Source organism: Cupriavidus phytohabitans, from assembly GCF_000426345.1.
Classification (GTDB): Bacteria; Pseudomonadota; Gammaproteobacteria; order Burkholderiales; family Burkholderiaceae; genus Cupriavidus.
Genome location: NZ_AUFE01000010.1, coordinates 1 through 56183, shown reverse-complemented (window position 1 = coordinate 56183; position 56183 = coordinate 1). Strand labels below are relative to the sequence as shown.

Annotated in this window: 55 protein-coding genes, 1 tRNA gene and 2 pseudogenes (1 of these 58 running past the window's edge); 14 read left to right on the top strand and 44 right to left on the bottom strand. The window is 66.2% G+C overall.

The features are described 5' to 3' along the window. The 13 genes from K309_RS0110140 to K309_RS0110075 all read right to left on the bottom strand — a co-directional run. A protein-coding gene (locus K309_RS0110140; protein ID WP_029046310.1) for a DegQ family serine endoprotease crosses the window boundary here: on the bottom strand, positions 1–350 show its 5' portion. Its footprint begins 1141 nt before the window's first position; the window shows 350 of its 1491 coding nt (coding positions 1–350); its start codon is at positions 348–350; the stop codon falls past the left edge of the window. A 130-nt stretch (positions 351–480) separates the two neighbouring features. Continuing rightward, a complete protein-coding gene (locus K309_RS0110135) occupies positions 481–1560 on the bottom strand; it encodes a MucB/RseB C-terminal domain-containing protein (protein ID WP_029046309.1) in 1080 nt (359 codons plus the stop codon). Positions 1561–1568: 8 nt separating this feature from the next. After that, positions 1569–2192, bottom strand: a complete 624-nt coding sequence (locus K309_RS0110130) for a sigma-E factor negative regulatory protein (RefSeq protein ID WP_029046308.1) — start codon at positions 2190–2192, stop codon at positions 1569–1571. A 131-nt stretch (positions 2193–2323) separates the two neighbouring features. Next, a complete protein-coding gene (gene rpoE / locus K309_RS36325) occupies positions 2324–2923 on the bottom strand; it encodes an RNA polymerase sigma factor RpoE (RefSeq protein WP_012353313.1) in 600 nt (199 codons plus the stop codon). A 110-nt stretch (positions 2924–3033) separates the two neighbouring features. Beyond that, on the bottom strand, positions 3034–3462 hold the full coding sequence (locus K309_RS0110115; protein WP_232232351.1) for a hypothetical protein: 429 nt from the start codon (positions 3460–3462) through the stop codon (positions 3034–3036). Between the two features lie 97 nt (positions 3463–3559). Beyond that, positions 3560–4792 (bottom strand): beta-ketoacyl-ACP synthase II, encoded by a 1233-nt coding sequence (gene fabF / locus K309_RS0110110; RefSeq protein WP_029046305.1) that lies wholly within the window; start codon positions 4790–4792, stop codon positions 3560–3562. A gap of 190 nt (positions 4793–4982) precedes the next feature. After that, positions 4983–5222: an acyl carrier protein gene (gene acpP / locus K309_RS0110105; RefSeq protein WP_008644813.1), complete on the bottom strand. Its 240-nt coding sequence runs from the start codon at positions 5220–5222 to the stop codon at positions 4983–4985. Positions 5223–5402: 180 nt separating this feature from the next. Then, positions 5403–6152: a 3-oxoacyl-ACP reductase FabG gene (gene fabG / locus K309_RS0110100; protein ID WP_029046304.1), complete on the bottom strand. Its 750-nt coding sequence runs from the start codon at positions 6150–6152 to the stop codon at positions 5403–5405. A 33-nt stretch (positions 6153–6185) separates the two neighbouring features. Beyond that, positions 6186–7115, bottom strand: coding sequence for an ACP S-malonyltransferase (fabD, locus tag K309_RS0110095; RefSeq protein WP_029046303.1), 930 nt, complete (start codon positions 7113–7115; stop codon positions 6186–6188). A gap of 78 nt (positions 7116–7193) precedes the next feature. Beyond that, a complete protein-coding gene (locus K309_RS0110090; RefSeq protein WP_029046302.1) occupies positions 7194–8174 on the bottom strand; it encodes a beta-ketoacyl-ACP synthase III in 981 nt (326 codons plus the stop codon). A 52-nt stretch (positions 8175–8226) separates the two neighbouring features. After that, positions 8227–9309, bottom strand: a complete 1083-nt coding sequence (gene plsX / locus K309_RS0110085) for a phosphate acyltransferase PlsX (protein WP_029046301.1) — start codon at positions 9307–9309, stop codon at positions 8227–8229. Positions 9310–9474: 165 nt separating this feature from the next. Beyond that, positions 9475–9654, bottom strand: a complete 180-nt coding sequence (rpmF, locus tag K309_RS0110080; RefSeq protein ID WP_029046300.1) for a 50S ribosomal protein L32 — start codon at positions 9652–9654, stop codon at positions 9475–9477. A gap of 117 nt (positions 9655–9771) precedes the next feature. Continuing rightward, a complete protein-coding gene (locus K309_RS0110075) occupies positions 9772–10362 on the bottom strand; it encodes a YceD family protein (protein ID WP_029046299.1) in 591 nt (196 codons plus the stop codon). A 195-nt stretch (positions 10363–10557) separates the two neighbouring features. Between K309_RS0110075 and K309_RS0110070 the strand changes: the two genes are divergently transcribed. Both K309_RS0110070 and K309_RS0110065 read left to right on the top strand, forming a co-directional pair. Continuing rightward, a complete protein-coding gene (locus K309_RS0110070) occupies positions 10558–11157 on the top strand; it encodes a Maf-like protein (protein ID WP_029046298.1) in 600 nt (199 codons plus the stop codon). A 16-nt stretch (positions 11158–11173) separates the two neighbouring features. Next, positions 11174–11905: an SAM-dependent methyltransferase gene (locus K309_RS0110065; protein ID WP_029046297.1), complete on the top strand. Its 732-nt coding sequence runs from the start codon at positions 11174–11176 to the stop codon at positions 11903–11905. 68 nt (positions 11906–11973) lie between these two features. On the opposite strand, the gene K309_RS0110060 is transcribed toward K309_RS0110065, so the two are convergent. Genes K309_RS0110060 through K309_RS0110045 form a run of 4 tightly spaced genes read right to left on the bottom strand, consistent with a single transcriptional unit; the run spans position 11974 to position 15290 of the window. After that, the gene (locus K309_RS0110060) at positions 11974–13149 is read right to left on the bottom strand and encodes a S49 family peptidase (protein WP_029046296.1); all 1176 of its coding nucleotides are present in this window, start codon (positions 13147–13149) and stop codon (positions 11974–11976) included. A 55-nt stretch (positions 13150–13204) separates the two neighbouring features. Beyond that, positions 13205–13603: a Rieske (2Fe-2S) protein gene (locus tag K309_RS0110055; RefSeq protein WP_029046295.1), complete on the bottom strand. Its 399-nt coding sequence runs from the start codon at positions 13601–13603 to the stop codon at positions 13205–13207. After that, positions 13596–14255 carry an HAD-IA family hydrolase gene (locus K309_RS0110050; RefSeq protein ID WP_029046294.1) on the bottom strand — a complete coding sequence of 220 codons (660 nt, stop codon included), beginning with the start codon at positions 14253–14255 and terminating at the stop codon, positions 13596–13598. Before K309_RS0110050 ends, K309_RS0110055 begins: the two co-directional genes overlap by 8 nt. A gap of 30 nt (positions 14256–14285) precedes the next feature. Continuing rightward, positions 14286–15290, bottom strand: a complete 1005-nt coding sequence (locus tag K309_RS0110045) for an RluA family pseudouridine synthase (RefSeq protein ID WP_029046293.1) — start codon at positions 15288–15290, stop codon at positions 14286–14288. A gap of 802 nt (positions 15291–16092) precedes the next feature. On the opposite strand from K309_RS0110045, the gene K309_RS0110040 reads away from it, so the two are divergent. The 5 genes from K309_RS0110040 (at position 16093) to K309_RS0110020 (ending at position 22968) form a co-directional block, all read left to right on the top strand. Then, positions 16093–19176, top strand: coding sequence for an Rne/Rng family ribonuclease (locus K309_RS0110040; RefSeq protein ID WP_029046292.1), 3084 nt, complete (start codon positions 16093–16095; stop codon positions 19174–19176). 224 nt (positions 19177–19400) lie between these two features. After that, complete coding sequence (gene moaA / locus K309_RS0110035; protein WP_029046291.1) at positions 19401–20525, top strand: GTP 3',8-cyclase MoaA; 1125 nt, start codon at positions 19401–19403, stop codon at positions 20523–20525. Positions 20526–20543: 18 nt separating this feature from the next. Further along, positions 20544–21143, top strand: coding sequence for a molybdenum cofactor guanylyltransferase MobA (gene mobA / locus K309_RS0110030; protein WP_029046290.1), 600 nt, complete (start codon positions 20544–20546; stop codon positions 21141–21143). Between the two features lie 47 nt (positions 21144–21190). After that, a complete protein-coding gene (moeA, locus tag K309_RS0110025) occupies positions 21191–22504 on the top strand; it encodes a molybdopterin molybdotransferase MoeA (RefSeq protein WP_029046289.1) in 1314 nt (437 codons plus the stop codon). Between the two features lie 182 nt (positions 22505–22686). Next, a complete protein-coding gene (locus tag K309_RS0110020) occupies positions 22687–22968 on the top strand; it encodes a hypothetical protein (RefSeq protein ID WP_029046288.1) in 282 nt (93 codons plus the stop codon). 91 nt (positions 22969–23059) lie between these two features. Here K309_RS0110020 and K309_RS0110015 read toward each other — a convergent pair whose 3' ends face one another. The 6 genes from K309_RS0110015 to K309_RS0109990 all read right to left on the bottom strand — a co-directional run bounded on the left by K309_RS0110015 (position 23060) and on the right by K309_RS0109990 (position 29790). Then, complete coding sequence (locus K309_RS0110015; RefSeq protein WP_029046287.1) at positions 23060–24553, bottom strand: DNA recombination protein RmuC; 1494 nt, start codon at positions 24551–24553, stop codon at positions 23060–23062. 37 nt (positions 24554–24590) lie between these two features. Further along, positions 24591–25586, bottom strand: coding sequence for a 2-hydroxyacid dehydrogenase (locus tag K309_RS0110010; protein WP_029046286.1), 996 nt, complete (start codon positions 25584–25586; stop codon positions 24591–24593). A 4-nt stretch (positions 25587–25590) separates the two neighbouring features. Further along, on the bottom strand, positions 25591–27027 hold the full coding sequence (locus tag K309_RS0110005; protein WP_029046285.1) for a sodium:proton antiporter: 1437 nt from the start codon (positions 27025–27027) through the stop codon (positions 25591–25593). A 165-nt stretch (positions 27028–27192) separates the two neighbouring features. After that, entirely contained in the window at positions 27193–27879 is a 687-nt protein-coding gene (locus tag K309_RS0110000; RefSeq protein WP_029046284.1) for a LutC/YkgG family protein, read from the bottom strand. Positions 27880–27999: 120 nt separating this feature from the next. Beyond that, the gene (gene pncB / locus K309_RS0109995) at positions 28000–29181 is read right to left on the bottom strand and encodes a nicotinate phosphoribosyltransferase (protein WP_029046283.1); all 1182 of its coding nucleotides are present in this window, start codon (positions 29179–29181) and stop codon (positions 28000–28002) included. Positions 29182–29250: 69 nt separating this feature from the next. Next, positions 29251–29790 (bottom strand): hypothetical protein, encoded by a 540-nt coding sequence (locus K309_RS0109990; RefSeq protein ID WP_029046282.1) that lies wholly within the window; start codon positions 29788–29790, stop codon positions 29251–29253. 307 nt (positions 29791–30097) lie between these two features. Between K309_RS0109990 and fdxA the strand changes: the two genes are divergently transcribed. From fdxA to K309_RS0109975, 3 genes are all read left to right on the top strand, one after another. Further along, on the top strand, positions 30098–30421 hold the full coding sequence (gene fdxA, locus K309_RS0109985) for a ferredoxin FdxA (RefSeq protein WP_029046281.1): 324 nt from the start codon (positions 30098–30100) through the stop codon (positions 30419–30421). Positions 30422–30507: 86 nt separating this feature from the next. Beyond that, entirely contained in the window at positions 30508–31617 is a 1110-nt protein-coding gene (locus K309_RS0109980) for an NAD(P)/FAD-dependent oxidoreductase (protein ID WP_029046280.1), read from the top strand. 212 nt (positions 31618–31829) lie between these two features. Continuing rightward, a tRNA-Asn gene (locus K309_RS0109975) sits at positions 31830–31905 on the top strand. Between the two features lie 105 nt (positions 31906–32010). Here the strand turns inward: K309_RS0109975 and K309_RS0109970 are convergent. From K309_RS0109970 to K309_RS36320, 5 genes and pseudogenes are all read right to left on the bottom strand, one after another. Then, complete coding sequence (locus tag K309_RS0109970) at positions 32011–32793, bottom strand: IclR family transcriptional regulator (RefSeq protein WP_029046279.1); 783 nt, start codon at positions 32791–32793, stop codon at positions 32011–32013. A gap of 99 nt (positions 32794–32892) precedes the next feature. Further along, a complete protein-coding gene (locus tag K309_RS0109965) occupies positions 32893–34047 on the bottom strand; it encodes a CaiB/BaiF CoA transferase family protein (RefSeq protein WP_029046278.1) in 1155 nt (384 codons plus the stop codon). A gap of 13 nt (positions 34048–34060) precedes the next feature. Continuing rightward, the gene (locus tag K309_RS0109960) at positions 34061–35227 is read right to left on the bottom strand and encodes an acyl-CoA dehydrogenase family protein (RefSeq protein ID WP_029046277.1); all 1167 of its coding nucleotides are present in this window, start codon (positions 35225–35227) and stop codon (positions 34061–34063) included. Positions 35228–35247: 20 nt separating this feature from the next. Continuing rightward, the gene (locus K309_RS0109955; protein ID WP_029046276.1) at positions 35248–36225 is read right to left on the bottom strand and encodes a Bug family tripartite tricarboxylate transporter substrate binding protein; all 978 of its coding nucleotides are present in this window, start codon (positions 36223–36225) and stop codon (positions 35248–35250) included. Between the two features lie 48 nt (positions 36226–36273). After that, a pseudogene (locus K309_RS36320) lies at positions 36274–36662 on the bottom strand (cupin domain-containing protein). Positions 36663–37147: 485 nt separating this feature from the next. On the opposite strand from K309_RS36320, the gene rpsU reads away from it, so the two are divergent. The 4 genes from rpsU (at position 37148) to K309_RS36315 (ending at position 39605) form a co-directional block, all read left to right on the top strand. Continuing rightward, positions 37148–37360, top strand: coding sequence for a 30S ribosomal protein S21 (gene rpsU / locus K309_RS0109945; RefSeq protein ID WP_010814647.1), 213 nt, complete (start codon positions 37148–37150; stop codon positions 37358–37360). Between the two features lie 182 nt (positions 37361–37542). After that, the gene (gene nodI / locus K309_RS0109940) at positions 37543–38454 is read left to right on the top strand and encodes a nodulation factor ABC transporter ATP-binding protein NodI (RefSeq protein ID WP_035877193.1); all 912 of its coding nucleotides are present in this window, start codon (positions 37543–37545) and stop codon (positions 38452–38454) included. Between the two features lie 13 nt (positions 38455–38467). Beyond that, positions 38468–39322 (top strand): ABC transporter permease, encoded by an 855-nt coding sequence (locus K309_RS0109935; protein WP_029046274.1) that lies wholly within the window; start codon positions 38468–38470, stop codon positions 39320–39322. A gap of 85 nt (positions 39323–39407) precedes the next feature. Next, positions 39408–39605 (top strand): hypothetical protein, encoded by a 198-nt coding sequence (locus K309_RS36315; protein WP_035877192.1) that lies wholly within the window; start codon positions 39408–39410, stop codon positions 39603–39605. A gap of 18 nt (positions 39606–39623) precedes the next feature. Here the strand turns inward: K309_RS36315 and K309_RS0109925 are convergent, their stop codons facing one another. The 16 genes and pseudogenes from K309_RS0109925 to K309_RS42885 form a co-directional block, all read right to left on the bottom strand. Further along, the gene (locus K309_RS0109925) at positions 39624–40829 is read right to left on the bottom strand and encodes an O-succinylhomoserine sulfhydrylase (RefSeq protein ID WP_029046272.1); all 1206 of its coding nucleotides are present in this window, start codon (positions 40827–40829) and stop codon (positions 39624–39626) included. Continuing rightward, positions 40826–41029, bottom strand: a complete 204-nt coding sequence (locus tag K309_RS41640; protein WP_156914335.1) for a hypothetical protein — start codon at positions 41027–41029, stop codon at positions 40826–40828. The genes K309_RS0109925 and K309_RS41640 overlap by 4 nt, the downstream gene beginning before the upstream one ends. A 124-nt stretch (positions 41030–41153) precedes the next feature. Then, a complete protein-coding gene (gene purF / locus K309_RS0109920; protein WP_029046271.1) occupies positions 41154–42683 on the bottom strand; it encodes an amidophosphoribosyltransferase in 1530 nt (509 codons plus the stop codon). 109 nt (positions 42684–42792) lie between these two features. Further along, positions 42793–43290, bottom strand: a complete 498-nt coding sequence (locus K309_RS0109915; RefSeq protein WP_029046270.1) for a CvpA family protein — start codon at positions 43288–43290, stop codon at positions 42793–42795. Positions 43291–43333: 43 nt separating this feature from the next. Further along, on the bottom strand, positions 43334–44068 hold the full coding sequence (locus tag K309_RS0109910) for an SPOR domain-containing protein (protein WP_029046269.1): 735 nt from the start codon (positions 44066–44068) through the stop codon (positions 43334–43336). Between the two features lie 67 nt (positions 44069–44135). After that, entirely contained in the window at positions 44136–45446 is a 1311-nt protein-coding gene (folC, locus tag K309_RS0109905; RefSeq protein WP_029046268.1) for a bifunctional tetrahydrofolate synthase/dihydrofolate synthase, read from the bottom strand. A 147-nt stretch (positions 45447–45593) separates the two neighbouring features. Beyond that, entirely contained in the window at positions 45594–46466 is an 873-nt protein-coding gene (gene accD / locus K309_RS0109900; RefSeq protein WP_029046267.1) for an acetyl-CoA carboxylase, carboxyltransferase subunit beta, read from the bottom strand. 175 nt (positions 46467–46641) lie between these two features. Next, positions 46642–47442 carry a tryptophan synthase subunit alpha gene (trpA, locus tag K309_RS0109895; RefSeq protein ID WP_029046266.1) on the bottom strand — a complete coding sequence of 267 codons (801 nt, stop codon included), beginning with the start codon at positions 47440–47442 and terminating at the stop codon, positions 46642–46644. Position 47443: 1 nt separating this feature from the next. Continuing rightward, a complete protein-coding gene (locus K309_RS0109890; RefSeq protein ID WP_029046265.1) occupies positions 47444–48355 on the bottom strand; it encodes a DNA-methyltransferase in 912 nt (303 codons plus the stop codon). Further along, positions 48355–49548: a tryptophan synthase subunit beta gene (gene trpB, locus K309_RS0109885; protein WP_029046264.1), complete on the bottom strand. Its 1194-nt coding sequence runs from the start codon at positions 49546–49548 to the stop codon at positions 48355–48357. Before trpB ends, K309_RS0109890 begins: the two co-directional genes overlap by 1 nt. Before the next feature lie 125 nt (positions 49549–49673). Next, on the bottom strand, positions 49674–50396 hold the full coding sequence (locus K309_RS0109880) for a phosphoribosylanthranilate isomerase (protein WP_029046263.1): 723 nt from the start codon (positions 50394–50396) through the stop codon (positions 49674–49676). Beyond that, positions 50383–51201 carry a tRNA pseudouridine(38-40) synthase TruA gene (gene truA / locus K309_RS0109875; protein ID WP_029046262.1) on the bottom strand — a complete coding sequence of 273 codons (819 nt, stop codon included), beginning with the start codon at positions 51199–51201 and terminating at the stop codon, positions 50383–50385. Before truA ends, K309_RS0109880 begins: the two co-directional genes overlap by 14 nt. A 128-nt stretch (positions 51202–51329) precedes the next feature. Further along, positions 51330–54179 (bottom strand): motility hub landmark protein FimV, encoded by a 2850-nt coding sequence (locus tag K309_RS0109870; protein ID WP_029046261.1) that lies wholly within the window; start codon positions 54177–54179, stop codon positions 51330–51332. 275 nt (positions 54180–54454) lie between these two features. Next, positions 54455–55591 (bottom strand): aspartate-semialdehyde dehydrogenase, encoded by a 1137-nt coding sequence (gene asd, locus K309_RS0109865; protein WP_029046260.1) that lies wholly within the window; start codon positions 55589–55591, stop codon positions 54455–54457. A gap of 90 nt (positions 55592–55681) precedes the next feature. Further along, positions 55682–55813, bottom strand: coding sequence for a hypothetical protein (locus tag K309_RS43770; protein ID WP_012353360.1), 132 nt, complete (start codon positions 55811–55813; stop codon positions 55682–55684). 143 nt (positions 55814–55956) lie between these two features. After that, a pseudogene (locus K309_RS42885) lies at positions 55957–56183 on the bottom strand (group II intron reverse transcriptase/maturase); the annotation flags it as partial.

Sequence of the window (56183 nt, the reverse complement as noted above, 5' to 3'; positions counted from 1 at the left end):
AAGCCCGAGCCTACGCCCCGGCTCTGTTCTTCCTGCTGCGGCGGCTGCGGCTGGTTGCGGCGCGGCGGCGTGCCTGGGGCCGGCGCGCCCGGCATGGGCACGCCAAAGAAGCGCCGGAAGAACTCGGCCATTTCATCGTCGCCAGGAGCGCCGCCGCGTTGGCGCACGCGCTCCGTGGTGCGGATATTGACGACTGCGGGGCTGGCCTTTTCCACCAGGTCGGTGAAATCAGGCAGGTTGTAGTTGGCGGCGGCGGCCTGGGCGTGGCTGACTTGGGCCACGGTCGGGCCGAGCACCAACATGGCAGCCATGACCACGGCACGCGCCAGGGCTGGAGATCTGAAAGTCATCGACAACTCCCGGGATTCAGCGAAAGAAGAAAAACCGATACGATCCCGTGGCTGGGACCCCTCGCGCAGGTTTCATGGGCCGGCCCCTGGAATGGGGCATTCCGAGGCGCCGGCTGCACCCGCGTCAGGCTCAGTGTACCGCCTTGGGCTGTCGGTACTCTACGGCCGTCGCAAACTGGCGTACGGTGCTCGCCGGCACTTCGCCGACCACGGTGATCCAGTAATCGGCAATGCGGCGCACCACGACCTGGGTCGCGCCGAGCGCGGCCACGCCTTCGCGGCGCACGCGCTGCTCGGAAACCGGCTCGATGAAGACCGACAGGCCGGTCAGTCCGTCACTGTAGACCACCTGCAGAACTTCGAAGACCTGGCCACGACTGTTGCCGGGCGCCGGCGCCCGAAGCTCACCCAGCGGGCGTCGTACCTCGCGGATTTTCTGGAAACCCTTCAGCGGCACGGCGATCGTCCAGCCTTCGTCGGCGATGTTGGTCGCCTGGTAATTCACCTCGTAGTGATTCCAGCTGCTGGCACTCTTGATGGCAGCAAGGATGCGCTGTTTTTCCGACGGCACCCCGATCTGGACTTGCGAGAATGCCACCTGCTCAAGCACCTTGCCGCCGTCGCCAACGGTCTGCGCACGCATCAGCAGGCCGGAATTCTTCTCGGCCCACAGGCGCACCGCATAGCGCGCGGCATCGTGAGGCTCCAGCGCGAACACCTCGCAATCCATGCCGGCCACCCGCTCCGCGGGCATCCTGCGCATGTCGTAGAGCTCGAGCACATCATTCTTGTTGGTGGCAAGCAGCGCCGGGAAGCGGTCCTTGGCTTCCTGCTTCTCCACCACCACCAGCTTGGCTTCCGGGATCAGGCTGTGCACCACGTCATTCTGGCGCAGCACCTCGCGCGGCTTGCCGTCCAGCGTTTCCAGGCGCTCGTACTCGTTGTTGACCAGATCGCTGTAATGCTGGATGCGCGACGCATGCATGACGCTGCCGCGCTGGTAAATCAGCGTGCCGACATAGTTTTCGCGTTGCGCGGCTTTGTGGATCTTGTTGAGCCAGGCCGTGGCGTCGCGTCGGTTCAGCGTACTGTCCGAGGGCTGCGCGGTTGCCGCTGCAGCAGTCAGACACAAGGCCAGAAAAAGGGACCTACGCAGGGCCCCAATTCTCCGTGCGCCCGCTACATAGGCGGACGACCGTCCTTTAGGCATGTCCGGCATTATTCCTGCGTATTTTCCTGAGAGAAGCTGGCGCCGTTGGCAACCGTGCGCATGGTTGGCGCGAACGCATCCGTTGCCACCGAGGTGCGATGGGCACGCAGATATTCGTCCAGGCGCGGGTCGCGGATCATCTGGGTTTCGGCCACGGTGACAATGCCGGCAGCCGGCGCGGCTGCGGACGGTTCCGCGCGCGCCACCACGGCTTCGGGCGCGGCCAGGCCAGCGGGTCCGCGCATCTGCGGCACGACCACCCAGCTGACCGCCGCCACTGCGGCAGCGATCGCGGTACCAGGCAAGGCGCGGCGCACCCACGATGGCCTGACCAGCAGGCGGTGGCGTGCACTGGCTTGCGCCACGGCCGGCACCAGCACGTGCGGCTCGGCCTCCAGGCGGGCGGAGAAGCGAGTTAGGAAATCGGCGGTGGAGCCTGCGTGCGTCAGGTCTTCCGAGCGCAGCGCATCGCCGATCAACTGGTATGTGCTCCAGTCGGCCATGCCGTCGTCGCTTTTTGCGAGATCGAGCACGGCATTGACTTCATGCGGCGCCAGTTCGCCATCCATCAGAACGGAGATCTGCTCCGCTGCTTCCACTACATGAACCGACTGCTTATGAGCCTGACCCATTTCCCACCCCAAGAACTTCCATTGAACACCGATAATCCCGTCTACTGCTGTCGCTTATCGATGCAGGAATAGGCTGCAACGCTGGCCGCACGACATCGTTCTTTGCTACCGAACTACTACCACCGGAACCACTACCACCGCTTGCCCTCTGCCGTTCCCAGCAGCGGACGCAATCTTTCGGCAATCGCCTCGCGCGCGCGGAAGATCCGCGAGCGCACCGTGCCGATCGGACATCCCATCGCCTCCGCGATTTCCTCATAGCTGAGGCCCTCGATCTCGCGCAGCGTGATGGCGGTTCGCAATTCCTCCGGCAGTGCTTCCATCGCGCGGTTCACCGTCTCGGCAACCTGGCGCGTGTGGAGCATCGACTCCGGCGTATTGATATCCCTTAGTTGCTCACCGTCCGCAAAAGTTTCAGCCTCTTCCGCATCGATGTCGCTCGACGCTTCCGGGCGGCGGCCCTGGGTAGCAAGGTAGTTCTTGGCCGTGTTGACGGCGATCCGGTACAGCCACGTGTAGAAGGCCGACTCCCCGCGAAACTGGGGCAAGGCGCGATATGCCTTGATAAAGGCATCCTGCGCCACATCCTCGACTTCGGCGGGGTCCCTGACCAGGCGCGAAATCAGGCGAATGATCTTCCGATGGTATTTGGTCACCAGAAGTTCAAAGGCCCGCTTGTCGCCCTGCTGGACGCGTTCAACTAGGAGCTGATCGGCTTCGCGTTCGCTCACGTATGGCTCACCTGCAGTGTATCTCTTGGTTTGGTCGTCACGACAAACGTTGTATTTTACCTACGATTCTTCGCTCGCCCCGTCGAGCAACGCGCACGTGTGACCGTGAATTAACAAATTCGTTCCCTTGCGGTCGTTTCCGGTTGCACCTGCAGTGCAACTCTGGCAGCGCACCGCAACCGCCGCGAGAGATCCGGCGACACGGCTTGCCAGGGAAGGAAGACTACGCCCGGCAGACCGGGCGCACGGGAGCCAAGGCGCAAGACAGCGACGCTGCCCGCCTGCCAGAAGCCGCTCACCACGACCTCGTGGCGGCTGGCACCGGGTACTTCAATACGGACCCGCAGCGGCCCTTTGCCGTCGGGGGCCGGCAGCAGCGCCGTGCAGTGCCAGCACAGCGCACGCATCCATTGGCGCCATTTGCGGGCAATCGCCACGCAGGCGACAACGGGCAGCAGCGCCAGCGCGCCGTGCCACCACAGCATGCCGGCAGGGTTCGTGGCAACGGTGTCGGCCAACGCGGACGCGAGCAGTCCCATCGCAACCGCTTCACCGGCGCAGAACACCAACAGGGCCCACCGCAACGGGTGGGCCCTGTCCTGGCGCAGCCCGTGCAGGGCCCGCCTCAACCACGGATCAGACGCGGCGGAAGACAAGCGTGCCGTTGGTACCGCCGAAACCGAAGTTGTTCTTTACCGCAACGTCGATCTTCATCTCGCGCGCCGTGTTGGCCACGTAGTCCAGGTCGCACTCCGGATCCTGGTTGTCGATGTTGATCGTCGGCGGCGACACCTGGTTGTGCACAGCCAGTACGGTGAAGACCGACTCCACGCCGCCGGCGCCGCCCAGCAGGTGGCCAGTCATCGACTTGGTCGAGTTCACCACCATCTTGTAGGCCTGGTCGCCGAACGCTGCCTTGATGGCATCGGATTCGTTCTTGTCTCCGAGCGGCGTCGAGGTGCCATGCGCGTTCAGGTAATGGACCTGGTCCGCATTGATGCCTGCGTCCTTCAGCGCGTTGACCATGCAGCGGCGCGGGCCGTCCATGTTCGGCGCGGTCATGTGGAACGCATCGCCGCTCATGCCAAAGCCGATCAGCTCGGCATAGATGCGCGCGCCGCGCGCCTTGGCCGACTCGTACTCTTCCAGCATCATCACGCCGGCGCCCTCGCCCAGCACGAAGCCGTCGCGGTCCTTGTCCCACGGGCGCGAGGCCGCAGCCGGGTCGTCGTTGCGGGTCGACAGCGCGCGGGCCGCGGCAAAGCCGCCGATACCCAGCGGCGACACCGTCGACTCGGCCCCGCCTGCCAACATGGCATCGGCGTCGCCGGCCTGGATCAGGCGAGCGGCCAGGCCGATGCTGTGCAGGCCGGTCGTGCACGCGGTCACGGCAGCGAGGTTCGGGCCCTTGATGCCGTGGATGATCGACAGGTGGCCGGCGATCATGTTGATGATCGAACCCGGCACGAAGAACGGCGAAATACGGCGCGGACCGCGCTCGGTCAGCACCGCTTTGGTCTCTTCGATCATCGGCAGGCCGCCGATGCCCGAGCCGACCAGTACGCCGATACGCTCGGCATTGGCTTCGGTCACTTCCAGGCCGCTGTCCCTCAGGGCCTGCGTACCCGCGGCGATACCGTAATGGATAAACGTATCCATATTGCGGGCTTCCTTGGCCGGGATGTAGTCCTCGGCATTGAAGCCCTTCACTTCACCGGCGAAGTGCACGGAAAGCGCGGAGTGATCGAATTTGGTGATGGTGGCGATGCCGGACTTGCCGGCTACCAGGTTGGCCCAGCCTTCGGCAACCGTGTTTCCGACCGGAGACACAAGGCCAAGCCCAGTGACGACGACGCGACGACGGCTCACTATGTTTTCCTACGGGTGCGTGAAGAGGCGACGGAACGACGGATCAGCCTGCCGCCGCGCCACGGGCGCGGCGTACAGGCGCATTCCATTCTGCGTCTTCGAACAGACGAAAGCCACAGAAAACAGCAAGGCAAGGCCGCGACGGCCCGCCCACCTGCCTTCTGTGGCTCGGAATTCAGATACGACGGGCTTAGGCCTTGACGTGCGCGGTGGCGTAGTCGATAGCCTGTTGCACGGTCGTGATCTTTTCGGCTTCCTCATCGGGAATTTCCATGCCGAATTCATCTTCCAACGCCATCACGAGTTCAACCGTGTCCAGCGAGTCCGCACCGAGGTCGTTCACGAACGAGGATTCGTTCTTGATGTCTGCCTCGGCCACGCCAAGCTGTTCTGCCACGATTTTCTTGACGCGTTGTTCGATATTGTCCATGTAACCCTCCAGGGAAGTTCGACAAAAAGTGGGCGCATTTTAGCAGGTTTGGGACGACAGAAATGCCGCCCGCCAAGCTTTGCAAGAATCGCGCCCGTTTGGTTCGGAAAACTACGACTTCACTACGGCTTCACGCGGCTTCTTCCGGCTTCTTGCCGGAAATCGCCACCCCAAAACCGATTAATTCATGTACATCCCGCCGTTTACATGCAGCGTGGTGCCGGTGATATAGGCAGCTTGCGGACCGGCCAGGAAGGCCACCGCATTGGCGATATCCTCGGGCTGGCCCAGTCGGCCCAGCGGGATCTGCTGCTTGAGCGAAGCATGCTGCTCTTCGGACAGCGCCTTGGTCATGTCGGTGTCAATGAAACCCGGCGCGACGCAGTTGACGGTCACGTTGCGGCTGCCGATCTCGGCGGCGAGCGAGCGGGTCATCCCGGCCACGCCGGCCTTGGCGGCCGAGTAGTTCATCTGGCCGGGGTTGCCGACCGAGCCGACCACCGAAGTGATATTGATGATACGGCCCTGGCGGGCCTTCATCATCGGGCGCAGCACCGCGCGCGACAGGCGGAAGACCGAGGTCAGGTTGGTCTGGATGACCGCGACCCAGTCCTCGTCCTTCATGCGCATCGCCAGCTGGTCCTGGGTGATGCCGGCGTTGTTGACCAGCACGCCGATGCCGCCATGGGTCTTCACGATCTCGTCGATCAGGGCATCGCAAGCGGCCGCATCATTGACGTTCAGCACCGCGCCCTTGCCGTTGAGGCCTTCGGCACCGAGGTATTCCGTGATGCCGGCAGCACCGGACTCGCTGGTGGCGGTGCCGATCACCGTGGCGCCCTGGCGGGCAAGTTCCAGCGCGATGGCACGGCCGATGCCGCGCGAGGCGCCGGTGACCAGCGCAACCTGCTTGTCGAGAAGTTTGGTCATGCAGAGTGTCCTTTCGTGCTCTTTTATCCTGGCTTATTTCAGCAGCGCCAGTGTGTCCTGCAGCGAGGCCGGGTCGAAGATTGCCCCGCCGGTCAGGTTGCCGTCGATGCGCTTGGTCATGCCGGCAAGCACCTTGCCCGGGCCGCATTCGATCACATGCGTGACGCCTTCGGCAGCCATCTTCTGCACGCATTCGACCCAGCGCACCGGCGCCGCGGCCTGGCGCACCAGGGCGTCCTTGATCGCTTCCGGATCATTGACGATCGCAACGTCAACGTTGTTCACCAGCGGGATCGATGGCGCGGCGAACGCCAGCCCGGCCATCCGCTCGCGCAGGCGGTCCGAGGCGGGCTTGAGCAGCGATGAGTGGAACGGAGCCGACACCGGCAACGGCAGCGCACGCTTGGCCCCCTTGGCCTTGGCGATCTCGCATGCCTTCTCGACCGCGCCCTTGTGGCCGGCGATCACGACCTGCGACGGGGCGTTGAAGTTGACGGCTTCGACCACGCCGGAGGCAGCCGCCTCGGCGCATGCGGCACGGACGTCGTCATCGGACAGGCCCAGGATTGCAGCCATGCCGCCCTCACCCACCGGCACGGCTTCCTGCATGGCCTGCGCGCGGAAACGCACCAGCGGCACCGCATCGGCAAACGGGATCACGCCTGCAGCCACCAGGGCCGAGTACTCGCCCAGGCTGTGTCCCGCCACCAGTGCCGGAGCCGGGCCGCCGGCGTCCAGCCACGCGCGGTAGACCGCCACTGCGGCGGTCAGCATTACCGGCTGGGTATTGGTGGTCAGGTTCAGTTCTTCGGCGGGGCCTTCGGCGATCAGGCGACCGATATCCTGGCCAAGCGCGGTGGAGGCTTCTTCCACGGTGGCGCGCACGACGGCGTTATCCGCGAAGGCATTGAGCATGCCGACCGACTGCGAACCCTGGCCGGGAAATACGAAAGCGAATTTCATCGGATTGAAACCCTTTATGAAACGGGAAGCCGGCGCGGCGGCACGCGGCGTTGGCGCGCACCGGGCACCGGCTGCGAATTACATGCGCAGCAGCACCGCGCCCCAGGTGAAGCCGCCGCCGACGCCTTCCATCAGCACGGTCTGGCCCGGGCGGATGCGGCCGTCGCGCACGGCGACGTCGAGCGCCAGCGGGATCGACGCGGCCGAGGTATTGCCGTGCTCGTGCACGGTGGCGACCATGCGTTCGGTGGACAGGCCAAGCTTTCTGGCCGTGCCCTGCATGATGCGGATATTGGCCTGGTGCGGGATCAGCCAGTCGATTTGCTCTGGCTGCACGGCCGCCTGTTCCATGGCTTCGCGCGCGACCTTGTCGAGAACGTTCACGGCAAGCTTGAACACAGCCTGGCCATCCATCTGCAGGAAGGCATTGCCGGTGATATTGCCGCCCGAGACATTGCCCGGCACGCACAGGATGTCGACGTGGCTGCCGTCCGAGTGCATGGCGCTCGACAGGATGCCAGGCTCTTCCGAAGCGGTCAGAACCACTGCGCCGGCACCGTCGCCGAACAGCACGCAGGTGGTACGGTCGTTGAAATCCAGGATGCGCGAGAACACTTCGGTGCCGATCACCAGCACGTTGCGGTGTGAGCCACTGCGGATGAACTTGTCGGCCGTGGCCAGCGCAAAGACAAAGCCCGAGCACACCGCCTGCAGGTCGAATGCCGCGCAGTGGTTAGTGATGCCCAGCTTCTCCTGCACCATGCAGGCGGTGCTGGGGAAGACGAAGTCCGGTGTCGAGGTAGCAACGATGATCATATCGATGCTCTGCCGGTCGATGCCGGCGGCCTCGATGGCCTGCTCGGCGGCCTTGACCGCCAGGTCGCTGCTGGTCACGTCGGGCTCGGCCCAGTGGCGCGCCGAGATGCCGCTACGCGAGACGATCCACTCGTCGCTGGTTTCGATGCCCTTTTCGGCAAGCTGCGCCGCCAGATCATGGTTGGTCACGCGCCGCGGGGGCAGGTAGCTCCCGGTACCGATGATTTTTGCGTACTTGGTCATGTAGTGTCGGATCGTATGGACCGCAGTTCCCGCTGGCTGGCGCGCAAGGCGCTCAGGCGGCGTGGGTACTGGGATGCGCGCTGGGAGGCGCGTCTGTCTCCGGGGCGGTCTGCGCCACGCCAGCGGCGCTGGACTTATCGGCGAAAGCCCGTGCGATACGGGGAATCACGCCATTCTTGGCGGCATCATACCCGCGTTTGATTGCCCACTCAAAGGAATGGGCATCGGCCGAACCGTGGCTCTTGATCACCAGGCCGCGCAGGCCCAGCAGCGACGCACCGTTATAGCGCGCCGGATCAAGCCGCTTGGCGAGCCGCGACAGCACCGGCATGGCCACCGCCGCGAGCAGCTTGGTGAACCACGAGCGGGTGAATTCTTCCTTGATCATGCCGCCGATCATCTTGGCGAGGCCCTCGGTGCTCTTGAGCGCCACATTGCCGACAAAGCCGTCGCAGACGACGATATCGGTCGTTCCCTTGAAGATGTCGTTGCCTTCCACGTTGCCGTAGAAATTGAGCTCGGAAGCGCGCAGCAGCTCGCCAGCGCGCTTGACCACCTCGTTGCCCTTGATGACTTCCTCGCCGATATTCAGCAGGCCGACGGACGGGCGGTCCTTGTGGTCCACCACGGCCACCATGGCCTCGGCCATGCGGGCAAACTGCAACAGGTGTTCTGGCTCGCAGTCGGCGTTGGCGCCGAGGTCCAGCACGGTGGTGCCCCAGCCTTCCTGGTTCGGGATGGTGGTGGCGATGGCCGGCCGCTCGATGCCTTCGAGCGTTTTCAGCACATAGCGCGACACCGCCATCAGCGCGCCGGTATTACCGGCGGAGATGCAGGCGCCGGCCTGGCCTTCCTTGACCTGGGTGACGGCCACGCGCATCGAAGAATCCTTCTTCTTGCGCAGCGCCACCTCGACCGGGTCATCCATGGTGATGACCTCGGTGGCCTCGACAATGCTTACACGCGGATGATCCAGCGCATGCAGCTTTTTCAGCTGCGCCCGAATGGCGTCCGGCAGGCCCACCAGCACCATTTCGGCATCGTCGTGGCGGGATAGAAAACTGATCGCCGCGGGCACGGTCACGGACACGCCGTGGTCGCCGCCCATGCAGTCGATAGCGATTTTGATCGTCATTGTTCCTGGTACGGATAGCGCGGCAGCGCACACCACGCCCGGCGGTTATCCCGAGCGCCCAACAAAAAAGCGGCAACGATCTTGCCGCTTTTTTGTGTCTGACCGTCTTGTGTCCGACTTACAGGCATGCGCGAGCGAGACGCAATGTCACGCCACGATATGCTATCAGTCGTTCTTGGTCTTGATGACCTTGCGGCCACGGTAGTAGCCGTTCGGGCTGACGTGGTGGCGCAGGTGGGTTTCGCCGGTGGTCGGCTCGACGGCCAGCGGGGCGACCGTCAGGTGGTCGTGCGAACGATGCATGCCGCGCTTGGACGGCGACTTCTTGTTCTGTTGAACAGCCATGATGACTCCTTCGAGAATTTTTCAATATTAACACACGCATCCCGCCCAAGGCGTAGCCGGGGCCCGGCCGGATGCTTCAACTACCACCTGCATAACGCGCCATCGGCCAGGTTGGCCTCAGTGCTTGTTCTTCAGGCCGGCCAGCGCCGCAAAGGGCGACGGCCGCTTTTCTTCCTCTGGCTCAGCCTCGGGCTGTGCCTCGCCGTCCGTGCCGGTCACGAGGCTTTCGTGCACCGACGGGCAGGCGTCATGCTTGGGGGCCACCGGCAGCGCCAGCAGCACTTCATCTTCAATCAGTTCCAGCAGCGAAAAGCGCTTGGAGCCGGCGATCACGTCGACTTCGTCGTCGTCCATCGGCGCGGCATCGGCTGCTTCCTCGCTCTCCACCACCTCGAAGCGCGTGGCCGTATCGATCGGCTCGGCATAAGGCGTCAGGCAGCGCTGGCAATCCAGCCACATCCGGCCCCTGACGGTCACATCGAAGAACAACCGCCGCGCCACCGGGGCGCCCGGCTCGGCCGCCTCTTCGCGCACGAAGCCGGTGGCCGTGTAGGCAAACGTCTCTTCAGGTGCCGAGGCTGGCGCTTGCGCGGCGGTCTCGGCTAAGATGCGCGGCAAATCCCGCACCGCCACGTCGCCGCTCAGGCTTTCGCCCTTGCGGCAGAACGCGAAGAGATCGAGCGCGCGCAGGTCAATTTGCTGGGTCATGTGCGTGGCTCCGGTCGTATTGCGTTGACTGGCTCGCCACATTCCACGCCTGCGCTGACAGCGGCCGCGCACATTGGCGGCACAGCGCCCAGGTGCGGATGCGGCAAAACGCGCGATTATACGACGCAAACCTTCTTGAGGTCAAAGGCCTTGCCAGGCAAACCTTACCTCATTCCTGTTACGCTTCAATCACTTATGCATCAAGACCCCCGCCCCAGGCTGATCCTCGGCTCCGGCTCGCCCTACCGCCGCGAGTTGCTCGAGCGGCTGCGCATCCCCTTCGAAGTGGCCACCCCGGACATCGACGAAACCCCGCTCGCAGGCGAAGCGCCGGAGGCTACCGCCCTGCGCCTGTCGCAGCGCAAGGCCGAGGCGATTGCCACGCGCCATCCGGGTACGCTGGTGATCGGCTCGGACCAGGTGCTGACACTGGACGGGGCGCAGATGGGCAAGCCCGGCACGCACGACAAAGCCGTCGCGCAGCTGCGCCGCATGCGCGGGCGCACCGCTGCCTTCCACTCGGCGCTGTGCCTGCTGGACGGGCGCAGCGGCACCGTGCAACTGGCCGACGTGCAGACCCGCGTGACCATGCGCGATCTGAGCGATGCCGAGATCGAAGCCTACCTGCAACTGGAACGTCCCTACGACGTGGCGGGTAGCGCCAAGTCCGAAGGGCTCGGCATCATGCTGCTCGAGCGCGTCGAGTCCGACGACCCCACGGCCCTGATCGGCCTGCCCCTGATCGCGCTGACCGGCATGCTGCGCCGGGCCGGCTACCCGCTGCTCGCAGCATGACCCACCGGACTCAACCATGAGCGGCAATCTTTTCCTGATTCCCAATACCCTCGGCAAGCGCGACGAAGCCGATCCGCTGGCGGAAGTCATTCCCGCCGGCGTGCAGCAGATCGCAGCCGGGCTCGACTACCTGGTCGCCGAGAACGCCAAGACCGCCCGCGCCTTCCTGAAGAAGCTGGGCGAAAGCACGCCGCTGGCGCGCCCGATCCAGCAGATCGAGATCCGCGAGCTGAACGTCAACACCCGCGCCGACGCGCTGGCCGAACTGCTCGCGCCGATCCAGGCCGGCCGCGACGGCGGCCTGCTGTCCGAAGCCGGCGTGCCGGCGGTGGCGGATCCCGGCGCCGAGCTGGTACGGCTGGCGCATGCGCGCGGCATCCGGGTGCGGCCGCTGGTGGGGCCCAGCTCGATCCTGCTGGCGGTGATGGGCTCGGGCCTGAATGGCCAGAGCTTTGCGTTCAACGGCTACCTGCCGGTCGATGCCGGCGACCGTGCGCAGCGGCTGCGCGAACTGGAGCAGCGTTCGCGCAAGGCCAGCCAGACGCAGGTGTTTATCGAAACGCCGTACCGCAACCTGGCGCTGCTAGAAGCAATGCGCCAGCATTGCGCCGGCACCACGCTGCTGTCGGTGGCGGTGGACCTGACGCTGCCGACCGAAACCATCGTCACGCTGCCGCTGTCGGCGTGGCGCCCGGACAAGATCGCGCTGCAAAAGCGGCCGGCGATCTTTTCGCTGCTGGCAGCCTGAACACGCCAGCCGTATAGAAAGGGGCGCAAGCGCGCCCCGTTTTCATCTGCCGAAGCGCGCCACCTGCCTCAGTGCATGCCCTGCAGGCGCGTGCTCCACAGCATGGTCTTCATTGCCGCGGTGCCGACCGCAGCGCCGAAGCGCTTGGCCACGCGCTCGGCGATGTTTTCCTTGACCGTGTAGTCGACGATATCCTCGGCCTTGAGTACGTCGCGCGCGACGGAATCAGAGGTTCCCAGCGCGTCGGCCAGGCCCAGTTCGATGCTGCGCTCGCCCGACCAGAACAGCCCGGAGAACAGGTCCGGATCGTCCTTGAGCCGGTCGCCCCGGCCTTCCTTCACCACGTCGATGAACTGCTCGTGGATTTCCTTGAGCATCGCCTCGGCGTAGGCCTTCTGCCTCGGCACCTGCGGCGAGAACGGGTCGAGCATGCCCTTGTTCGCGCCCGAGGTGTACAGCCGGCGCTCCACGCCGAGCTTGTCCATCAGGCCGGTAAAGCCGAAGCCGTCCATCAGCACGCCGATCGAGCCGACGATGCTGGCCTTGTCGACATAGATCTTGTCGGCCGCCGCGGCGACGTAATAGCCACCCGAGGCACAGATTTCCTCGATCACAACATAGAACGGCTTGGACGGATAGAGCCCGCGCAACCGCTGGATCTCGTCGTTGATGATGCCGGCCTGCACCGGCGAGCCGCCCGGGGAGTTGATCTTGAGGATCACGCCGGCGGCGTTGGCGTCGGCAAATGCCGCCTGCAGCGAGGCATTGATCGACTCGGCGCCGGCCGGCGTACCGGCAGCGATCTCGCCCTCCAGCGTGACCATCGCGGTATGGCGGCCGGACGTGTTGATGCCGTCGCCCTTGAAATCGAACAGCGCGACGAAGATCAGCGCCAGCAGGCCCAGTCCGACGAAACGGAAGAAGATGCGCCAGCGGCGTGCGGCGCGCTGCTCGCGCAGTGATGCCGTCAGCACCTTTTCCAGGACATCGCGCTCCCAGCCCGCGGCGCCCACCGGACCGTTGCCGGCCGCTCCGGCACCCCCAGCCATGCGGGCCTTGCGTTCGCGCTGCTCGCGCTGGGCCGCAGCGTCGCCTGCGCGCAGTTCGTTTTCCAGCGGATAGTCGGCTTGCTTCGCGGTGACGAGGCGTTCGGACTCGGGTTGTTTTGTATCGTCCTGCCCAGGTTCACGCGATTCGCCCGATGCTTCCGGTTGACCAATTGGCGGCTTCTGTTCTTCTGTCATGCAACTCGCTCGTGGAAAACTTGAAAACAGAACGGGCGGCCAGGCCGCCCGTCATTCAGGTGCCGTTCGCTTGCGCGGCGGCCCGGTACGGACCTTCAGGGAACCAGAAGACCTGGCCATCGCGCTCTTCGATACGCAGTTTGGCCAGCGCCGCGCCGCGGCAGGGACCGCCGACGCACTCGCCGCTATCCGGCGCATAAACCGCGCCATGTGTGGCGCACATCAAGTATAGGCCCGAGCTGTCGAAGAACCGCCCCTCCTGCCAGTCGAGCTCCATCGGTACATGCGCGCACTGGTTCAGGTAGGCATGCGCAGCACCGTCGAAGCGCACCACGAAGGCGCCGATCTCGCGGCTGTCCAGCACCACAGAGAAGCGCACCCCAAGGCCGCCCTCTTCCAGGTCTGCCGCGGCGCACAGCCGCACCGCGCCCTGGCCGGCCGCGTTCTCAGGCATGGACCAGCAACCAGTCGGTCAGGTCGGCGATCGAGGTGGCGCAATGTACCGGCGCCATCGCCCGCAGCGAGTCGCCTGGATGTGCGCCATAGCATACGCCAATGCCCGCGGCGCCGGCATTGACCGCCATCTGCAGGTCATGGGTGGTGTCGCCCACCATGACGGTGCGCGCCATGTCCTGCCCCAGCTCGCGGGTCAGTTCCTGCAGCATGGCCGGATGCGGCTTGGAAAAGGTTTCGTCGGCACAGCGGGTAGCGTCGAAGAGCCGCGTCAGGCCGCTGGCGGCCAGCGCGCGCTGCAGGCCGACACGGGTCTTGCCGGTGGCAACGCCGAGGAAATAGTGTTCGCCGCGTAGCGTTTCCAGCATCTCGCGCACGCCGTCGAACAGCACCAGATCGGCGTCGCGGGTCAGGAAATGGTAGCGGTAGCGCTCAGCCAGGCGCGGATAGTCGACCGGGTCCAGCGTCGGCACTGCGTACGACAATGCATCCTTCAGCCCAAGCCCGATCACATGGCTGGCCGCGCTGTCGTCCGGCACGGGCAGGCCCAGGTCGCGGCTGGCGAGCTGGATGCACTTGGCGATGGTCGGGGTCGAGTCCATCAGCGTCCCGTCCCAGTCGAAAACGATCAGGTCAAATTGTTGCCTGGCCATGGTTGTCCTTGTGGCGTTGATCGCGCGGCCCTACTCCGGGGCGCGCAGCTGTCGCAATTGTTGCAGGAATCCGACGCATTCGTCTGGCAACGGTGCCTCGACGGCCAGCGGCGCGCCCGTCGCCGGGTGGATGAACACCAGCCGGTGGGCGTGCAGGAACATGCGCTTGATGCCGGGATTCGCAGCGGAACGCGCCAGCGACTTGTTCAGGGGGAAATCGCCGTACTTCTCGTCGCCAACGATCGGGAATCCCGAATGCGCCAGGTGGACGCGGATCTGGTGCGTACGACCGGTCTTCAGCTCGGCCTCCAGCAAGGTAAAGCCGGGAAACGCCTCGATCCGGTTGAATACCGTGTGCGACGCCAGCCCGTCGGCCTGTACCCGCACGCGTCGCTCGCCGTCGGGCGTGGTGTACTTATATAGAGGCAGCTTCACATGCTGCCGGTTATTCGGGAACTCGCCGGCCACGCAGGCGAAATACCGCTTGTCCATGCTGTTGCCGCGGATCTGCTCATGCAGGTGGACCAGGGCCGAGCGCTTCTTGGCCAACACCAGGATGCCCGAGGTCTCACGGTCGAGCCTATGCACCAGCTCGAGGAACTTGGCCTGGGGCCGCGCCTGGCGCAACTGCTCGATCACGCCGAAGGCAACGCCCGAGCCGCCATGGACCGCCACGCCGGCGGGCTTGTTCACCACCAGCAGCTGCGCATCCTCGAACAGCACGGGAAATTCGCTGGCTGGCACCGGCTGCGCCCCGGCGGATTGAGCCGAAGACGCCACTCGCATCGGGGGAATTCGCACCACGTCGCCAGATTGCAGGCGATAAGTGGCATCGATGCGCCCCTTGTTGACGCGCACTTCACCCGACCGCAGCACCCGGTAGATATGGCTCTTGGGTACGCCCTTGGCCACCTTCAGCAGGAAGTTGTCGATGCGCTGACCTTCGGAGCCCTCGTCGATCGTGACATACGCCACCTGCGGGCTTGCCGGCGCTACATCGGCAGGCTTTTCAATTTGATGGCGTAACTCATTCATTTTCAATATAATTTCCTCGCTGTTCCGGCCGGGGCCGGCAGCGCAAGACCTGTGTAAGCGATCAATCCCGTGATTAATCTTGGATTGACCGCATTCTACACTTGGGGTCGCCGCCAACCCGGACCGTCTTCCGCCCTGCGCCGCTTCATTGCGTGATCCGCGCGGACGCCAGACGGCCAAATGGCAGTAAAAGCAGCACGCACGATATCGCCGGCACGCAGGAAGTCGCCCAAAGGAGGCTTCGGCGCAGCAGGCGATGACGTGGGAACAGAGTGTTCAGGTAAAACAGAATTCAAGAGTGGATGCCCCGTAGGCATCCGCTTCGGTGAGAGAAGTCCCGCCTGCACCGGGAAACGGTGCCGGCCGGCAGGCCCGCCTGCCGCCTGACTGGAAATACCGGCGCCCGGTCGCAGAACTCCAAGAAGTAGTAGGTGCGCCCGCCAGGAGATGTCAGGCAGCATTGGCAGCCTTGCCGTGTCCGAAAAATTTGCTCTTTGACGCGTCTAGGCCTTCCGCGGCCCGGCCGCGATGCCGCCGGCGCCAGTTGCGCTGGCGTCCAGCATCGCCTCCGGAACGGGAACGCGCCAGTGTCTGCCAGAGCAGCCGCCGGCGTACTCTCCCGCCCCACGGACGTTACCCCGACGTCATCGCCTCTCTTTCACCCGCGCCCAGCCGCTCGCCTTTGCGCGAAACGGCGCTTTCCGGCAATTCTCGCGCCTTCGCTCGCTCCCTCGCGTGCTCCATGGATCGCCGCGGACACCGCCAAGACGGTGCAACCGCGGCTCTGGAGTGAGGTATTGCGATGAAACGCATGCTGTTCAACGCGACGCAACAGGAGGAATTGCGCGTCGCCATCGTCGACGGTCAGAAACTGATCGATATCGACATCGAGACTGCCGGGCGCGAACAGCGCAAGGGCAACATCTACAAGGGTGTCATCACCCGTATCGAACCCTCGCTGGAAGCCTGCTTCGTCAACTACGGCGAAGAACGCCACGGCTTCCTGCCGTTCAAGGAAGTGGCCCGAGCCTTCTTCAAGGAAGGCATCGACGTGCGCAACGCGCGTATCCAGGATGCCCTGCATGAAGGCCAGGAACTGATCGTCCAGGTCGAGAAGGAAGAGCGAGGCAACAAGGGCGCGGCCCTGACCACCTTCATTTCGCTGGCCGGCCGCTACCTGGTGCTGATGCCGAACAACCCGCGCGGCGGCGGCGTGTCCCGCCGCATCGAGGGCGAGGACCGCCAGGAGCTGCGCGAAACCATGTCGCAGCTGACCGTGCCTGAAGGCATGAGCATCATCGCCCGTACCGCGGGCATCGGCCGCTCGGCCGAGGAACTGCAGTGGGACCTGAACTACCTGCTGCAACTGTGGAAGGCCATCGACGGCGCCGCCGGCGACAACAAGGCCCCGCTGCTGATCTACCTGGAATCGAGCCTGGTGATCCGCGCCATCCGCGACTACTTCCAGCCGGATATCGGCGAGATCCTGATCGATACCGACGAGATCTACGAACAGGCCCGCGCTTTCATGAGCGTGGTGATGCCTGACAACATGAACCGCGTGAAGAAGTACCGGGACGACGTGCCCCTCTTCTCGCGTTTCCAGATCGAACACCAGATCGAGTCGGCCTACTCGCGCATGGTGATGCTGCCCTCCGGCGGCGCCATCGTGATCGACCACACCGAGGCGCTGGTCTCCGTGGACGTGAACTCGGCCCGCGCTACCAAGGGCGCAGACATCGAGGAAACCGCGCTGCGCACCAACCTTGAAGCCGCCGACGAGATCGCCCGCCAGCTGCGCCTGCGCGACTTGGGCGGCCTGATCGTGATCGACTTCATCGACATGGAATCGGGCAAGGCCCAGAAGGACGTGGAAACGCGCCTGAAGGACGCGCTGCGCCATGACCGCGCCCGTGTGCAGATGGGCAAGATCAGCCGCTTCGGCCTGATGGAGCTGTCGCGCCAGCGCCTGCGTCCGTCGCTGTCGGAGGGCTCGCACATCACTTGCCCGCGCTGCAACGGCACGGGTCATATCCGCGATACCGAATCGTCCGCCCTGCAAGTGCTGCGCATCATCCAGGAAGAGGCGATGAAGGAAAACACCGCCGCCATCCACTGCCAGGTACCGGTGGAGGTCGCCGCCTTCCTGCTGAACGAGAAGCGCCAGGAAATCAACCTGATCGAGCTGCGCTTCAAGGTCAACGTGCTGCTGATCCCGAACAAGCACCTGGAAACGCCGCACTACAAGCTGGAGCGCCTGCGCCACGACGACCCGCGCCTGGAAGACAGCACCGCCAGCTACAAGATGGCCGAGGCTGCCGCCAAGGAACTGGAAGCTGACACCAGCTACAGCAGCCGCCGCAAGGAAGAAGCCAAGCCGCGTCAGGAAGCGGCGGTCAAGGGCATCACTCCGGAACAGCCGGCTCCGGTCTCCGTGCCGCGTCCGGAGCGCGCTCCGCGTCCGGAAGCTGCCCCGGCCGCTCCGCCCGTCCCTGCCACCAAGCCGGTGGAAGCCGGCGGTTTTATCGCCTGGCTGAAGGGCCTGTTTGGCGCGCGTCCGGCGCCTGCGCCGGTGGTTGAGCCGGCCAAGCCGGTGGCGGCCGCCGAAAGCCGCGGTGGCGAAGGCCGCCGCGAGCGCGGCCAGCGCGGCGAAGGCCGTGGCCAGCGTGGCGAGCGTACCGAACGCGCCGAGCGCGGTGAGCGTGGCGAGCGTCAGGAACGCGGCGACCGCCAGCCTCGCGGTCAGCGTGCAGAGCGTGGTGAGCGTGCCGAGCGCCAGCAAGGCGAGCGCGGCGAACAACGCGAAGGCCGTGGCGAGCGCCAGGGCCGCCAGCCGCGCCAGCAGGACGGCCAGGCCACTCCGGCCGTCGCCCGCCAGGCTGAAGCCGCCCAGGGTGAACGTGCCCAGGGTGAGCGCGCCGAAGCCCGCCAGGAAGGCCGCCGCGAACGCGGCCAGGAACGCCGCGAGCGCCAGCGCGATCGCCAGCGCGAACGCAGCGACCTGCGTGAAGCCGAGGCCGGCGAAGCGCCGCAGCCGGAAGCCGTAGCCGCCGCCCAGGCGCTGGGCGTGCTGCCGCAAGCCGCCGCAGACGAAGTGCCGGCCGTGCGCGCCGAACTGACGGAAGGTGCCGAAGGATTCGCCGAAACCGCCGAAGGCGAAGAGCGCCGCCGCCGTAACCGCCGTGGCCGCAACCGCTATCGCCGTGAGCGCGACGAGGCCGGCCAGGGCATGCAAGGTGAAGGCGAAGCCGCTCTGGAAGGCGCTGCCGAAGCCACCGAAGGCATCGCCCCGGTGACCAGCCAGGCCGCCCCGCAAGCAGAACCGGCGCCGCAGGCAGTGGTCGCGGCAGCCGCCGCGGAAAGCGTCGAAGCGATCCGTATCGCCGTGCCGGAAGCCGTGACACCTGCCCCCGCCGCCGAACCGGCACCGGTAGCCGCACCCGCGGCCGAACCCGTCCCGGCCGCCGTGGCCGTGCAGGCGGAATCCGCCGCAGCGCTGACTGAGGCGATCGCCGCCGAAGCCGTGGCCGAGCCGGTCTTGGCCGCAGCCGTGGAACCCGCCCCTGCCGTGCCCGCGCCCGCCGCGGAACCGGCCGCCGCGCCGGCCCAGGTCGCCCAGGTGACCCAGGCCGCACCGGCAGCTCCCGCTACCCCCGCTGCTGCGCCGGTGGCAATGGAAAGCCTCGAGCCGATGCTCGTCGGCGCCGGCTTGCAATGGGTCCATACCGATGCCGACAAGCTGCGCTCCGCCCAGGAAGCCGCTGCCCGCATCGTGCAGGCACCGCGCGTGCCGCGCGAGCGCAAGCCGCTGCCGCCGCTGCCCCAGGGGCCGATGATCCTGGTCGAGACCCGCGGCCGCGAGGTGGAAATGGCGTCGCAGCAGTAAGCCTGCCCGGGTGCCGTCGCCGGCACCCACGCCGCTGGAGAAGGGACAGCCCGAGGGACAGCCTCGGCTGTCCCTTTTTTCATGCACGCAAATCCCCGCGATTCGCGGGAATGCGGCTCCCCGGGCGCCCACTCGGCTAGAATGGCAGCAAATGCGTAGGGCTCCCTGAGTTCCCCGGCCTGGCCTAGCAGGCCGCTCGCCGGAGCAGCGCCCACCCACAGGCCATGACTGAATCCGTCATTCCGATCTTCGACCTGCGCGACCATCGCTACCATTCGATGACGCCGCGCATCCCCGGCAAGCTGGAATCGCCCACCGGCCTGGTGGCCGACACCCGCGGCCGGCCGTTGCATGACCTGCGCATCTCGGTGACGGACCGGTGCAACTTCCGCTGCGTCTACTGCATGCCGAAGGAAGTGTTCGACAAGGACTACACCTTCCTGCCGCACTCGGAACTGCTCAGCTTTGAAGAAATCGAGCGCACCGCACGCCTGTTCGTCGCGCACGGTGTCGAGAAGATCCGCCTGACCGGCGGCGAGCCGCTGCTGCGCAAGAACATCGAGCACCTGGTCGAGATGCTGGCAAAGATCGAGACCGTCTCTGGCAAGCCGCTCGACCTGACGCTGACCACCAATGCCTCGCTGCTGGCGCGCAAGGCGCGCTCGCTGCGCGACGCCGGCCTGACGCGCGTCAGCGTCAGCCTGGACGCGATCGACGACGCCACCTTCCGCCGCATGAACGATGTCGACTTCGCCGTCGCCGACGTGCTGCACGGCATCGAGACCGCGCAGGCCGTCGGCCTGGCGCCGATCAAGGTCAACATGGTGGTCAAGCGCGGCACCAACGACCAGGAAATCGTGCCGATGGCGCGCCATTTCCGCCATAGCGGCATCATCGTCCGCTATATCGAGTTCATGGACGTCGGTGCCAGCAACCACTGGCAGATGGACGAGGTGCTGCCCTCGGCCGAGGTCGTGCGCCGTATCGATGCCGAATTCCCGCTCGAACCCGTGCAGGCCAACTACACCGGCGAGACCGCCGAGCGCTGGCGCTACCGCGACGGCAGCGGCGAGATCGGCGTGATCTCCAGCGTCACCCATGCGTTCTGCGGTGATTGCAGCCGCATCCGGCTCTCCACCGAAGGCCGGCTCTACCTGTGCCTGTTCGCCACCGAGGGCTATGACCTGCGCGCGCTGCTGCGCGGCGGCTACAGCGACCTGGAGATCTCGAACGCCATCGCCCAGGTGTGGCAAGGGCGCACCGACAACTACTCCGAGCAGCGCGGCGACCCGGCAGTGCGCCAGGCACGGGCCGAGCGCAAGATCGAGATGTCCTATATCGGCGGCTGAACCCACCGCCACACTTCCATGATTGCACGCGACGACATCACCGGCCTGATCCTCGCAGGCGGCAGGGGCAGCCGCATGGGCGGCACCGACAAGGGGCTGCAGCCACTGCACGGCACGCCCATGGCGATGCACACGATGATGCGTCTCGGCCCGCAGGTCGGCAGCCTGATCATCAACGCCAACCGCAACCTTGCCGCCTATGAATCGTTCGGCGTGCCGGTCTACACCGACAGCGTGCCCGACTTTGCCGGGCCGCTGGCCGGCATGCTTGCGGGGCTGGAACAATGCGGCACATCCTGGATGGTGACGGCGCCTTGCGACTCGCCTTTCCTGCCCACCGATCTCGTGGCACGCCTGTCGCACGCCATCGAGTCCGAAGGCGCGGAACTGGCGATTCCGGTGACGCTGGATGAAACCGGCAAGCGCCAGACGCAACCCGTGTTTTGCCTGATGCCGGTCAGTGCGCTCGACAGCCTGGTCGCGTATCTTTCCGGCGGCGGCCGCAAGATCGAGACCTGGGCTGCGTCGCACCGGCTGGCCGAGGTGATGTTCGACGACGCCGCGGCCTTCGCCAATATCAACACGCTGGACGAACTGCGCACGCACGAAAGCCGCTAGTCACCCGCTAGTCAGCCGAAAACGCAATCACCCGCCGCCGAGCCACCATGCCTTCCCTGCAATCCGTCATTTCCTGCCTGTCCGACTACGATCCCACCGCGCTGCCGGTGGACCAGGCCAACCGCATCATCGGCGAGGTGGTGGAGCCGGTGCGCGGCATCGAACAGCTGCCGATCCGCAGCGCGCTCGACCGTGTGCTGGCCGAGGACATCGTCTCGACCATCGACGTGCCGGCCCATGACAACTCGGCCATGGACGGCTACGCCTTCCGCAGCGAAGCGCTCGCCGCCGCGCAGACCGACACCGTCGAGCTGGAGGTGATCGGCAGCGCCTTCGCCGGCGGTGCCGGCGCGCTCGCGCCGACGGCCGTGCAGGCGGTACGCATCATGACCGGCGCGGTGATGCCGGCAGGCTGCGACACGGTGGTGCCGCAAGAATTCGTCGAGACGGTGGCCGACGGTACGCACATCCGCTTTGCCGCCGATTGCGTGCGCGCCGGCGACAACCGCCGCCTGCGCGGCGAAGACCTGGCGCGCGGCCAGGCCGCGCTGCCGGCCGGCCGCATCGTCAGCCCGGCCGATCTCGGCCTGCTGGCTTCGCTGGGCATTGCCGAAATCCGCGTCCGCCGGCGCCTGCGCGTGGCCTTCTTCTCCACCGGCGATGAACTGCGCTCGATCGGCGAGCCGCTGGACGCTGGCTGCGTCTACGACTCGAACCGCTATACGCTGCACGGCATGCTGCGCCGGATGAACGTCGAACTCCTCGACATGGGCGTGGTGCGCGACGACCCCGAGGCCCTGGAAGCGGCCTTCCGCATGGCCTGCGAAAGCGCCGACGCCGTCATCACCTCGGGCGGCGTCTCGGTCGGCGAGGCCGACTACACCAAGCAGATCATGGCGCGCCTGGGCGATGTCACGTTCTGGAAGATCGCGATGCGCCCGGGCCGGCCGATGGCTTTCGGGCGTATCGGCAGCGGCGAAGGCCAGGAGGACCGGCAGGATCGGGACTCGGCGCTGCTGTTCGGCCTTCCGGGCAACCCCGTCGCCGTGATGGTCACCTTCTACCACTTCGTGCGGGCGGCGCTGCACCGCCTGATGGGTGCCAACGTGCCGCCGCTGCCGCTGCTGCAAGTGCGCAGCGCGCAGGCCATCCGCAAGAAGCCCGGCCGCACCGAATACCAGCGCGGCATCCTGGGCCGGGCGGCAGACGGACAGTGGGAGGTGCGCATCACCGGCCAGCAGGGTTCGGGCGTGCTGCGCTCGATGAGCGAGGCCAACTGCTTTATCGTGCTCGGCCACGAGCAGGACTCGGTCAAGGCCGGCGATCCGGTCGAGGTCATGCTGTTCGACGGGCTGGTCTGAGCGCAGCGGCAGCCCGACCGCTTCGCTGCGGCCGCAATGTGTGGTATTTGTGCTGCACATTTGACGCCGTGACGCGTCCGGCGCATGGCTTTCGGCCGCGGCGTGGGCAGCGGGCTATGCTTGGGATCGGCCAGTCGCTACACTTGGCGCACGATTCAGCAACAATCAAGTTACTCCCCGTCATGAATCAGGAGATCGCCTACCTCCATCCCGTGAAGACCGCCCGCGCGCTGGTGCTGGTCTACCTCTGCTTCTCGCTGCCGATCGTCTCGCTGGGCCTGTTTGTCACCTTTATCCGCTATGGCGACCTGCCGGCGATCACGGTCTTCAGCGCGATCATCCTGAATGCGCTGATCGGCTTTGGCCTGCTGTGGCTGGCATGCAAGGCGTACAACTGGGTGGCCGCCCGCTTTGGCGGCATCGAAGTCCACGTGCGCGAACTGGCGCCGGAAGACGACCGCTGAATTCAAGCCGATTCACGGTAATCCACAGGCTGGCAGGTCGCCGGCCATCCGGCCCGCGCTGCGGGCCGCCCCCTTCTGCTCTGACGCGCGATCAGCCGCCGCTGTCATCCGGCGTCTCGGCCGTTTCCACTCCGTTAAGTCCTAGCAACTGCTGTGCGGCATCGCCCGGCAGCGCTTCCACGGTCCGCAGCTTGCGCGCCATCTGGCGCGTGCGCACCTCGGCCTGCTCGATATTGCGCGCGGCGCGCTCGAGCGTGTCGCGGGTCTTGGCCAGCACATCGCCGAACTTGCCGAACTCGGTCTTGACCGCGCCCAGCACTTCCCACACTTCGCTTGAGCGCTTCTCCAACGCCAGCGTGCGAAAGCCCATTTGCAGGCTGTTCAGCAGCGCGGTCAGCGTAGTCGGGCCCGCCACCGTGACACGGTAGTTGCGCTGCAGCAGGTCGGTCAGGCCGGGACGCCGCAGCACTTCGGCGTACAGCCCTTCGGTCGGCAGGAACAGGATGGCAAAGTCGGTGGTCTGCGGCGGCGCCAGGTATTTCTCGGCGATGGTCTGCGCTTCTCGCCGCAATGCCGTCTCCAGCTCGCGGCCGAAGGCGATGACGCCGTCCGGATCGCCCCGCTCCTGCGCATCGACCAGCCGCTCGTATTGCTCCTTGGGAAACTTTGCATCGACCGGCAGCCACACCGGCGCGCCGCCATCGCCATCGCCACCGCCGCCTGCTGCCTTGCCTGGCAACCGGATGGCAAACTCCACCCGCGCACCCGAATTGCGCACGGTCTCGACGTTCTTGCCATACTGGTCCGGCGTCAGCATCTGCTCCAGCAGCATTTCGAGCTGGACTTCGCCCCAGGTGCCGCGCGACTTCACGTTGGTCAGCACCTTCTTCAGGTCGCCCACGCCCTGCGCCAGTGCCTGCATCTCACCCAGCCCGCGATGCACTTGCTCAAGCCGGTCCGAGACCAGCCTGAAAGACTCGCCCAGGCGCTGCTCCAGCGTCGCATGCAGCTTCTCGTCGACGGTGCGGCGCATTTCCTCCAGCTTGACCGCGTTGTTGGCCTCGATGTCGCGCAGCTTCTGCTCCAGCGTGGCGCGCACCTCGGCCAGGCGGCGCTCGTTGGCTTCGGACATCTGCGCCAGCTGCTGCTGCAAGCCGTCGCCGAAGCGGCGCAGCGTCCCCGCCTGCTCGTCGCGCGCCTGCTGGCTTTGCAGCATCAGGTTCTGGCGCACGTGCTCGAGCTGCTGCGTGTTGGACTCGGTCAGCTTGGCCAGCTGCTGCGCAAAGGTGTCGATCTGGTTGTTCTGTAGCGTGGCGATACCGGTGAGCTGCGACGACAGCGCCTGCTGGAAGCGCAGCATCTGCTGGGCCGACTCATCGCGGTTGCCGCGCGCCGCCTCCGCTACGTCGGTGCGGACTTCGCGCTCCACGCGCTCCATGCCGCGCGCGCCTTCGACGCGCAACTCGGCAAGCTGACGGGCCAGTTCGGCGCCAGGCGAAGCGGCCTGCTGGCGCAACAGCACGATCACTAGCAGGACGACCGCCAGCAGCCCCACGGCCAGCGTCAGGAACGGAATCAGCGACATGCAGCAACAACGTAAGCGACAGACAGCCGGGCGCGCCTCAACGGCGGCGCGGCATGACTTCGGGGTTGATCACGGTGGGCGGATGGCCGGCCTGCGGGCCCTGGTCGAGCGCGGCGATCAGGTTGTCGGCGGCCAGCATTGCCATGGCGCGGCGGGTCTTCTCCGAGGCGCTGGCGATATGCGGTGTCAGCACGACGTTGGGAACCGTCAGCAGGTCGGGATGGACGCCGGGCTCGCCTTCGAACACATCCAGGCCGGCACCGAAGATGCGCTTGTCGCGCAGTGCCTGCGCCAGGGCGGCGTCGTCGACGATGCCGCCGCGCGCGAGGTTGACCAGCGTCGCGGTCGGCTTCATCAGCGCCAGTTCGGCGGCGCCGATGGCATGGTGGCTCTGCGGGCCGTAAGGCAGCACCAGCAAGAGGTGGTCGGATTGGCGCAGCAGGTCTTCCTTGCTGACATAGCGGGCATTGAGCGCGCGCTCGGTGTCCGCCGGCAGCTGGCTGCGGTTGTGGTACAGCACGCTCATGCCAAACCCGCTGGCACGACGCGCCAGCGCCTGGCCGATGCGGCCCATGCCCAGGATGCCGAGCGTGCTGCCGTACAGGTCCATGCCGACCAGCATGTCGTAGCTCCAGCGCTTCCACTTGCCGGCGCGCAGGTAGTGCTCGGCCTCGGTGACGCGACGCGCGGTGGCCATCAGCAGCGCCCAGCCGAAGTCGGCGGTGGTCTCGGTCAGCACGTCGGGCGTGTTGGTGGCGACGACACCCGCGGCGGTAAGCGCAGGCACGTCGAGGTTGTTGTAGCCGACGGCCATGTTGCACACCGCACGCAGCGACGGCAACGCGGCGACAAGGCCTGCGTCGATGCGGTCGGCGGCGTTGGCCAGCACGCCGGCCTTGCCGGCCAGGCGCGCCTTCAGCGCGGCGGCATCAAGCACCGCGTCCTGCTGGTTGTCGTCGACATCGAAATACTGCGCCAGGCGGTCGATCACTTCGGGATAGATGGCGCGGGTGACAAGCACGGACGGCTTCATGGCATCACACGTGGAAGAAGAGGAAGGTCATGATGACGAACAGCGGCACCAGGAAGATGCCCGAGTACAGCATGTAGCCGAAGAAGCTCGGCATGCGCACGCCGCGGTTCTCGGCAATGGCCTTGACCATCAGGTTGGGCGCGTTGCCGATATAGGTGTTCGCGCCCATGAAGACCGCGCCGGTGGAAATCGCGGCCAGCGTCGAAGCATCGCGCGTCATCAGCGTGGCGGCGTCGCCGCCGGCGGTGTTGAAGAACACCAGATAGGTTGGCGCATTGTCCAGGAACGACGACAGCAGCCCGGTTGCCCAGAAATACATGCTGTCGACCGGCTGCCCGTTGCTGTCGCTGACCGCGCGGATCACGCCGGCAAAGGCGCCGTCGGTGCCGGCCTTGAGCATGGCGATCACCGGGATGATGGTCAGGAAGATGCCAGCGAACAGCTTGCCGACCTCCAGGATCGGCTCCCAGTTGAACTCATTGCCTGCGCGCGCGGTATGCGGCGTGACCAGCAGCGACACCACCGCCACCACGATCAGCAGCGCATCTCGCGCCGCCGCCTGAAGCGGCACGTCGGTACCGAAGACGTTGAACGAGATCGCCGGCTGCCACAGCCCGCTCATCAGCACCAGGCCGATCACGGCCAGCAGCAGCACGAAGTTGATCTTGCCGTCGATCGAGATACCGTGCGAGTCCGGCGTTGGGTCGTTCTTCTGCGGCAGCTCTTCTTCCTTGTTGCGGTAGTAGTGGCTGTCGACGAGGTAGAACAGCACCAGCAGCACCGTGCAGATGAACAGCGTCTCCAGGTAGATATTGCGCATGGTCCAGAAGAAGTCCACGCCCTTCAGGAAACCCAGAAACAGCGGCGGGTCACCCAGTGGCGTCAGCGAGCCGCCGGCATTGGCCACCAGGAAGATAAAGAACACGATCACGTGCGCCACGTGGCGACGGTTGTCGTTGGCGCGCAGCAACGGCCGGATCAGCAGCATGGCCGCGCCGGTCGTCCCCATGAAACTCGCCAGCACCGTGCCCAGTGCCAGGATGCCCGTATTGAGTCCCGGTGTCCCGTGCAGGTTGCCGCGCACGCAGATGCCGCCCGCGATGATATAGAGCGAAGCGATCAGCGAGATGAACGGGATGTACTCGGCGAGCAGCGCATGCACCGCGCTGGCGGCTGCCGCATGCGTGCCGAATACCGCGGCGAACGGCAGCAGGAACAGCATTCCCCAGCCCGCGGCGATCTTGCCATAGTGGTGGTGCCAGAACTTCGGCGCGAGCAGTGGCCACAGCGCGATCGACAGCAGCATGCCGGCAAACGGCAGCCCCCATAGCGGCGACAGTGCCGCCCCGTCGAGGTCCGCGGCATGCGCGGCCACAGGGAAGACAGCAAGGACAGCGGCCAGCATGGTCAGCATCGGCAACGGTACGAAAGCACGTCGCATCAAGCAGGATCTCCTCGGGAATGCAGCATTCATGGTGCCTCGAGCCCTCGCCACCAACGGCGACCGGGCTCGCACGGCAAGCCTGCAAGTTTAATCCAACCGCCTCGCGAGATTGCGCCGCGGCGCGCGTTTACAGGCGATTCTTACGTCCGTGCCGCCCCATGATCAAGCCTGCTCGACCAGGATCACATGCACGCGATACGGGCCATGCGCGCCCAGCACGATGGTTTGCTCGATATCCCCGGTACGCGACGGGCCGCTGATGATATTGGTCGCGCGCGGCAGCTCGCCGCGCTCGCTGCGCACCAGCGCAAAGGCGTCTTCCAGACCGGCGACCACGCGCGAGCGCGGCACCACCGCGATATGCGTTTCCGGCAGCAGCGCCGCCGAGGCGAACGTCGCCGGCCCCGACAGCAGCATCAGCGAGCCGGTCTCGGCGATCGCGCAGAAGCAGCCGGTGATGCCGACCAGGTCGCCATGGTCGCGGTCGGCCTCGACCTCGCGCAACGGCGGCCGGCATTCGACCGCAATGCCGGCGTCCTGCCATGGCAGCGTGCCCAGCGCATCCCATGCCACCGCGCGCTGCACCAGGTTCAGGCTGTCGAGAAAACGCCGCGTTGCCGCCGGCACTTCATCCATGGTGGCGACACGGTCGACGGTGGACGCCATGCGCTGGGCCTGCAGCAAGAAGGCTTCGACCAGGTCGGCCGCCGGCAGCGGGCGCGGGCCTTGCGGGTGGCGCTCGAGGTAGTCGGCCACCGCGGCGCGCTCGCCCTGCGTGGGCTGGTGCGTCCTGCCCTGTGCGGCACGGATGCGGGCGAAGATACGGTCGCGGGCGTCGTTGGTTTCCATAGGACCAGGCAGTGCGGTTGGCGAGAATGCGGCAAGAGATACCGCAAGTTACAGATACCGCAAGTTACGCGATGCGCCGATTATAGTTGCCGCGGCACAGCACGGCGCGTCGGAATCCCGCTATGCCGACGCCGACTGGACCGAGAACACCTGCCGCAGGTAGGACAGGTAGCCGGAATCGTCGCACATGGTCTTTTCCGGCGTGTCCGACAGCTTGGCCACGGGCTGGCCATTGCAACGCACCATCTTGATCACGATCTGCAGCGGCGTGTAGCCGAGGTCGTTGGTCAGGTTGGTGCCGACGCCGAAGGCCAGCCGGCAGCGGCCGTGGAAGCGCTGGAACAGCTCGATCACGCGCGGCACGTCCAGGCTGTCGCTGAAGATCAGCGTCTTGGTGCGCGGGTCGACGCGGCTGGCCGCGTAATGTGCCACCATGCGCTCGCCCCACACGATCGGGTCGCCCGAGTCATGGCGCACGCCGTCGAACAGCTTGCAGAAGTACAGGTCGAAGTCGCGCAGGAAGGCATCGAAGCCGTAGGTATCGGACAGCGCGATGCCAAGGTCGCCGCGATACTCGCGCGCCCAGCGTTCCAGCGCGTACACCTGCGAATCGCGCAGCCTCGGCCCCAGCGCCTGGCAGGCCTGCAGGTATTCGTGCGCCATCGTGCCAAGCGGCACCATGTTGTGCAGGCGGGCGAAATGGACGTTGCTGGTGCCGGCCAGCTGCGCACCGAGCTCGCGCCGCATGGTCAGCAGCACCTCTTCCTGCCAGTCGCGCGAGAAGCGCCGGCGCGTGCCGTAGTCGGCGATGACGCAATCGGCGAGTTCCGGCGGCTGCAGCAGCGCCAGCTTGTCTTCCAGGCGGCGGCGGCCGCCGGCCAGGTCGGGCCGCGGCTGGGTGCGGCGGAAGTAGACCTCGTTGACGATCGCCAGCACCGGCACTTCGAACAGGATGGTATGCAGCCAGGGGCCGATGATCGAGATCTCGATCTCGCCGTTGCCCTGCGGCGCCTCGCGCACCGACACGTACTTTTCGTTCAGGTGGAACAGGCCGAGGAAGTCAATGAAATCGCTCTTGATGAAGCGCAGCCCGCGCAGGTAGGCGAGTTCGTCGTCCGTGAAACGCAGCTGGCACAGGTGCGTGATCTCGGCGCGAATCTCATCGATATACGGCGTCAGGTCGACACCGGCGTTGCGGCACTTGAAGCGATATTCGACCTGAGCCTGCGGAAACTGGTGCAGGACCACCTGCATCATCGTGAACTTGTACAGGTCGGTGTCGAGCAGAGACTGGATGATCATAGCTAGCCAGACGGCGAGGTGCCGGGTCAGTCTGACATGCTAACCGAGACTGCGCGCATCCGGGGGCGCTCAGGCGCCGTCGAGGAATGGCTGCGGCGCGCGCAGGACCGGCTTGCCGGCCGCCCTGCCCTGCAGGCACCACAGCGCCCGGCCGTCGCTTCCCGGGCAGGACACCAGCGTGGCCGCGCTGCGCGGCACGCGCTGCGGCAGCGGCTCGGCAAAGGCGCCGTCCTCGGCAAGAATGCGCTCGGTGTAGACCGATGCGCCTGCGCGCTCGAAGCGCAGCACCTGCATCCGGTCGCCCGGCTTCGGGTGCAACTCGGGTCCGCAAGGCATCAGGCCGGCCCGGCCGCAATGCGCTATGGCATCGCCCGCGGGGGAATCGGTCACGCTGAAGTGGTCCCAATCGAAGCCGGTCAGCGCCGGCAACGCGACCGGGGCCTCGGATCGCGCGCGCCATGCCACCAGACGGGACACTACGCTGTCCGCCATGCCCGGCTGGACCAGGGCCTGCGCGCCGGCGGGCGGGACCATCGCCGGAAATGCCGCCAGCATCACAAGCAGCGACAGCAAGGCAGCGCGGTGGCAACAACGAAGCTGGCGTGGCATAGGAATCTCCCGGCATGGAAGCATGTGGCATTCAGGCGGCTTCATCATGCCTGCGGTTGCGCAAGCACGCCAGCGCCCCGCCATGTCTTGGATCAAAAGCACATAAAGAAATAAGAAAACTATCTGATCCAGCTATATAGACCGGCTATCCTAGCCGGAAGGCTCGGCTACAATACCGGTTCCCGAAAGGCCACGGCCGGCGCTCGTCCCGCCCATCCCTGCCCGCGATGGCAGATGGAGGCGTCCGCCGGCAAGAAGCGGCCCAACAGTTTCCCATTAAAAGCCGACCCGTTTTCCTGGAACAGACATGACTCACGTTGTCACCGAATCCTGCATCCGTTGCCGCTATACAGACTGCGTTGACGTATGTCCGGTGGATTGTTTCCGCGAAGGCCCGAACTTCCTGGCCATCGACCCGGACGAGTGCATCGACTGCGCCGTGTGCGTGGCCGAATGCCCGGTGAACGCCATTTACGCCGAGGAAGACGTGCCGGGCGACCAGCAGCAGTTCATTGAACTGAACGCCGAACTGGCCCGTGCCTGGCCTTCCATCACCAAGACCAAGGCCCCGCTGGCCGAGGCCGAGGAGTGGAAGGACACCACCGACAAGCTGCAGTACCTGGAGCGCTGAGCGCACCAGGCAGCAAAGAAAGCCGTCCCCACGCGCTTTCCGCAATGCCGGGCACCCGCGTGCCCAACCAACGTATCAGGACGAATATGGACTTGAGCATTCCAAATCCCGTTGCCGACGCGACCAAGCAGGTCGAAGGCGGTAGCCCCGCAGGCGGCCAGCCGCTGGAAATCGACGCGCTGATCGTCGGCGCCGGTCCCGTGGGCCTGTTCCAGGTGTTTGAACTGGGCCTGCTCGAAATCAAGGCCCACGTGATAGATTCCCTGAAAGTCGTTGGCGGCCAGTGCGTGGAGCTGTATCCGGACAAGCCCATCTACGACATCCCGGCCGTGCCCAGCTGCACCGGCCAGGAACTGACCGACAACCTGCTCAAGCAGATCGAGCCGTTCGAGCCCACCTTCCACCTGGGCCAGGAAGTCTCCGTGGTGGAGCGCCGTGAAGACGGCCGCTTCTTTGTCGAGACCTCGCTCGGAACCCGCTTTATCACCAAGACCATCTTCATCGCAGCCGGCGTGGGCTCGTTCCAGCCGCGTACGCTGAAGGTCGAGGGCCTCGACAAGTTCGACGGCAAGCAACTGTTCTACCGCGTCAAGGATCCGAGCCGCTTCCACGGCCGCAACCTGGTGATCGTCGGCGGCGGCGACTCGGCGCTGGACTGGACGCTGGACCTGGTCGGCAAGGCCGAGTCGGTGGTGATGATCCACCGCCGCGACGGCTTCCGCGCCGCGCCGGCCTCGGTGGCCAAGATGAAGGAACTGTGCGAACAGATGGAAATGCAGTTCCTGGTCGGCCAGATCGGCGGCTATGAAGAGAAGGACGGCGTGCTCACGGAAATCAAAGTGACGGGCGCCGACGGCGTGACCCGCCGCCTGCCGCTGGACGACCTGCTGGTGTTCTTCGGCCTGTCGCCCAAGCTCGGCCCCATCGCCGAGTGGGGCCTGGACCTGGAGCGCAAGCAGATCAAGGTGGATACCGAGAAGTTCCAGACCAATATCCCGGGTATTTTCGCCGTGGGCGACATCAACACCTACCCCGGCAAGAAGAAGCTGATCCTGTCGGGCTTCCACGAGGCCGCGCTGGCCGCGTTCGGTGCTGCGCCGTATATCTTCCCCGAGAAGAAGATCCACATGCAGTACACCACGACCTCGCCGAAGCTGCACAAGGTCCTGGGCGTGGAATCGCCGGTCTTCGACTGATCCGGCGCTTCACGGTGCCGCAGAAAAAAGCCGCCGCAAGGCGGTTTTTTTCTGGCACAAACGAAAAACCGTCGCTATAATGCGGCCTCGCTGTCGAACACCAAGGTGGGACGCAGCCAGCCAGCCGCTCCGAAGCACCTGACGACAAATAAAATGTTGACAAGGTGTTGACGACAAAAAGAGAAACTGGCTATAATTTCTTTCTCAGCTGTTCCCCGATAGCTCAGTCGGTAGAGCGACGGACTGTTAATCCGCAGGTCCCTGGTTCGAGCCCAGGTCGGGGAGCCAACCGATACGGAAGCCCGGTGCAAATGCACCGGGCTTTTTCGTTTTGGGGCTTTCGTTAGGGGCTGCCGCGGCGCCCCTGCCCTTCGCTTAACCGCTTATCCCCGCTTATCCCTGCGGCGAACCGCTCTGCAGTGAACCGCCTGCAGCCTTCAGTGCCACAACGATAGCCTCTGTATTGGCTTCGACCCGATGCAGCGGCCCCGCCACCGACATCCCGTAAACAACGCCGCCGAGCGATACCGGAATCGCGATGGCCCCCAGGTCCGGGAATGACTCGCCGAAATTCGGATACCACCCCTGCGCCTGCCATTGCTGCATCGCTGCCTCGAATACCCGCAGCGAATCCACCGTGCGCCCGGTGCGCGACGCAAAGGAAACGCCGGCCAGCACTTCCGCGCGGCTCTCCGCGGTCATGGTGCCGAGGATGGCGCGGCCGATGGAATTGACATGCGCGTCGCGCAGTTCGCCCGGCGCGGCGATATAGCGCACCGGGTTGACGGACTCGCGCACCTCCAGGTACAAAATGCGGCCGTCGTCCTGCAGCTTGCCGAAGATCACGGTTTCGCCGGTGTCATCGCGCAGCGACTCGAGCACCGGCTGCACGCGTTCGAGCAGCGGGTCGTTGCGCGCGATGCGCTGGGCGATATCGAGCAGCCGCCGCGTGGGGTAATAGCCCTGGCGGCGGCCGGTTTCGTACAGGTAGCCCAGCGACGCCAGCGTGCGGATCAGCCCGAGGCAGCTCGACATCGGCGCGCCCAGCAGCTTCGCCAGTTCGGTCAGCGTCAGCGAGCGCCCTTCGCGCGCATAGATCTCCATGATCTCGATCACGCGCAGCGCCGTCTTGACGCTGCCGTAGCCGGATTTTTCCGCCGCTTCGTTTTCTGCCATCGTTGGCTTCCTCGACTTCCGTGTGCTTTGGCCGGAATTGTACGCGGCGCGTTGGTACGCGACATGCTGGCGGCACCTGCCGATCCCGGTGCGACCGGATCAGGTGCCGGCGTCGTCCTGCGCCTTTGGCAAGCCTTCCGGCCAACTACGGATATTGCCCGGTGTACGCGAGAACCGCGTGGGGATGCCAACGCCGCGCAGGCGTCCTTCGCTCGGATGGTCGTATTCGAACATCATACCGGTGGCGCGCAGGTGCGGGTCATCCACCAGGCTGTCGAAATGCGGCAGCTCGCTGTGCGGGATATCGGCGTCGCGCAACAACGCCAGCCATTCCGCGGTGGTGCGCTGCGCGACGATCTCGGCCAGCGTGGCGTAGAGTGCGTCGATATTGGCGCTGCGCGCGGCGGGCGTGGCATAGCGCGGGTCGCGCGCCAGTTCGGCATGGCCTGACAGGTCGAAAAAGCGCAGCCACTGCGCGCTGGTATAGGGCAGCAGAGCGAGATGGCCGTCGCTGGTACGGTACGGCTTGCGGTGGGCCGACATCACGCGCGGATAGCCGGCAGCGCCGAGCGGCGGCACGAAAGTCTGCCCGGCGAGCTGCTCGGTGGCAAGAAAGGACACCAGCGTTTCGAACATCGGCACCTCGATGGCCTGCCCCTGGCCCGATCGCTCACGCTCATACAGCGCCATCGGGATCGCATAGGCGACGGTCAGGCCGGCGACCTTGTCGGCCAGGATGGTGTTGACGTACTGCGGCCCCTCGTTCGAGTTGGCGCCCTGGAACTGCGCCATCCCGCTGCGCGCCTGGATGATGTCGTCGAAGGCCGGTGCGCCGGCATACGGGCCCTCCTCCGAGTAGCCATAGGCGCCGCAATAGATCAGCCGCGGATGGTCCGCCCGCAGCGAGGCATAGTCCAGGCCGAGCTTGCGCAACGACTGCGGACGCACGTTGGAGACGAAGACATCGGCCGTGGCGATCAGCGACTTCAGCTCGGCAAGGTCATCCGGCTGCTTGACGTCGAGCACGACAAACCGCTTGTTTCGGTTCAGGTTGAGGAAGCTGGCGCCCATCGCGGCATGTCGCGCGGGCTCGGCATGGCGGAACACATCGCCGGCGGGCGCTTCGACCTTGATTACCTCGGCGCCCATGTCGCCGAGGATCTGCGTGGCGTACGGACCCATCGCGACCGAGGTCATGTCGATCACCCGCACGCCCGCCAGTGGCCCGGTCGCGGGAGGCGCTTTGTCTTGCATCGTCGTCCCCCGTTCAGTAGGACTTGGGCAAACCCAGCACGCGCTCGGCGATAAAGCACATGATCAGCTGCGGGCTGACCGGCGCGATGCGTGGGATATACGATTCGCGCAGCAGGCGCTCGACGCGGTATTCGCGTGAATAGCCCATGCCGCCCAGCGTCAGGATCGCGGTCTGGCAGGCGTTGTGGCCGGCCTCGGCGGCGAGGTACTTGGCTGCGTTGGCCTCGGCCCCGCAGGACTGGCCCGCGTCGTAGCGCGCGGCGGCCTTCAGCATCATCAGGTTGGCCGATTCCAGCTGCATCCAGGCCTGCGCCAGCGGGTGCTGGACGCCCTGGTTCGTGCCGATCGGACGGCCGAAGACCACACGCTCCTTGGCATACTGCGTGGCGATCGCCAGCGCCGCGCGACCCAGCCCGATGGCTTCGGCCGCGATCAGGATGCGCTCGGGGTTCAGGCCATGCAGGATGTACTCGAAGCCCTTGCCCTCCTCGCCGATCCGGTCTTCTTCCGGGATGAACAGGTCGTCGATGAACAGCATGTTGGTATCGACGGCGGCGCGGCCCATCTTGTCGATCTCACGGATCTCGATCTTGCTGCGGTCGACCTTGGTGTAGAACAGCGACAGCCCTTCGGTCGACTTCTTCACCTGCTCCAGCGGCGTGGTGCGCGCCAGCAGCAGCATGCGGTCAGCCACCTGCGCGGTCGAGATCCAGATCTTGCGCCCGCTCACCGAATAGCCGCCCGGCACCTTGCGCGCGAAGGTCTTGAGCTTGGTGGTGTCCAGGCCCGCATCGGGCTCGGTCACGCCGAAACAGGCCTTCTCCTTGCCGGCGATCAACGGCGGCAGGAAACGGCCCTTCTGCTCCTCGGTGCCGAACACCACCACCGGGTTCAGGCCGAACACGTTCATGTGCACCGCCGAGGCGCCGGTCATGCCCGCTCCCGACTGCGAGATGGTCTGCATCACCAGCGCCGCTTCCAGGATGCCGAGACCGGCGCCGCCGAACGCCTCCGGCATCGCCACGCCCAGCCAGCCGCCCTCGCACAGGGTCTTGTAGAACTCGTGCGGATAGGTGCCGGACTTGTCGAGCCGGTCCCAGTATTCCATGTCGAACTGCGTGCAGACCTGTTGCACGGCTTCGACGATCGATGCCTGTTCTTCGGAGAGATCGAAATTCATGAGCTTGCCTGTCTGGTTGTTTATTCCGGCTGGATGCCCGCGTCCTTCACCAGACGCGACCACTTCTGCAGTTCGGCCACGACAAACTGGTTCAGCTCGGCGGGTGTGCTGCCGAACGGCTCGAACCCTAGCGCGTGGAACTGCGCGGCGTGCTGCTTGCTGGTGGCAATGGCAACCAGCTCGCGGTTGAGGCGCTCCACCACGGGTGCCGGCACGCCGGCGGGTGCGAAAACGCCGTTCCAGGACGTGATATCGAAACCCTTGAGTTCGGGCGCACTGCTGACCGGCGGCAGGTCGGGCAGCAGCGCACTGCGTTGCGCGGTGGTCACGGCCAGCGCGCGCAGCTTGCCGGCGCGCACATTGGCGATGCCCGCGGCAAAGTCGACGAACATCGCCTGCACCTGGCCGCCCATCACGTCGGTCATTGCCGGCGGCGTGCTCTTGTACGGCACGTGCAGCATCTTCAGGCCCGCCATCTTCGACAGCGTCGCGCCGGCGACGATGCCGGTGCTGTTGCCGCTCGCGTAGCTCATGCCAGGATGCGCCCTGGCGTAGTCGATGAACTCGCGCAGCGTCTTCACCGGCAGTTGCGGATTGACCACCAGCATGAACGGCAGGTTGCCCATGCGCGAAACCGGCGTGAAGTCCTTGACCGGGTCGTAGCGCAGCTGTTTCATCAGCGACGGGTTGGCCGAATGCGTGGTGTTGGTGGTCATGAACAGCGTATAGCCGTCCGCCGGCGCCTTGGCGACGAACTCGGCGGCGATGGTGCCATTGGCGCCCGGCTTGTTGTCGACCACTACCGGCTGCTGCAGCGATTCGCCCAGGTACTTGGCGGTCAGCCGCGCCACGGCATCGGTGCCGCTGCCGGCGGCGAACGGCACCACCAGGCGCAGCGGCTTGGACGGAAATTCATCGGCGGCCAGCGCCGGTGCTGCGAACAGCGCGGCGGCACATCCCAGCACCAGGCTGGCGAAAGCGGTCTTGAAGGACTTCACGGTCTGTCTCCTGTCGTTATATGAACCCTTGCCGTGGCCGGCCGCGTCTCAGGCGGGCCGTACCACGCGCTCGGGCGATTCCTCGTATGGTGGGGAATAGATCACCAGGATCCTGGCTGGCTCTTCACTTACCACCGTGAACACATGCATTTCGTCCGGCGGGAAGAAGCAGCAATCGCCCGGGCCAAGTTCCTTGCGCTGGCCGCCGACCTCGGCAATGGCCCGGCCTTCCAGCACGTAGCACACCTGTTCGATACCGGGATGCGCGTGGGGCAGCGCGCCCTTGCCTTTCTCGATGGTGCCGTGGATCACTTCCAGGTGGCGCGACCCCACGGTCTCGGGCCCGATCAGGCGGCGGTCAGCGTGCCGACGTGGTTGGCGGGGTGGTAGCCCTCGACCTCCTCGGTCGAGATGAAATAAACGGGGGATTGCGGCACGCTGCTCTCCTGTCGAGGCTTCGCCAGTTGGCGATGAATTCATACTTATGAATCTTAGTTTATGCATATGAATATCATCGTCAAACAATTTCGGGCGTGCTGCGGGTTTACCGGGAGGCGGCGTCCGGACCATCACCCCGTGATTCCCAAGAACTGGTGGACGAGCGAGGAAAGGGTATAATTCGCCCCTTGCCGCCGCTCCGCTGCGGCGCCGGTCGCAAGCCATTCTTGACAGATGCGTCGTATACATGCCATAGTTACGGGCGTATAGCATTCATGGAAACCGGTACTGTCAGGCTCCAGTTATATTTGGACCTGGCGCTATCACCCCTGACACTGGTTGCACGGACTAAAACGTCCACATCTTTCAGGTTCGCGGGGGCGCACCGGGCACATGCCCAGCGTGCAATACCAGTCGCTCCGGCGACAGCAGTTTCCCCCCGTGTGAACCAGCCGCTACCGCGGCAATCCCCTAAAGGACTGAATTGACTAAGATCGTCTTGAAACCCGGTGAGCCCGTTGAAGTTGCAATGCGGCGTTTCCGTCGTGCCATTCTGCAGACTGGCCTGATCGTTGAACTCAAGAGCCGCACCGCTTACGAGAAGCCGACGACCGAGCGCAAGCGCAAGAAGAAGGCCGCCGAAGCACGCCTGCGCAAGCGTCTGCGCATGCAAATGCTGCCGAAGAAGATGTACTGATTCGGGCAAGCTTCGCAAAAAAACCGCCAGTTCGCTGGCGGTTTTTTTATGCCCGCGCGCAACGCGTCACGGATGCTCACAACATTGGCGGCTTTTGCTGCACTGCGCCACCTGAGCATTGCGCCGATGCCCGGCATAATGGCAGATATTGCGCCCCCTTGGGGCGCCTACCGGACCCTGCCTTGACTGCCATCCTCGAGTTGCGCAAGGTGCGCAAGCAATACGGCGATACGGTCGTTGTCGACGACCTCGACCTCCAGGTGTTTCGCGGCCAGTGCTTCGGCCTGCTTGGCCCCAACGGCGCCGGCAAGACCACCACGCTGCGCCTGCTGCTGGGCCTGACCACGCCGATGGCCGGCACACTGACGCTGTGCGGCGAACCCATTCCCGAGCGGGCGCCGCAGGCGCGCATGCGCGTGGGCGTGGTGCCGCAGTTCGACAACCTCGACCCGGATTTCTCGGTGATCGAGAACCTGCGCATCTTCGGTCGCTACTTTGGCCTGTCGTCGGCCGAGATAGCGCGGCGCGTGCCGATGCTGCTGGAATTCGCCCGGCTGGAAAGCCGCGCCGACGCCCAGGTGCGCGACCTCTCCGGCGGCATGCGCCGGCGCCTGACGGTGGCGCGCGCGCTGATCAACGATCCCGACCTGCTGGTGATGGACGAGCCCACCACCGGGCTGGATCCGCAGGCGCGCCACCTGATCTGGGAGCGCCTGAAGTCGCTGATGGCAAGCGGCAAGACCATCTTGCTGACCACGCACTTCATGGAAGAAGCCGAACGGCTGTGCAACTACCTGTGCGTGATCGACGGCGGGCGCAAGATCGCCGAAGGCAAGCCGCACGAGCTGATCGACAGCCAGATCGGCTGCGACGTGGTCGAGGTCTACGGCGATGAACTGGAAGCGCTGCGCGGCACGCTGACGCCGCTGGCGCAGCGCACCGAAATGAGCGGCGAGACCCTGTTCTGCTACGTGCGCGAGCCCGCCCCGCTGCTGGCGGCGCTGCACGGCAGGAACGGCGTGCGCTACCTGCACCGCCCGGCCAACCTGGAGGACGTGTTCCTCAAGCTGACCGGCCGCGAGATGCGGGACTGAACCAGGGACTGACATGAGCGAACAGGATCCCCGCACTGATACACCCGCCATCGCCACCCGGGGCGATGCCGCGCCAACGCGCCAGACCTATCCACAGCCACTGCTGCCGCGCAACATGCGCAACTGGATGATGGTCTGGTACCGCAACTACCTGGTGTGGAGGAAGCTGGCCATCCCGTCGATGATCGGCAACCTGGCCGACCCGATGATCTACCTGTTCGGCCTCGGCCTCGGGCTGGGGCTGATGGTGGGCCAGGTCAACGGCGTGTCATACATCGCCTTCCTCGCCGCCGGCACCACCGCATCGAGCGTGATGATGTCGGCCAGCTTCGAGTCGATGTACTCGGCCTTCTCGCGCATGCACGTGCAGCGCACCTGGGAAGCGATCATGCACGCGCCGCTGACGCTGGGCGACGTCGTGCTGGGCGAGATCTTCTGGGCGGCCAGCAAGGCGGTGCTGTCGGGCCTGGCGATCATGCTGGTGGCCGCCGCACTGGGCTATGCGCAAATGCCGGGCGCGCTGCTGGCGCTGCCGGTGATCGTGCTGGCCGGCATTGCGTTTGCCGCGCTGGCGATGATCGTCACTGCGCTGGCGCCAAGCTACGACTTCTTCATGTTCTACCAGACGCTGGCGATGACGCCGATGCTGCTGCTGTCGGGCGTATTCTTCCCGGTGGAGCAACTGCCGGAAGGCGTGCAGGCGGCCACCAGGCTGCTGCCGCTGGCGCACGCGGTCGAGCTGATCCGGCCGCTGATGCTGGGCCGGCCGGTGGATGGCGCAGGCTTGCACCTTGCCGTGCTGGCAGCCTATGCGGCGGCCGCGCTGGTGGTTTCGCTGGTGCTGCTGCGCCGGCGGATGCTGCGCTGAGGCAGCGCTAAAGGTGCGTACCGTGGACAACGATAGCGGAGGATCCGCCACCTTAGAGCGCGTTGCACTGGCGCTGGCAGCCGCAATGGCAACCGTTTCGCTTAGCGGATGCATGGTGGTGGGCGCCACCATGGCGGTTGGCGGTGCCGCGGTGTCGGCCGCGGCGACGGTGGGCTCGGCCGCGGTCAGCGTCGCCTCGACGGCGGTGGGCACCACCTATGACGTCACCGCCGCCGGCGTGAAGGCGGTCGCCGGCAGCGACGACCCGCCGCCGACTGAGTAACTTCGGGAGTAACTTCGCTTATTCCCCGAGCCCGCGCAGCAGGTCGGCCTTCAGGTCCTCGACCGACTCCAGCCCCACCGCCAGCCGGATCAACCCTTCCCCGACGCCAGCGGCCGCCTTCGCCTCCGGGCTCACGCGCGCGTGCGTGGTCGTGTACGGGTGCGTGATGGTGGTGCGGGTATCGCCCAGGTTGCCGGTGATCGAGCACAGCCGGGTGTTGTCGATTACGCGCCACGCGTTAGCGCGCTGCTGCTCGGGCGTGGCACCCTTCAGTTCGAACGACACGATCGCGCCGCCGCCGCTCTGCTGCCGCATGGCAATCTCGTGCTGCGGGTGCGACTTCAGCGCCGGATGGAACACGCGCGCCACGGCCGGGTGCGACTCCAGGAACTGCGCCAGCGCCAGCGCGCTGGACGAATGGCGCTCCATGCGAATCCCGAGCGTCTCCATGCCCTTGAGCAGTACCCACGCGTTGAACGCCGACAGCGTCGGGCCCGCGGTGCGCACGAACGGGAACACCTTGCCCATGATGAAATCGTGCGAGCCCAGCACCGCGCCGCCCAGCACGCGGCCCTGGCCGTCGATATGCTTGGTGGCGGAGTGCACCACGATGTCGGCGCCGAACTTCATCGGCTGCTGCAGCGCGGGCGAGCAGAAGCAGTTGTCGACCACCAGCAGCGCATTGGCGTTGTGGGCGATGTCCGCCACGGCCGCGATGTCAGCCACTTCGGTCAGCGGATTCGACGGCGTCTCCAGGAAGAACAGCTTCGTATTCGGCCGCACCGCGGCACGCCATGCTTCCAGGTCGGTCGGATCGACATAGGTCGTCTCCACGCCGAACTTGCCGAAGATATTGCTGAACAGCGTCATGGTCGAGCCGAAGATCGCGCGCGAACTGACCAGGTGATCGCCCGCCTGCATCGACGACAGCACCACCGACAGGATCGCGCTCATGCCCGACGCCGTGGCCATGCAGGCCTGCGCCCCTTCCAGCGCGGCCAGCCGCGACTGGAACATCGACACGGTCGGGTTGGTGAAGCGCGAATAGGTAAAGCCCTCTTCCGAGTTTGCAAAGCGTTCGGCGGCCTCGGCGGCGCTGTTGAAGCAGAAGCTCGAGGTCAGGTAAATGGCCTCGGAATGCTCCATGAACTCGCTGCGCAGCGTGCCGGCGCGCACGCCAAGGGTATCGATGCCGAGCGATTCAGGGTTGAGCGGTTCGTTCATGCTGGTGGCGCGGTCGTACCCGCGCGAATGCAATGGTTGTAGCCTGTCGCGGCAAGGCGGCCGGCCATGAAAAAAGCCCGTGCGATCGGATGGTCGGATCGACGGGCTTGCTGTGCTGCGGCGGCCTTCGGCAGGCTTTGGCGATTGGTGGGCACGTTGCGCAGGCACTGCGCGCCTTGGCGAATCTTGCTGGCCACCATCTCTTTAGCTGTTTCGGGCTGGACCCGCGTCCGCAAGCTGACTATCAAATCGACGCCCGGCCATGTTACGGCCGGGCTTCGCATCCGTCAACGAACGGACATGCTCGCGGGACAGGCGCGCGGCTTACTCGTTATTGCCGGAACGCTGCAGGTGCAGTGCCGAGCGCTCGGTGTCGCCGGCGGTGCCGTCGCGATCGGCCTGGCTGCGCGCGGTCTCCAGTCGGTTCAGGTAGGCCTCGTCGATATCGCCGGTGATATAGCGGCCATCGAAGCACGACGCATCGAAGTCCTTCAGCGCCGGGTTGATGTCGCGCACCGCCTGTTTCATCGCTTCCACGTCCTGGTACACCAGCTTGTCCGCGCCGATGATCTTCGCGATCTCTTCGTGCGTGCGGCCGTGCGCCACCAGTTCGCTGCGGGTCGGCATGTCGATGCCGTACACGTTCGGGTACTTCACCGGCGGCGCGGCCGAGGCGAAGATCACCTTGTTGGCACCGGCATCGCGCGCCATCTGCACGATTTCGAACGAGGTGGTGCCGCGCACGATCGAATCATCGACGATCAGCACGTTCTTGCCCTTGAACTCCACGCCCATGGCGTTGAGCTTCTGGCGCACCGACTTCTTGCGCACCGCCTGGCCCGGCATGATGAAGGTGCGGCCGACATAGCGGTTCTTGAAGAAGCCTTCGCGATAGTTCACGCCCAGTCGGTTGGCCACCTGCATGGCAGCCGGACGGCTGGAGTCGGGAATCGGCATCACCACGTCGATGTCGCCGGCCGACACTTCCTCGCGGATCTTCTCGGCCAGGTAGTCGCCCATGCGCAGGCGCGCGTCGTAGACGGGCACGCCATCAATGCACGAATCCGGGCGGGCCAGGTAGACGTACTCGAAAATGCAGGACGTCAGCACCGGGTTGTCGGCGCACTGCTTGCTGTAGAGCTTGCCATCCAGGTCGATGAAGATCGCTTCGCCCGCCGCCACGTCGCGCTCGAACTTGTAGCCGATGCCTTCCAGCGCCACGGACTCGGAGGCAACCATCCACTCCTTGCCCGACGGCGTCTCGACGCTGCCCAGGCACAGCGGACGGATGCCGAACGGATCGCGCACCGCCAGCATGCCGTAGCCGGCGATCTGCGCCGTGATGGCGTACGAGCCGCGCACGCGGCGGTGCATGCCCGAAACGGCCTTGAAGATCATTTCCGGGTCCAGCGCCATGCCGTTGCTGGCGCGCTGCAGCTCGTCGGCCAGCACGTTCAGCAGCACTTCGGTGTCGGAGTGCGTGTTGATGTGGCGACGATCGCGGCGGAACATTTCCTCGCGCAGCTGCTGCCAGTTGGTCAGGTTGCCGTTATGCGCCAGGATGATGCCGTAAGGGGCGTTGACGTAGAACGGCTGCGCCTCTTCCTCGCTCGAGGCCGAGCCGGCGGTCGGGTAGCGCACCTGGCCGATGCCCGCGGTGCCCGGCAGGCCGCGCATGTTGCGGGTACGGAAGACGTCGCGCACCAGGCCGTTGGCCTTGTACATGTGGAAAGTACTGCCGTTGGCGGTGGCGATGCCGGCAGCATCCTGTCCGCGGTGTTGCAACAACAGCAGGCTGTCGTAAATCAGTTGGTTGACAGGCGTGGCTGAAACCACACCGACGATACCGCACATGCCAAGCTCCCAGGAAAGGCTTTGAATCAGGGGGCGCAGCCTGGTCCGGCTATCCTTCCGGACCGCAAGGCCTGCGTACTACTGGCCGGGCACCATGCCCGGCTTCATGTCATGTCTTGACGTACTTCGCCAGCTCCGGCGGCAGCCATGGCTTGACCGATTCCATGGCCTGCATCACATAGGGGCGGCTCACCGCATCGCGCCAGAAAGGTTCTTCCGGCAATTTCGTCAGGCTGGCGAGCGTCACCATCACCATCACCAGCAGCGCGCCGCGCAGCAATCCGAACACCAGCCCGAGCCCGCGGTCCGCCGGCTTGAGGCCCGTGCTCTCCAGCAACTGCCCGACCACCATGCCGGCCAGCGACGCCCCGAGCACGGTGCCGATCAGCAGCACCACGAAACCCAGCGCGTGGCGGGCCAGCTCGCCGCCGGGCAGCGACTCGGGCATCCAGCCCGCGGCGACCGCGCCGTAGCGGAACGCGACCCAGAACGCCACCACCCAGCCGATCAGCGACAGCACCTCGCGCACCAGGCCGCGCAACACGCCCAGCGCGCCCGAGGCCAGCAGGATAAAGACCACGGCGTAGTCGAAGAAAGTCGGCTGCATCGTTGCTCGCTGCCGCGCCCATGCGCCAGGCAGCGCTAGCCCATTACTGTTCGATTACCTTCGAGGTCAGGCCTGCCGCGCGCACGCGCTTGTCGGCCGCATCGGCGGCGTCGCGGTCGCTGAAGGGGCCGGCGCGCAGCAGGATGCGCTCGCCGTCGGCCAGCACTTTCTTTTCCACGTAGGCCGGCACCTTGCTCGCCTTGAGCTTGGCCAGCCAGGTCTTCGCCTTCTCTTCCGACGAGAATGCGCCAATCAGGATCAGGTACTTGCCGCTGCCCTGGGGCTTGGCCTCAGGCTTGGTTTCAGCCTTGGCGTCAGGCTTTGCGTCGGCCCTGGCCTCGGCGCGCTGGACGGGCTTGTCGGCCGGCTTGTCCGCCGTATTGACGATTTCCTCGCCGGCATCGAGCGCCGCCGCGTCGTTGCGGGCCGCCGGCGCCGGCGGCAGCGGATCGGCCTTGCGCGGCTCGACACGGGGCTTGCTGCTGCCCTGCCCGCCGCTCACCTTGACCGCGACATCGTCGGCCACCGGGCGCGGCTTGGTCTCGAACACGATTGGCAGCACGATCACCGCGGCCACCACCAGCACCACGGCGCCGATCAGGCGGCGGCGTGCGCGCTGCTTCTGCGGGAATTCAGGATCGAGCGTGTCGTCGGCATATTCGTCGGCCAGACGGCGCGACGAGGCGATGCCTGCACCCGGGTCGTTGCGCTGGCGGCGCGCACGCTCTGGTGCCGGGTCGTTGCCCTTGCGGGAAGAAAACAGCGAAAGCAGGCCCATAAATTGGTTCGGTGCGACAGCCCCCTCTGACAGGGGCCGGTCGTTGCGTTTGCCGCTCAGTGCCAGGTCAGTTGGCTTGCGTGGCCCGGTAGGCCATCACGCCGGCGACGGTATAGAACGATCCGAAGACCAGAATTCTATCATTCTCGGTCGCTCTCTCCATGGCGTCGCGGAACGCCGCCTCCGGACTGGAAAAGCAGGCGGCGGTGGCGTCGGGGCCGGCGCGGAAACCGCCCCCCTCCAGCGTCGCCAGCACGTCGGCGGCGCTGGCGGCGCGCTCGGTCGGCAGGTCGCACAGGCACCAGTGGTCGACCTTGTCGGCCACGTGCTGCAGCACGCCGGCGATATCCTTGTCCTGCATCGCGCCGAACACCGCATAGGTGTAGCGGAAGAAGCCCATGTTCTCCAGGTTCTGCCCCAGCGTGGCGGCCGCATGCGGGTTATGCGCCACGTCGAGGATCACCGCGGGCCGTCCCGGCAACACCTGGAAGCGCCCCGGCAGCTCGACGAACGCCAGCCCGTTGCGCACTTCCTGGGCGCTCACCGGCAGTTGCGGGCGCATGGCCTGCAGCGCGGCCAGCGCGGCGGCGGCGTTCAGCAGCTGGTTGGCGCCGCGCAGCGCGGGGTAGCCCAGGCCGTTGAGCTTGCGCCCACCGCCGCTCCAGTCCCATTGCTGGCGTTCCTGGCCTTTGGCCGCGTGGAAGTGGAAATCGCGGCCCACCAGCCACAGCTCGGCGCCGATGGCCTCGGCATGCGCCACCAGCGACTTCGGCGGCACCGGGTCGCCGCAGATCGCCGGCACGCCCGGACGGAAGATGCCGGCCTTCTCAAAGCCGATTTCCTCGCGCGTGTTGCCCAGGTACTGGGTATGGTCGATGTCGACGCTGGTGACGATGGCGCAATCGGTATCGATCACATTGGTCGCATCCAGGCGGCCACCCAGCCCGACTTCCAGGATGATCGCGTCCAGGCCGGAAGCGGCGAAGAAATGGATGATCGCCAGCGTGGTGAACTCGAAGTAGGTCAGGCTGACCGGGTCGGCAAAGCTGATGCGCGCGCGCTCGACCGCCTCGAAGTGCGGCAGCAGCTGCGCATCGGTCGCCATCTCGCCATTGAGGCGCGCACGCTCGTTGAAAGAGATCAGGTGCGGCGAGGTATGGCAGCCCACCTTGTAGCCGGCTTCCAGCAGGATGCGCTCGAGCATGGCGCAGGTCGAGCCCTTGCCGTTGGTGCCGCCAACGGTGAAGACCGTGGCGTCGATGCGCAGGCCGAGGGCTTCCTTCACGCGCGTGATACGCGTCAGGCCCATGTCGATGCCCACGGGGTGGGCGGTTTCGAGATGGGTGAGCCATTCGGGGAGCGTGTGGAAGACAGGCATTTCAGGTGGGCGAGGAAAGCGATGGAAAGCGTTTGCTACCAGATTCGGGCAGGCGGGCGCAAAGTCAAGGACCAGCGCCGCCGGAGTCCAGAAAAGGCGAAAGGCGCGTCAACCACCCGCGCCTTCAGTACAGCGATATTCGCGGCGTTATGCCACCGCGTCGGCCGGCTGCTTCTGCAGCAGTGCCAGCAGCTGCGCCAGTTCGGCGCGCATCTTGCGGCGGTCGACGATCATGTCGACGGCGCCCTTCTGCAGCAGGAACTCCGAGCGCTGGAAGCCTTCCGGCAGCTTCTCACGCACGGTCTGCTCGATCACGCGCGGGCCGGCAAAGCCGATCAGCGCCTTCGGCTCGGCGATCACCACGTCGCCCAGGAAGGCGAACGAGGCCGACACGCCGCCCATGGTCGGGTCGGTCAGCACGCTGATGAATGGCAGCTTGCTCGCGCTCAGCTGGTTCAGCATGGCCGTGGTCTTGGCCATCTGCAGCAGCGACAGCAGGCTCTCCTGCATGCGCGCGCCGCCGGTGGCGGTAAAGCAGATGAAAGGCACCTTCTGCTCGAGCGCGGCCTGCGCGCCGCGCACGAAGCGCTCGCCGACCACCGAGCCCATCGAACCGCCCATGAACTCGAACTCGAAGCAGCTCGCCACCACCGGGATGGTGTGGATCGCACCGCCCATCACCACCATGGCGTCGGTCTCGCCGGTATCGTCCATGGCCGCCTTGATGCGGTCCGGGTACTTCTTCGAATCCTTGAACTTGAGCGCGTCGACCGGCACGATCTCCTGGCCGATCTCATAGCGGCCTTCCGCGTCCAGCAACGCGTCCAGGCGCGCACGCGCGTTGATGCGCATGTGGTGGTCGCACTTTGGGCAGACGTGCAGGTTGGCCTCGACGTCGGTCCGGTACAGGGTGGACTCGCACGACGGGCACTTGACCCACAACCCCTCCGGGATGCCCTTGCGGGTACGGGGGTCGGTCTGTTGAATCTTGGGGGGCAGGAGTTTATCCAACCAGCTCATGAAAGCTCCTTTCGGATAGCTGCGCGCCGCCGGCAAACCCTCTGTCAGGGCGAACTTCGGCAGGTGGCAGGGAATCAGCCCGCGAATTTACCACGGCGGGCCGGTGACCTCGAAGCGCGGCGTGCGAATTAGGCACATTAGGTCACTTCCCGATGCCCGCCGGGCCTGGAGTAGATCACTTCGCGTCCAGCGCCTGGCGGATCTCGGCGATAAACGCCTGCAGCGTGGCGACGGCCTGTTCCCGCGGCGTGTCTTCCAGCAATTGCACCAGGCGGCTGCCGATCACCACGGCGTCGGACACGCTGCCGATCGCGCGCGCGGTCTGCGCGTCGCGGATGCCGAAGCCCACGCCGACCGGCAGGTTGGCGTGCTGCTTGATCAGCGGCAGGCGCGAGGCCACGCTGTCGAGGTCGATCGATGCGGAACCGGTCACGCCCTTGAGCGAGACATAGTAAAGATAGCCGCTGGCGACCTTGGCCACGGCCTCGATGCGTGCGTCGGTGGAGGTCGGCGCCAGCAGGAAGATCGGGTCCATGCCGTTGTCGCGCATCAGCGCGGCGAACGACTCGCACTCTTCGGGCGGATAGTCGACCACCAGCACGCCATCCACGCCGGCCGCGCTCGCGGCCTTGGCAAAGGCCTCTTCGCCCATGCGTTCGATCGGGTTGGCGTAGCCCATCAGCACCACCGGGGTCTCGGCATTGGCCTGGCGGAACTCGCGCACCCACTGCAGCACCTGCGTCAGTGACACGCCCTGCGCCAGCGCGCGCTCGGAGGCGCGCTGGATCACCGGGCCGTCGGCCATCGGGTCGGAGAACGGCACGCCCAGCTCGATCACGTCGGCGCCGCCCGCCACCAGCGCGTGCATCAGCGCCACGGTCAGGCCGGGCTCGGGATCACCGGCGGTGATGAACGGAATCAGGCCCTTCTTCTGCTGCGCGGCCAGCGCCGCGAACGTCTTCTGGATACGGGACATATCAGGGAATCAGGTGAGGCCGCGGCGCCGGCGAGGCGTCGTCGTTGGCGGCGGCCAGGGTTGGGGTGGCGTCAGGCTCGATTGCGGGCATGGCTTGCGCGGCAGCGGCCACGCGCCCGCACGCCACCTGCACGTACTCCGGGTTGATCTCGTAGCCGACAAAGCGCCGGCCGTGGCGCAGGCACGCCACCGCGGTGGTGCCGCTGCCCGCGAACGGGTCCAGCACCAGGCCGCCCGGCGGGCAGCTCGACAGCACCATCCGCTCGACGATCTCCAGCGGCTTCTGCGTCGGGTGGTTGGCGCGTTCGGGATCCTGCCGGTGGATGCGCGAAATGCTCCACAGGTCCTTGGGGTTATAGCCCACCTCCAGCCACTTCTTGCCCTCGAAGCGCGGACGGCTGCGTGCCTTCTTGGTCTCGGGGTCGTACGGGATTCGGACCGGATCGAGATCGAAGTAGTAGTCGCGTGCCTTGGCAAAGAAGCCAATGTTATCGTGCACCGACGAGAACTTGCGCGTGGTGCCGCCCATGCTGGGCACGCGGCGGTCCCAGATGATCTCGTTGATCATCGTCAGGCGCCGCTTGAGCATCACGAACAGCTCCGGCGAATACTGCCAGGTGCAGAACAGGTAGAGCGTGCCCTTGGGCGCGAGCTTGGGCACGACCGCATCCATCCAGCGCTCGGACCAGTCCAGGTAGGCCTGGCCCGACAGCAGGTCGGAATCATTGCCGTAGTCCTTGCCCAGCCCGTACGGCGGGTCGGCGACGATCAGGTCGACCGAGCCGTCCGGCAGGCGGGCAATGCCCTCGAACATGTCTTCCTGGAACAATTGCAGCGGCGGTGCGCCGGACGCGCCGGGCAAGGCGTCGGCCCCGCCAATGGCGAGGCCCTGGGGGTGGGGCAGCGCGCGCATCAGAGCTTGAGCCCCGCGCGCTCGGCCACGGTATGCATGTCCTTGTCGCCGCGTCCGGACAGGTTCACCAGCAGCAGCTTGTCCTTGGGCAGCGTCGGTGCCAGCTTGCAGGCATAGGCGATCGCGTGGCTCGACTCCAGCGCCGGGATGATGCCCTCGATGCGGCAGCAGTCGTGGAAGGCCTTGAGCGCTTCCTCGTCGGTGATCGGCACGTACTGCGCGCGGCCGCTGTCCTTGAGCCAGGCGTGCTCCGGGCCGACGCCAGGGTAGTCCAGGCCGGCCGAGACCGAATGCGTCTCGATGATCTGGCCGTTGTCGTCCTGCAGCAGATAGGTGCGGTTGCCGTGCAGCACGCCCGGCGAACCACCGATCAGCGCAGCCGCGTGGCGGCCGGTGTCCAGGCCGTCGCCGGCGGCTTCCACGCCGATCAGTTGCACGTCCTGGTGCTCGATGTACGGGTAGAAGATGCCCATGGCATTGGAGCCGCCGCCCACGCAGGCGATCACGGCATCCGGCTGGCGGCCCGTCATCTCTGGCATCTGCACCTTGGCTTCCTCGCCGATCACGCACTGGAAGTCGCGCACCATCATCGGGTACGGGTGCGGGCCGGCCACGGTGCCGATGATGTAGAAGGTGTTCTCGACGTTGGTGACCCAGTCGCGCATGGCTTCATTGAGCGCGTCCTTGAGCGTGCGCGAGCCGCTTTCCACCGGCACCACGGTCGCGCCCAGCAGCTTCATGCGGTAGACGTTGGCGGCCTGGCGCTTGACGTCCTCGGCGCCCATGTAGACCACGCACTCCATGCCGAAGCGGGCGGCGATGGTGGCCGTGGCCACGCCATGCTGCCCCGCCCCGGTCTCGGCGATCACGCGCGGCTTGCCCATGCGCTTGGCCAGCAGCGCCTGGCCGATGACGTTGTTGATCTTGTGCGCGCCGGTGTGGTTCAGGTCTTCGCGCTTGAAGTAGATCTGCGCGCCGCCGAGCGTCTCGCTCCAGCGCTGCGCGTGGTAGATCGGCGACGGGCGGCCGACGAAGTGCTTCAGCTCGCGACGGAATTCGGCATCGAACTCCGGGTCCTTCTGGTAGTGCGCATAGGCTTCGCGCAGCTCGTCCAGCGCGTGGACCAGCGTCTCGGAAACGAAGGTGCCGCCATAGGGGCCGAAATGGCCACGGGAATCGGGCAGGTCGTACATGTCTAGGCTCTTCGGAACAGCGGCCTTGCCTTGGCCGGCAAGGGCGCGTAGTTGACTGGGTGTGCGCGATGGCCGCCTTGAAGCGGCCCACACGGGGTGGGCAAGGGATCGGGCTTCGATCCGGCTCATCCGGCCTCGGCGCTGCGGACAGCGCGCACGAACTCGGCAATGCGGGCGTGGTCTTTCACGCCCTTGGCGGCCTCTACCCCGCTGCTGACGTCCACAGCGTAGGGCCGCACGCGTTCAATCGCGCCAGCGACGTTTTGCGCGTTCAACCCACCACTCAAAACGATGCGAGGAGCGCCGCTTGCGTTCGGGTTGCCGGTTGCCGTAACCGGAGGATTGGGCGGAAGCCATGCCGGAGGAATCAGGGTCCAGTCGAAGACGTGGCCGCCACCGCCGTAGCCTTCGACGAAGGCATCGAGCAGCAAGGCAGCGGCATCACGGTATTGATCGGCAAATTCTACCAAATCGAGCCCCGGACGGACACGGGCGGCGCGCAGGAACGGCAGCCGGCAGCGCTGCGCGGCCTGGGTGCAGAACTGCGGGGTTTCGTCGCCGTGCAGCTGCAGCAGCGTCAACGGCACACGCTCCGCCACGTGGGCAATGTCTTCCAGTTCGGCGTTGACGAACAGGCCTGTCACCGCGACGAACGGCCCGGCGGCCTCGGCCAGCGCCGCGGCTTGCGCCACCTCGACGTAGCGCGGGCTCTTCGGGTAGAACACCAGCCCGATCGCGTCCGCGCCGGCATCGACGGCGGCGCGCACGTCGTCCTCGCGGGTCAGGCCGCAGATCTTGATGCGGGTACGCTGCGGCAGGTGCACCGGACTGCCCTCAGGCTGCGTCATCAAACACTCCATGGAACAAGCTCGCGGATGGGTCGGCCGCGGGGATCGGGTAAGCATCAGGATACTTGACCCCGACCAGGTAGAGGCCGTCCGGCATGAACGTGGGCGCTGCCAGCTTGCGGTCTTGCCCGGCCAGCACCTGCGCCAGCCATTGCGGCGGGTAGCGTCGACGGCCCACCGCCACCAGGCAGCCCATCAGGTTGCGCACCATATGGTGCAGGAAGGCGCTGGCGCGAAAGCGCAGGAACACCCAGTTGCCGTCGTCGCGGATGGTGACGTCATACATGGTCTTGACCGGCGACTTGGCCTGGCACTCGGCGGCGCGGAAGGCGGAAAAGTCGTGCTCGCCGATCAGATACGCCGCGGCTTCGCGCATGGCGTCCACGTCGAGCCGTTGTCCGGGTGGCAGCATCTGGTAGCCGGCGCGGCCATGAACCATCGGCACCCGGTGCGGACCGGTGTAGAGCGCGTAGTAATACATGCGCTCGTACGCCAGGAAGCGGGCATGGAAGCCTTCGTCGACCGGCAGCGCCCACTGCAGCGCGATCGATGGCGGCAGAAAGGCATTGACGCCACGCACCCAGGAAAAGGACTCGCGTTCCAGCTCGGTATCCAGGTGGATCACCTGCCCCAGCGCATGCACGCCGGTATCGGTGCGCCCCGCCACGGTGGTCAGCAGGCGCACCCCGGCGAAGCGCTCGATGGCGTCTTCGAGGTGATCCTGCACGGTATTGCGGTGCGGCTGCGACTGCCACCCGGAAAAGGCGGCGCCGTCGTAGTGCAGGCCAAGTGCGATGCGGTTCATGTCACGGGAAAAAGCATGGCGGCGGGCAGGCAATGCGCGCCGGAAAAGCAAATGCGCCGGAAGGGACGCTTCCGGCGCATCGCTTCATGCCGCGGCAGCGCGTGCCGCGGCGGACCGTCAATGATAGCTCAGGCCACTTCCAGCAGCAGCGAACGGGCCTCGGCCTGCAGCGGGTCCTGCGACTGCTCGACCACTTCCTGCAGCAGCTCGCGGGCCCCTTCCTTGTCGCCGATTTCGATATAGGCGCGTGCCAGGTCCAGCTTGATCTGCATGTCGCGGCCGCCGTCGACGCCATCGGTCGACAGCGTGCTGGGCGAAACGCCGCGGGCCGTGTCGGGATTGGTTTCGTCCGGCACGCGCGACAGGTCGATCGGCGCGGCCAGCTTGCCGTCGCGCAGCAGGGTCGTCGCAGGCAGCGGGGCGAAAGCTTCGTCCGCCGCGCCCGGCGAGCCCCCGGTGGCCGACGGATCACTGCCCAGGTCCAGCGACAGGCCCGACATGTCGAACTCCAGCGGGCGCGAGCGGGTCGGCGTATCCAGGCGCGGCACGTCCCTATCGTCAGCCAGCGGGTCAGCCAGCGGGTCGGCCAGCGGATCGCCGGCGCGGGCCGGGAAATCCAGGTGCAGTCCGCCATCCAGGCGCACGGCCGGCTCGGTCGGGTCCGAATCCGCACCGAACACCATGGCCGCCGACGCCGGCGCCACGATCGGGTCGCCCGCCGCGGGCGCCGGGAAGGCGTCCAGCGGCAACGCCAGGTCGCCCAGCGAGGGCTCGAGTCGCGGGATCGAAGCCGGATCCTGCGACGGGTCCTGCGTGCGCCACTGGTCCGTCGCCAGCGAGGCCGTATCCGGACCCGCGACCTCCGGCGTCACCGCCAGGTACATCGCGTTGCCCGGCTCGAGCGCACGCCCCATTTCTGCTGCCTTCAGCCATTCCGCACTGTGTCCGCCGGTCTGGGCGAACATTTCTTCTGCTATCACGCGGAAACCTTCCACATCCTGTCTGTTGCTGTAAATCTCCAGGAGCTTGAGCCGCACCGGCTGCTGCTCCGGGTTTTTCTCCAGGGCTTCGCGCAGGATTTCCTCCGCCTGCACATCGCGCCCATAGGCGATATAGACCTCGGCCTCGGCGATCGGATCGACCTCGTTGGCTTCCGGCGTGTTGTTGCCGATGCGGAAATCGGCACCGAACACGCTGTGCTGCGAGGTGTCGACACTCTGGCCGCCGGCGGCGCCGAACAGCGAATTGGAGCCGGCCATCACCGTGCTTTCCTGCGACAGGATGCTGTCGCCGAAGCCGGTCGCCTCGCCCTGCTTCTGCTGCTGGCGACGGCGATAGATCGCGTAGACGCCGAGCAGCGCCACTAGCAGGCCGCCGCCGGGCAGCAGCATCGGGTTGGCCAGCAGGCCGTCGAGGAACGACGGCTCCTGCACCGGTGCGGGCTGCGCCACCACAGGCGGCGCCGGCTTGGCTGCGGGGGCCGATGCCGGCGCGGCAGCCGCTGCAGCAGCCTGCGGCGCCGAAGCCTCGGCGGCGGCCACGGCGGGCGCTGCCGCCGCGGCGCCACTGGCGGCATCGGGCACTGCGGCGGCGGCAGTTGCCGCCGCTGCGGCCGGTTCTGCGGCAGTGGCCTTGGGCGCCTGGGCAGCCACCACGTTCGGCGCGGCTGCTTCAGGCTTGGCCACCGCGGCCGCCTTTTCCTTTTCCTTTTCCTTGTCGGCCAGCGCCGCCTGGTTGGCCTGGCCCAGCTTGGCGATCTCGGCGTTCTTCAGCTCGAGCAGCTTCTGCATGTCGCCGATATTCTTTTCCAGCTGCGCCAGCCGCGCCTCGGCTTCCTTGACCTGGCGATCGCGCGCGACATTGGCTTCGGCCTTGGCGGCGGCATCGGCCTGCGCGCCCCGCTCGGCCTTGCTCAGTTTCAGTTCGTCGCGCGGACCATCGGTCGGGGCTGCCTGTTCCTGCACGCGCGCCGTCACGTTGCCGGACTGCTGGCGGCCGCTGTCGGGCTCGACCGACTTGGCCGCCGCAGCGCTCGCCAGGCGGCTGCGATAGGCGTCGAAGCCCTGCGTGCGCGCGACCACCTCGCGGCGCGCGGCCTTGGGCGTGACGGACTGTGCCTGTTGCTGGGTCGGCACCTGCAGCACCGCGCCGCTGCGCAGCCGGTTCATGTTGCCGCCGATAAAGGCGTTGGGATTGTTGCGGTAGAGCGCGACCAGCATCTGGTCCAGCGACACCGATTCGGCGCCCTGTACGGCCTCGCCGGCAATCCCATACAGCGTATCGCCGCGCTTGACGGTATAGCCACCGCCGGGTGCCACGTCGGCGCTGGCTGCGGGCGCCGCCGACGGCGCGCGCCTGGCCTGCCGTGCGGGGCGCACGGGCGCTGCCGGACGGGCGGACTCGGCGGCAGGCGCCGCTTCCTGTGCGGCCGCTTGCGGCGCCGCGGCAGCCGCGGGCTGTGGCGCGGTGGCGGGCGAGGCGTCGGGCGTTGCCGCCTGCACCACCGTCGACGGCGAGTAGGTTTCGTTGGATGGCTTGGCCCCGGCGGGGTCAAGCAGGAATGTGTAGGCGCGCGACACCTTGCCGCTGGACCAGCTCATGTCGACCAGGATGTCGACGAACGGCTCGCTGATCGGCTGCGTCGAACGGACCTTGGCGACATAGCTGCCGTTGGGACGGCGCTCGATCTCCAGGCGCAGCGAGCTGACCGCGGGCTGGTAGGTCAGCCCCGCCGCCGCGTACGCCCCCGGCGACGCCAGCCTGACGTTCAGCCCGGAGGCCTCTTCGGGCGTGACTCCGCTGATGTCGATCTCAGCCTGCAGCGGCTGCCCCAGATTCGACTGAACCCGCAATTGCCCGAACCCCGCGGCATATGCGGCCGGCTGCGCAAGCAGCAGGCCCAGTGCCGTGACGGCCAGCGTTGACCAGCGCTGACGGGCAGTAGGCGCATCTTTCCGGCGATGTTGGCTCACACTCACCTTATGCTCCGTTATGTTTTAGTAGCGATATACATCGACAAACCGACCCCATAGACAGGTCCGGCAGGCTGGCGGGGCATTCTGACTGCACCCCTTGACCAGCCGGCGCGCAGGCGCCGATCCCTGCGGACCGGGGCGCATGCCGGCGTATTGTGACGCATCGCCCGGGAAAATAGGCGCCCGGATACAACAACGCCGCGCGTGGGCGCGGCGTTGTCGGCAAAGCGGTCTTTTCTGTTGCCTGGCTGCAACGGCCGCAACCAGGCAGCTTCCCATCAGGATTCGATCAGGATATGCAGCATGCGGCGCAGCGGCTCGGCCGCACCCCACAGCAGCTGGTCGCCGACCGTGAATGCCGACAGGTACTCGCCGCCCATCTGCATCTTGCGCAGGCGGCCGACCGGGATCGTCAGCGTGCCGGTCACGGCCGCCGGGGTCAGGTCGGTCATGCTGGCTTCACGGGTATTCGGCACCACCTTGGCCCAGCGGTTGTGGGCAGCCAGCATGCCTTCGATCTCGTCCAGCGGCACGTCGCGGCGCAGCTTGATGGTCAGCGCCTGCGAGTGGCAACGCATGGCACCGATCCGCACGCACAGGCCGTCCACGGCGATCGGCGTGGCACCGGTCGCGCCCAGGAAGCCTTCGCCGCGGCCCAGGATCTTGTTGGTTTCGGCGCCGCCCTTCCACTCCTCGCGCGACTGGCCGTTGCCCAGGTCCTTGTCGATCCAGGGAATCAGGTTGCCGGCCAGCGGCACGCCGAACTGCCTGGTTTCCTCGGCGGACAGGCCGTGCTGGGTTGCCAGGATGGTACGGTCGATTTCCAGGATGGCCGAGGCCGGGTTATCCAGCAGCGACTTGACCGACGCATTCAGCGTGCCGAACTGGGTCAGCAGCTCGCGCATGTGCTGCGCACCGCCGCCCGAGGCGGCCTGGTAAGTCATTGAGGTCATCCACTCGACCAGGTCGGCCTGGAACAGGCCGCCCAGGCCCATCAGCATGCAGCTGACCGTGCAGTTGCCGCCGACGAAATTCTTCACGCCCTTGGACAGGGCATCCTTGATCACACCCTGGTTGACCGGATCCAGCACGATGATGGCATCGTCCTTCATGCGCAGCGACGAGGCCGCGTCGATCCAGTAGCCCTTCCAGCCCGCCTCGCGCAGCTTGGGGAAGACCTCGTTGGTGTAGTCGCCGCCCTGGGCGGTCAGCACCACGTCGCACTTCTTCAGTGCCTCGATGTCGTTGGCATCCTTGAGCGTGGTTTCGTTCTTGGCCATGGCGGGCGCCTTGCCGCCGGCGTTGGACGTGCTGAAGAAGACGGGCTCGATGTGGTCGAAATCACGCTCTTCCTGCATGCGCTGCATCAGGACGCTGCCGACCATACCCCGCCAACCGACGAGACCTACAATCATGATTTACCTCGGATGTGATTTTTACTTCCCCGCCATTTTCCTCGCCCGGCGTGGCTGCGCGGGGAAGACGGGCAGGCACGACGAACGGATCTAGGCGATCGCGGTTTTAATAATGGTTTTAATCGTCGTTGCGGTCTGGCCGAGCGAAATCGTGCCGACCGGGCCGCGGGTGGCGGTCAGGGCGACAACAGCAGTCAGGGTGGACTGGGAAAATCGGGCCATTCGCAGAGTCTACACGATTTTGCGGCGCTGCCGCAGCGTGGAAATCGGGGACAAATATCGGCATAGGGGGCAGCCGCACTGGCTGCGCCCCTGCCACACCACCCGGCATGCGGGTCCGCACCGGGCGGTTCGAGAGGTTGAGGTTAAGTGAGGCGGGGCATGCCCAACTGATCGAAGTAGGCGATGGTCAGGACTCGGTTCAGCGAGTCCCCGCTGTTGCGCCACCAGCACCGGCCACTCGCCGCTACTTGCCTGGCGGCGTCAGCTGTAGCACCCAGGGCACGCAACTCTCGGTAAATGACCCGACCACGGCGCCAGTGCTTGAGCTGGATGGCTCGCAGCCGGTGACGCATCCACTTGTCCAGCTCTC

Coding starts and splice junctions, on each gene's coding strand:
- K309_RS0110010 (WP_029046286.1), bottom strand. CDS start 25,586: ATGAAGCCGTCCGTGCTTGTCACCCGCGCCATCTATCCCGAAGTGATC.
- K309_RS0109910 (WP_029046269.1), bottom strand. CDS start 44,068: ATGGGCCTGCTTTCGCTGTTTTCTTCCCGCAAGGGCAACGACCCGGCA.
- K309_RS0109990 (WP_029046282.1), bottom strand. CDS start 29,790: ATGCCACGCCAGCTTCGTTGTTGCCACCGCGCTGCCTTGCTGTCGCTG.
- moeA (WP_029046289.1), top strand. CDS start 21,191: ATGCCTTCCCTGCAATCCGTCATTTCCTGCCTGTCCGACTACGATCCC.
- K309_RS0110050 (WP_029046294.1), bottom strand. CDS start 14,255: ATGGCCAGGCAACAATTTGACCTGATCGTTTTCGACTGGGACGGGACG.
- purF (WP_029046271.1), bottom strand. CDS start 42,683: ATGTGCGGTATCGTCGGTGTGGTTTCAGCCACGCCTGTCAACCAACTG.
- K309_RS0110000 (WP_029046284.1), bottom strand. CDS start 27,879: ATGGAAACCAACGACGCCCGCGACCGTATCTTCGCCCGCATCCGTGCC.
- K309_RS0110090 (WP_029046302.1), bottom strand. CDS start 8,174: ATGACCAAGTACGCAAAAATCATCGGTACCGGGAGCTACCTGCCCCCG.
- mobA (WP_029046290.1), top strand. CDS start 20,544: ATGATTGCACGCGACGACATCACCGGCCTGATCCTCGCAGGCGGCAGG.
- K309_RS0109880 (WP_029046263.1), bottom strand. CDS start 50,396: ATGACGCAGCCTGAGGGCAGTCCGGTGCACCTGCCGCAGCGTACCCGC.
- K309_RS0110060 (WP_029046296.1), bottom strand. CDS start 13,149: ATGACAGAAGAACAGAAGCCGCCAATTGGTCAACCGGAAGCATCGGGC.
- K309_RS41640 (WP_156914335.1), bottom strand. CDS start 41,029: ATGGTGGCCAGCAAGATTCGCCAAGGCGCGCAGTGCCTGCGCAACGTG.
- fabD (WP_029046303.1), bottom strand. CDS start 7,115: ATGAAATTCGCTTTCGTATTTCCCGGCCAGGGTTCGCAGTCGGTCGGC.
- moaA (WP_029046291.1), top strand. CDS start 19,401: ATGACTGAATCCGTCATTCCGATCTTCGACCTGCGCGACCATCGCTAC.
- K309_RS0109925 (WP_029046272.1), bottom strand. CDS start 40,829: ATGAACGAACCGCTCAACCCTGAATCGCTCGGCATCGATACCCTTGGC.
- K309_RS0109935 (WP_029046274.1), top strand. CDS start 38,468: ATGAGCGAACAGGATCCCCGCACTGATACACCCGCCATCGCCACCCGG.
- K309_RS0109960 (WP_029046277.1), bottom strand. CDS start 35,227: ATGAATTTCGATCTCTCCGAAGAACAGGCATCGATCGTCGAAGCCGTG.
- K309_RS0110005 (WP_029046285.1), bottom strand. CDS start 27,027: ATGCGACGTGCTTTCGTACCGTTGCCGATGCTGACCATGCTGGCCGCT.
- trpA (WP_029046266.1), bottom strand. CDS start 47,442: ATGTCCCGTATCCAGAAGACGTTCGCGGCGCTGGCCGCGCAGCAGAAG.
- K309_RS0109980 (WP_029046280.1), top strand. CDS start 30,508: ATGGACTTGAGCATTCCAAATCCCGTTGCCGACGCGACCAAGCAGGTC.
- folC (WP_029046268.1), bottom strand. CDS start 45,446: ATGCCTGTCTTCCACACGCTCCCCGAATGGCTCACCCATCTCGAAACC.
- K309_RS36315 (WP_035877192.1), top strand. CDS start 39,408: ATGGCAACCGTTTCGCTTAGCGGATGCATGGTGGTGGGCGCCACCATG.
- K309_RS0110055 (WP_029046295.1), bottom strand. CDS start 13,603: ATGCCTGAGAACGCGGCCGGCCAGGGCGCGGTGCGGCTGTGCGCCGCG.
- K309_RS0110075 (WP_029046299.1), bottom strand. CDS start 10,362: ATGACCCAGCAAATTGACCTGCGCGCGCTCGATCTCTTCGCGTTCTGC.
- accD (WP_029046267.1), bottom strand. CDS start 46,466: ATGAGCTGGTTGGATAAACTCCTGCCCCCCAAGATTCAACAGACCGAC.
- K309_RS0110130 (WP_029046308.1), bottom strand. CDS start 2,192: ATGGGTCAGGCTCATAAGCAGTCGGTTCATGTAGTGGAAGCAGCGGAG.
- plsX (WP_029046301.1), bottom strand. CDS start 9,309: ATGACGATCAAAATCGCTATCGACTGCATGGGCGGCGACCACGGCGTG.
- K309_RS0110045 (WP_029046293.1), bottom strand. CDS start 15,290: ATGAATGAGTTACGCCATCAAATTGAAAAGCCTGCCGATGTAGCGCCG.
- K309_RS0110065 (WP_029046297.1), top strand. CDS start 11,174: ATGAGCGGCAATCTTTTCCTGATTCCCAATACCCTCGGCAAGCGCGAC.
- K309_RS0109970 (WP_029046279.1), bottom strand. CDS start 32,793: ATGGCAGAAAACGAAGCGGCGGAAAAATCCGGCTACGGCAGCGTCAAG.
- trpB (WP_029046264.1), bottom strand. CDS start 49,548: ATGTACGACCTGCCCGATTCCCGTGGCCATTTCGGCCCCTATGGCGGC.
- fabG (WP_029046304.1), bottom strand. CDS start 6,152: ATGACCAAACTTCTCGACAAGCAGGTTGCGCTGGTCACCGGCGCCTCG.
- rpmF (WP_029046300.1), bottom strand. CDS start 9,654: ATGGCTGTTCAACAGAACAAGAAGTCGCCGTCCAAGCGCGGCATGCAT.
- K309_RS0110115 (WP_232232351.1), bottom strand. CDS start 3,462: ATGGGACTGCTCGCGTCCGCGTTGGCCGACACCGTTGCCACGAACCCT.
- K309_RS0110135 (WP_029046309.1), bottom strand. CDS start 1,560: ATGCCTAAAGGACGGTCGTCCGCCTATGTAGCGGGCGCACGGAGAATT.
- K309_RS0110020 (WP_029046288.1), top strand. CDS start 22,687: ATGAATCAGGAGATCGCCTACCTCCATCCCGTGAAGACCGCCCGCGCG.
- pncB (WP_029046283.1), bottom strand. CDS start 29,181: ATGATCATCCAGTCTCTGCTCGACACCGACCTGTACAAGTTCACGATG.
- K309_RS0110040 (WP_029046292.1), top strand. CDS start 16,093: ATGAAACGCATGCTGTTCAACGCGACGCAACAGGAGGAATTGCGCGTC.
- K309_RS0109915 (WP_029046270.1), bottom strand. CDS start 43,290: ATGCAGCCGACTTTCTTCGACTACGCCGTGGTCTTTATCCTGCTGGCC.
- fdxA (WP_029046281.1), top strand. CDS start 30,098: ATGACTCACGTTGTCACCGAATCCTGCATCCGTTGCCGCTATACAGAC.
- K309_RS43770 (WP_012353360.1), bottom strand. CDS start 55,813: ATGGCCCGATTTTCCCAGTCCACCCTGACTGCTGTTGTCGCCCTGACC.
- acpP (WP_008644813.1), bottom strand. CDS start 5,222: ATGGACAATATCGAACAACGCGTCAAGAAAATCGTGGCAGAACAGCTT.
- K309_RS0109965 (WP_029046278.1), bottom strand. CDS start 34,047: ATGCAAGACAAAGCGCCTCCCGCGACCGGGCCACTGGCGGGCGTGCGG.
- asd (WP_029046260.1), bottom strand. CDS start 55,591: ATGATTGTAGGTCTCGTCGGTTGGCGGGGTATGGTCGGCAGCGTCCTG.
- truA (WP_029046262.1), bottom strand. CDS start 51,201: ATGAACCGCATCGCACTTGGCCTGCACTACGACGGCGCCGCCTTTTCC.
- K309_RS0110070 (WP_029046298.1), top strand. CDS start 10,558: ATGCATCAAGACCCCCGCCCCAGGCTGATCCTCGGCTCCGGCTCGCCC.
- K309_RS0110015 (WP_029046287.1), bottom strand. CDS start 24,553: ATGTCGCTGATTCCGTTCCTGACGCTGGCCGTGGGGCTGCTGGCGGTC.
- K309_RS0109890 (WP_029046265.1), bottom strand. CDS start 48,355: ATGCGCGCGCTGCCCCACCCCCAGGGCCTCGCCATTGGCGGGGCCGAC.